The organism is Nocardia transvalensis NBRC 15921 (genome assembly GCF_000308875.1).
Taxonomy (GTDB): Bacteria; Actinomycetota; Actinomycetes; order Mycobacteriales; family Mycobacteriaceae; genus Nocardia; species Nocardia transvalensis.
The window spans coordinates 57,672-112,025 of sequence record NZ_BAGL01000122.1; the positions used below are offsets into that span (position 1 = coordinate 57,672).

The 54,354-nt window shown below is 68.5% G+C and carries 50 protein-coding genes and 1 pseudogene (1 of these 51 cut by a window edge); 28 read left to right on the forward strand and 23 right to left on the reverse strand.

The window, feature by feature from the left end; genetic code table 11:
- Positions 1-572, forward strand: the 3' portion of a protein-coding gene (locus ON41_RS32570) for an endonuclease/exonuclease/phosphatase family protein (protein WP_246829645.1). Its footprint begins 355 nt before the window's first position; 572 of the gene's 927 nt are visible here — the last part of the coding sequence; its start codon lies off the left edge, out of view; its stop codon occupies positions 570-572.
- A gap of 1 nt (position 573) precedes the next feature.
- Here the strand turns inward: ON41_RS32570 and ON41_RS32575 are convergent, their stop codons facing one another.
- The 3 genes from ON41_RS32575 to ON41_RS32585 all read right to left on the reverse strand — a co-directional run bounded on the left by ON41_RS32575 (position 574) and on the right by ON41_RS32585 (position 5,062).
- A complete protein-coding gene (locus ON41_RS32575; RefSeq protein ID WP_040752047.1) occupies positions 574-1,527 on the reverse strand; it encodes an SMP-30/gluconolactonase/LRE family protein in 954 nt (317 codons plus the stop codon).
- Positions 1,528-1,617: 90 nt separating this feature from the next.
- Positions 1,618-3,702 (reverse strand): acyltransferase family protein, encoded by a 2,085-nt coding sequence (locus ON41_RS32580; RefSeq protein ID WP_040752049.1) that lies wholly within the window; start codon positions 3,700-3,702, stop codon positions 1,618-1,620.
- 160 nt (positions 3,703-3,862) lie between these two features.
- A complete protein-coding gene (locus ON41_RS32585) occupies positions 3,863-5,062 on the reverse strand; it encodes a DUF418 domain-containing protein (RefSeq protein ID WP_040752051.1) in 1,200 nt (399 codons plus the stop codon).
- Positions 5,063-5,429: 367 nt separating this feature from the next.
- Here ON41_RS32585 and ON41_RS32590 point away from each other — a divergent pair, with 367 nt between their 5' ends.
- Positions 5,430-5,888 (forward strand): SRPBCC family protein, encoded by a 459-nt coding sequence (locus tag ON41_RS32590; protein ID WP_040752053.1) that lies wholly within the window; start codon positions 5,430-5,432, stop codon positions 5,886-5,888.
- Between the two features lie 6 nt (positions 5,889-5,894).
- Here ON41_RS32590 and ON41_RS32595 read toward each other — a convergent pair whose 3' ends face one another.
- A complete protein-coding gene (locus tag ON41_RS32595; RefSeq protein WP_040752055.1) occupies positions 5,895-7,118 on the reverse strand; it encodes an RsbRD N-terminal domain-containing protein in 1,224 nt (407 codons plus the stop codon).
- 254 nt (positions 7,119-7,372) lie between these two features.
- Between ON41_RS32595 and ON41_RS32600 the strand changes: the two genes are divergently transcribed.
- Entirely contained in the window at positions 7,373-7,687 is a 315-nt protein-coding gene (locus ON41_RS32600) for a hypothetical protein (RefSeq protein WP_040752057.1), read from the forward strand.
- A 10-nt stretch (positions 7,688-7,697) separates the two neighbouring features.
- Here ON41_RS32600 and ON41_RS32605 read toward each other — a convergent pair whose 3' ends face one another.
- Together ON41_RS32605 and qcrB are read right to left on the reverse strand one after the other, a co-directional pair.
- Entirely contained in the window at positions 7,698-7,937 is a 240-nt protein-coding gene (locus ON41_RS32605; protein WP_040752059.1) for a hypothetical protein, read from the reverse strand.
- Positions 7,934-9,544 (reverse strand): cytochrome bc1 complex cytochrome b subunit, encoded by a 1,611-nt coding sequence (gene qcrB / locus ON41_RS32610; protein ID WP_040752061.1) that lies wholly within the window; start codon positions 9,542-9,544, stop codon positions 7,934-7,936. The genes ON41_RS32605 and qcrB overlap by 4 nt, the downstream gene beginning before the upstream one ends.
- A 157-nt stretch (positions 9,545-9,701) precedes the next feature.
- Between qcrB and ON41_RS32615 the strand changes: the two genes are divergently transcribed.
- From ON41_RS32615 to ON41_RS32635, 5 genes are all read left to right on the forward strand, one after another.
- On the forward strand, positions 9,702-10,925 hold the full coding sequence (locus ON41_RS32615) for an acyl-CoA dehydrogenase family protein (RefSeq protein ID WP_040752062.1): 1,224 nt from the start codon (positions 9,702-9,704) through the stop codon (positions 10,923-10,925).
- Positions 10,922-12,352, forward strand: a complete 1,431-nt coding sequence (locus ON41_RS32620; protein ID WP_040752152.1) for an LLM class flavin-dependent oxidoreductase — start codon at positions 10,922-10,924, stop codon at positions 12,350-12,352. Before ON41_RS32615 ends, ON41_RS32620 begins: the two co-directional genes overlap by 4 nt.
- 116 nt (positions 12,353-12,468) lie before the next feature.
- Positions 12,469-13,854 (forward strand): styrene monooxygenase/indole monooxygenase family protein, encoded by a 1,386-nt coding sequence (locus ON41_RS32625; protein WP_040752064.1) that lies wholly within the window; start codon positions 12,469-12,471, stop codon positions 13,852-13,854.
- A gap of 423 nt (positions 13,855-14,277) precedes the next feature.
- A complete protein-coding gene (locus ON41_RS32630; RefSeq protein WP_157185710.1) occupies positions 14,278-14,808 on the forward strand; it encodes a chorismate--pyruvate lyase family protein in 531 nt (176 codons plus the stop codon).
- Positions 14,805-16,022, forward strand: a complete 1,218-nt coding sequence (locus ON41_RS32635; protein WP_040752068.1) for a flavin-dependent oxidoreductase — start codon at positions 14,805-14,807, stop codon at positions 16,020-16,022. Before ON41_RS32630 ends, ON41_RS32635 begins: the two co-directional genes overlap by 4 nt.
- 129 nt (positions 16,023-16,151) lie before the next feature.
- On the opposite strand, the gene ON41_RS32640 is transcribed toward ON41_RS32635, so the two are convergent.
- The 3 genes from ON41_RS32640 to ON41_RS32650 all read right to left on the reverse strand — a co-directional run bounded on the left by ON41_RS32640 (position 16,152) and on the right by ON41_RS32650 (position 18,595).
- On the reverse strand, positions 16,152-16,556 hold the full coding sequence (locus ON41_RS32640; RefSeq protein ID WP_083905808.1) for a DUF8820 family protein: 405 nt from the start codon (positions 16,554-16,556) through the stop codon (positions 16,152-16,154).
- Positions 16,557-16,566: 10 nt separating this feature from the next.
- Positions 16,567-17,547 carry a DUF6745 domain-containing protein gene (locus tag ON41_RS32645; protein WP_157185711.1) on the reverse strand — a complete coding sequence of 327 codons (981 nt, stop codon included), beginning with the start codon at positions 17,545-17,547 and terminating at the stop codon, positions 16,567-16,569.
- Between the two features lie 133 nt (positions 17,548-17,680).
- The gene (locus ON41_RS32650) at positions 17,681-18,595 is read right to left on the reverse strand and encodes a LysR family transcriptional regulator (protein ID WP_040752074.1); all 915 of its coding nucleotides are present in this window, start codon (positions 18,593-18,595) and stop codon (positions 17,681-17,683) included.
- Between the two features lie 73 nt (positions 18,596-18,668).
- On the opposite strand from ON41_RS32650, the gene ON41_RS32655 reads away from it, so the two are divergent.
- The 3 genes from ON41_RS32655 (at position 18,669) to ON41_RS32665 (ending at position 21,995) form a co-directional block, all read left to right on the forward strand.
- Positions 18,669-19,517, forward strand: coding sequence for an EamA family transporter (locus tag ON41_RS32655; protein ID WP_051163014.1), 849 nt, complete (start codon positions 18,669-18,671; stop codon positions 19,515-19,517).
- Positions 19,518-19,638: 121 nt separating this feature from the next.
- Positions 19,639-20,757, forward strand: a complete 1,119-nt coding sequence (sfnG, locus tag ON41_RS32660) for a dimethylsulfone monooxygenase SfnG (protein WP_040752077.1) — start codon at positions 19,639-19,641, stop codon at positions 20,755-20,757.
- A complete protein-coding gene (locus tag ON41_RS32665) occupies positions 20,754-21,995 on the forward strand; it encodes an SfnB family sulfur acquisition oxidoreductase (RefSeq protein WP_040752079.1) in 1,242 nt (413 codons plus the stop codon). The genes sfnG and ON41_RS32665 overlap by 4 nt, the downstream gene beginning before the upstream one ends.
- Positions 21,996-21,998: 3 nt before the next feature.
- Here ON41_RS32665 and ON41_RS32670 read toward each other — a convergent pair whose 3' ends face one another.
- Together ON41_RS32670 and ON41_RS32675 are read right to left on the reverse strand one after the other, a co-directional pair.
- Complete coding sequence (locus ON41_RS32670) at positions 21,999-22,388, reverse strand: DUF5313 family protein (protein WP_040752082.1); 390 nt, start codon at positions 22,386-22,388, stop codon at positions 21,999-22,001.
- The gene (locus ON41_RS32675) at positions 22,385-22,867 is read right to left on the reverse strand and encodes a MarR family winged helix-turn-helix transcriptional regulator (protein WP_040752084.1); all 483 of its coding nucleotides are present in this window, start codon (positions 22,865-22,867) and stop codon (positions 22,385-22,387) included. The genes ON41_RS32670 and ON41_RS32675 overlap by 4 nt, the downstream gene beginning before the upstream one ends.
- Positions 22,868-23,122: 255 nt before the next feature.
- Between ON41_RS32675 and ON41_RS32680 the strand changes: the two genes are divergently transcribed.
- Complete coding sequence (locus ON41_RS32680) at positions 23,123-24,385, forward strand: MFS transporter (RefSeq protein ID WP_246829646.1); 1,263 nt, start codon at positions 23,123-23,125, stop codon at positions 24,383-24,385.
- On the forward strand, positions 24,382-25,734 hold the full coding sequence (locus tag ON41_RS32685; protein ID WP_040752087.1) for an LLM class flavin-dependent oxidoreductase: 1,353 nt from the start codon (positions 24,382-24,384) through the stop codon (positions 25,732-25,734). Before ON41_RS32680 ends, ON41_RS32685 begins: the two co-directional genes overlap by 4 nt.
- Here ON41_RS32685 and ON41_RS32690 read toward each other — a convergent pair.
- The 4 genes from ON41_RS32690 to ON41_RS41985 all read right to left on the reverse strand — a co-directional run bounded on the left by ON41_RS32690 (position 25,722) and on the right by ON41_RS41985 (position 29,155).
- Positions 25,722-26,804: a fatty acid desaturase family protein gene (locus ON41_RS32690; RefSeq protein WP_051163016.1), complete on the reverse strand. Its 1,083-nt coding sequence runs from the start codon at positions 26,802-26,804 to the stop codon at positions 25,722-25,724. The genes ON41_RS32685 and ON41_RS32690 overlap by 13 nt on opposite strands.
- A gap of 717 nt (positions 26,805-27,521) precedes the next feature.
- The gene (locus tag ON41_RS32695) at positions 27,522-27,920 is read right to left on the reverse strand and encodes a hypothetical protein (RefSeq protein ID WP_040752089.1); all 399 of its coding nucleotides are present in this window, start codon (positions 27,918-27,920) and stop codon (positions 27,522-27,524) included.
- A 477-nt stretch (positions 27,921-28,397) separates the two neighbouring features.
- Complete coding sequence (locus tag ON41_RS32700) at positions 28,398-28,622, reverse strand: hypothetical protein (protein WP_040752091.1); 225 nt, start codon at positions 28,620-28,622, stop codon at positions 28,398-28,400.
- A gap of 149 nt (positions 28,623-28,771) precedes the next feature.
- Entirely contained in the window at positions 28,772-29,155 is a 384-nt protein-coding gene (locus ON41_RS41985) for a hypothetical protein (RefSeq protein WP_157185712.1), read from the reverse strand.
- 605 nt (positions 29,156-29,760) lie between these two features.
- Between ON41_RS41985 and ON41_RS32710 the strand changes: the two genes are divergently transcribed.
- Positions 29,761-32,088, forward strand: coding sequence for a tetratricopeptide repeat protein (locus ON41_RS32710; protein WP_169336531.1), 2,328 nt, complete (start codon positions 29,761-29,763; stop codon positions 32,086-32,088).
- Here ON41_RS32710 and ON41_RS32715 read toward each other — a convergent pair.
- The 4 genes from ON41_RS32715 to ON41_RS32730 all read right to left on the reverse strand — a co-directional run bounded on the left by ON41_RS32715 (position 32,073) and on the right by ON41_RS32730 (position 36,797).
- A complete protein-coding gene (locus ON41_RS32715; protein WP_040752094.1) occupies positions 32,073-32,570 on the reverse strand; it encodes a hypothetical protein in 498 nt (165 codons plus the stop codon). The two genes, ON41_RS32710 and ON41_RS32715, sit on opposite strands and share 16 nt — an antisense overlap.
- On the reverse strand, positions 32,554-34,944 hold the full coding sequence (locus ON41_RS32720; RefSeq protein ID WP_040752097.1) for a tetratricopeptide repeat protein: 2,391 nt from the start codon (positions 34,942-34,944) through the stop codon (positions 32,554-32,556). Before ON41_RS32720 ends, ON41_RS32715 begins: the two co-directional genes overlap by 17 nt.
- A 97-nt stretch (positions 34,945-35,041) precedes the next feature.
- Positions 35,042-35,401, reverse strand: a complete 360-nt coding sequence (locus tag ON41_RS32725) for a hypothetical protein (protein ID WP_157185713.1) — start codon at positions 35,399-35,401, stop codon at positions 35,042-35,044.
- A 607-nt stretch (positions 35,402-36,008) separates the two neighbouring features.
- Positions 36,009-36,797, reverse strand: coding sequence for a carbon-nitrogen hydrolase family protein (locus ON41_RS32730; RefSeq protein ID WP_246461680.1), 789 nt, complete (start codon positions 36,795-36,797; stop codon positions 36,009-36,011).
- A 32-nt stretch (positions 36,798-36,829) separates the two neighbouring features.
- Between ON41_RS32730 and ON41_RS32735 the strand changes: the two genes are divergently transcribed.
- The gene (locus ON41_RS32735) at positions 36,830-37,489 is read left to right on the forward strand and encodes a GntR family transcriptional regulator (protein WP_040752105.1); all 660 of its coding nucleotides are present in this window, start codon (positions 36,830-36,832) and stop codon (positions 37,487-37,489) included.
- On the opposite strand, the gene ON41_RS32740 is transcribed toward ON41_RS32735, so the two are convergent.
- Positions 37,461-38,828 carry an MFS transporter gene (locus tag ON41_RS32740; protein ID WP_051163020.1) on the reverse strand — a complete coding sequence of 456 codons (1,368 nt, stop codon included), beginning with the start codon at positions 38,826-38,828 and terminating at the stop codon, positions 37,461-37,463. The genes ON41_RS32735 and ON41_RS32740 overlap by 29 nt on opposite strands.
- Positions 38,829-38,978: 150 nt before the next feature.
- Here ON41_RS32740 and ON41_RS32745 point away from each other — a divergent pair, with 150 nt between their 5' ends.
- On the forward strand, positions 38,979-39,662 hold the full coding sequence (locus ON41_RS32745) for a DUF2848 domain-containing protein (RefSeq protein WP_040752107.1): 684 nt from the start codon (positions 38,979-38,981) through the stop codon (positions 39,660-39,662).
- 40 nt (positions 39,663-39,702) lie between these two features.
- Positions 39,703-41,181 (forward strand): FGGY-family carbohydrate kinase, encoded by a 1,479-nt coding sequence (locus tag ON41_RS32750; RefSeq protein ID WP_040752109.1) that lies wholly within the window; start codon positions 39,703-39,705, stop codon positions 41,179-41,181.
- A gap of 13 nt (positions 41,182-41,194) precedes the next feature.
- Here the strand turns inward: ON41_RS32750 and ON41_RS32755 are convergent, their stop codons facing one another.
- Together ON41_RS32755 and ON41_RS32760 are read right to left on the reverse strand one after the other, a co-directional pair.
- Positions 41,195-41,956: an SDR family NAD(P)-dependent oxidoreductase gene (locus ON41_RS32755; protein ID WP_040752111.1), complete on the reverse strand. Its 762-nt coding sequence runs from the start codon at positions 41,954-41,956 to the stop codon at positions 41,195-41,197.
- Positions 41,953-42,945 (reverse strand): sugar-binding transcriptional regulator, encoded by a 993-nt coding sequence (locus ON41_RS32760; protein WP_040752160.1) that lies wholly within the window; start codon positions 42,943-42,945, stop codon positions 41,953-41,955. The genes ON41_RS32755 and ON41_RS32760 overlap by 4 nt, the downstream gene beginning before the upstream one ends.
- A 117-nt stretch (positions 42,946-43,062) precedes the next feature.
- Between ON41_RS32760 and eltD the strand changes: the two genes are divergently transcribed.
- From eltD to ON41_RS32805, 9 genes are read left to right on the forward strand one after another with little or no spacing between them, the layout of a single operon-like run.
- The gene (gene eltD, locus ON41_RS32765; protein ID WP_085995883.1) at positions 43,063-44,139 is read left to right on the forward strand and encodes an erythritol/L-threitol dehyrogenase; all 1,077 of its coding nucleotides are present in this window, start codon (positions 43,063-43,065) and stop codon (positions 44,137-44,139) included.
- 59 nt (positions 44,140-44,198) lie between these two features.
- The gene (locus ON41_RS32770) at positions 44,199-45,620 is read left to right on the forward strand and encodes an ABC transporter substrate-binding protein (RefSeq protein ID WP_246461679.1); all 1,422 of its coding nucleotides are present in this window, start codon (positions 44,199-44,201) and stop codon (positions 45,618-45,620) included.
- Positions 45,621-45,651: 31 nt separating this feature from the next.
- On the forward strand, positions 45,652-46,572 hold the full coding sequence (locus ON41_RS32775) for a carbohydrate ABC transporter permease (RefSeq protein ID WP_040752115.1): 921 nt from the start codon (positions 45,652-45,654) through the stop codon (positions 46,570-46,572).
- A 3-nt stretch (positions 46,573-46,575) separates the two neighbouring features.
- Positions 46,576-47,442: a carbohydrate ABC transporter permease gene (locus ON41_RS32780; protein ID WP_040752117.1), complete on the forward strand. Its 867-nt coding sequence runs from the start codon at positions 46,576-46,578 to the stop codon at positions 47,440-47,442.
- Positions 47,442-48,587 carry an ABC transporter ATP-binding protein gene (locus ON41_RS32785; protein ID WP_040752119.1) on the forward strand — a complete coding sequence of 382 codons (1,146 nt, stop codon included), beginning with the start codon at positions 47,442-47,444 and terminating at the stop codon, positions 48,585-48,587. Before ON41_RS32780 ends, ON41_RS32785 begins: the two co-directional genes overlap by 1 nt.
- The gene (locus tag ON41_RS32790) at positions 48,584-49,732 is read left to right on the forward strand and encodes an ABC transporter ATP-binding protein (protein WP_040752121.1); all 1,149 of its coding nucleotides are present in this window, start codon (positions 48,584-48,586) and stop codon (positions 49,730-49,732) included. The genes ON41_RS32785 and ON41_RS32790 overlap by 4 nt, the downstream gene beginning before the upstream one ends.
- Positions 49,733-49,742: 10 nt before the next feature.
- Positions 49,743-51,470: a dihydroxyacetone kinase family protein gene (locus ON41_RS32795; RefSeq protein ID WP_040752123.1), complete on the forward strand. Its 1,728-nt coding sequence runs from the start codon at positions 49,743-49,745 to the stop codon at positions 51,468-51,470.
- Positions 51,467-51,928, forward strand: coding sequence for a ribose-5-phosphate isomerase (locus ON41_RS32800; protein WP_040752125.1), 462 nt, complete (start codon positions 51,467-51,469; stop codon positions 51,926-51,928). Before ON41_RS32795 ends, ON41_RS32800 begins: the two co-directional genes overlap by 4 nt.
- Positions 51,929-51,945: 17 nt before the next feature.
- Positions 51,946-52,635 (forward strand): GOLPH3/VPS74 family protein, encoded by a 690-nt coding sequence (locus ON41_RS32805; RefSeq protein ID WP_040752127.1) that lies wholly within the window; start codon positions 51,946-51,948, stop codon positions 52,633-52,635.
- Positions 52,636-52,665: 30 nt separating this feature from the next.
- Here the strand turns inward: ON41_RS32805 and ON41_RS32810 are convergent, their stop codons facing one another.
- The gene (locus tag ON41_RS32810; protein WP_040752130.1) at positions 52,666-53,229 is read right to left on the reverse strand and encodes a TetR family transcriptional regulator; all 564 of its coding nucleotides are present in this window, start codon (positions 53,227-53,229) and stop codon (positions 52,666-52,668) included.
- 207 nt (positions 53,230-53,436) lie between these two features.
- On the opposite strand from ON41_RS32810, the gene ON41_RS32815 reads away from it, so the two are divergent.
- On the forward strand, positions 53,437-53,754 hold the full coding sequence (locus ON41_RS32815; RefSeq protein WP_040752132.1) for an RsbRD N-terminal domain-containing protein: 318 nt from the start codon (positions 53,437-53,439) through the stop codon (positions 53,752-53,754).
- Positions 53,755-54,126: 372 nt separating this feature from the next.
- Positions 54,127-54,354: pseudogene (locus tag ON41_RS32820) on the forward strand (hypothetical protein); the annotation flags it as partial.

The window sequence follows — 54,354 nt, forward strand, 5'->3', positions numbered from 1 at the left end:
AACTCACCCCGGCGGCGGTGGCGGGCCTCGGTCGGGCCGGACTCGACGGGCTGCTGCCCTTCCGCCATCTCTCCCCGGGACGGACCGGGGCGGGGACCGGGATCTGGAGTGCCTACCCGCTGTCGGACACCGTCGAGTACGACGGGTTCGTCCTCAACCAGCTGTCGGCGACGGCGACCGTGCCGGGCGCCGGACCGGTGACGGTGTACGCCTTCCATCCGGTGCCGCCGGTCTTCGGCACCCAGGTCTGGAGCGACGAGCTGTCCCGGCTGCACGCCATCATCGACCGCGCGCCGCGGGACCGTCCGGTGATCGTGGGGGCGGATTTCAACGCCACCTACGACCACGCGCAATTCCGTGCGATGCTGTCCGGCCGCTACGCCGACGCCGCCGAACAGGCGGGTGCCGGATACCTCGCCACCTATCCCACCGACAAACGCTGGCCACCGCTGGTCGGCATCGACCACATCCTGCTCTCCCGGGGCCACGCCGCGACGGTCGAGACGGCGAGAATTCCCGGTGCCGACCACCGCGCCCTGATAGCGCGCGTCCGGCTGGATAGCGAACGGTGACTCAGGGAGTCGCGGTGCGCGCGTCGGGATCGAAGGCGCCGGGCACCTCGTAGATCTGCCCGGTGAACGTCGCCGCGAACAGCCGTCCCGCGGAGAAGCCGCCGGTGCCGCGGCCGTAGCTGACGACGCTGGTGAGACCGCTGCCCGTGCCGAGGAGGCAGTAGGTGTTCGGCGCGTCGATGCGGACGATCCGGCCGGACGGGTTGAGCGGCACGACCGGCCGGTCCAGCGAATCCAGGGTCAGCCCGTCCGGTGCGGCGGTGCTGTCGGCCCCGCCGAGATCGAGGAGCGATTGCGGAGCGCCCGGTGCGGCGATCGGGATCCGGCTGACGCCAGGATTCGCGAAAGTGCGTGATACGTACAGGTATTGGTCCCCGGAGCCAAGGACCGCGCCGTTGGCGCTGGGCAGCTGCGCCCAGTCGGCCTGGACCGCGCCGTTCGGGGCGACCCGGCCGACGAGGCTGCCGAAGTCGTTGGTTGCGTAGACGGTGCCGTCGGCGGCGACATCCATCCCGTTGGCGGCGCTGAGACCCGCGGCGAACGGCAGCGGCGCGCCCGTCTCGGGGTCCAGCCGCACGATTCCCGCCTGCCGCAGCGCGTCTCCGGCGAGTACCCGGGCGTCGGCGCCGTACCCGGCCAGCAGCGAGCCGTCGGGCGCCCAGGCGAGCGCGCCGGCGCCGCCGCTGGGGACGGTCGCGATCGGGACCGCGGGGGCGCCGGGGGCGTCGATCCGGAATATCCGGCCCGTGGTGATGTCGGTGGTGTAGGCGCGGCCGCCGGCGTCGACCGTCAGTCCCTCCAGCGCGGCGCCGGGGACCGACGCGACCGGGATCGTCGCCTGCCCCGCACCCGGGCAGACCGCCTCGGCCTGCGCGGAGGGGGCCGCGACGGCGCTCGTCGCACCCGCGAGGACCAGCGAGGCAAGGGCCGTGATCACTTTCCGCATGCCGTCCATCACACACCTCTCCGTGTCCGCTGTCGATGCGCCCCGCCGTTCGCGGTAGGGGTCTTGCACGGGAGGCACGGTCCCGGTAGGTGTGGCGGTTCACCACCAGCCGAGAATCGGCCGCAGCTGCCGTTCGAGTTCCGGTGCGAGCGACCGCGAGTAGGTGGCCGTGAGGTGGTGCTCGTCGTGGTAGAGCAGCACGTTGCCCGCGACGACCGGGCACACCAGCGGTTCGCAGACGGCATTGCTGAGGTCGATGGGAAAGACGGTGGGGTGGCCGGCGGCCGGCGCCTCGGCGGGATCGACCGGGTCGAGGGCTTCCGCCCGTGGCATGCCGCAACTGGTCCGGTCGCCGCCCTGGGCGAGGCAGTCGATGGCGCGATAGCGAATTCCGTTGCGGCGCAACCACGGAGTGTCGCGCACGGCCACCACGTTCAGGCCGCGGTCGGCGAGTTCGCTCCACACGTCCACGTAGTCGGCGGGCGTTTCGTCGCCCGTGGTGTCGCGCGGCCGCGTGCCGGTGGTGAACACCCAGTCGGGACGCTCGACCCCCAGGCGATCGATGACGTCGCGGGACCAGTCGCGGCAGTCGGGGATGCGTTCGCCCTTGTACATCGGCTCCGCGGCGACGGTCAGCGGGCAGCCCATCTTCAGGTACACGTCGATGCGGAAGTCGTGCTGGTCGGCGAGGACCTGGAGCGCCGGAATCCAGTGTTCGGCATGGGAACTGCCCGCCACGGCCAGCGTGCGCCGCGCGTCCGGACGGCCGTAGGTGCAGGTGACGACGTCGCGAGTGTCGAAGTCGGCGATACAGCCGTCGCGCGCCGGATAGGCCCGGTCGGCCGGTGCCTCGGCGATCGAGGGGCGCATCGGGGCCTCGGGCGCCCCGACTCCGGCGGCGAGCGTCTCCGCGCCCGGGTAGGCGGTGCTGTCGAGGGTGCCGACGGGCCGCGGCGGATTGGCGCTCACCACCACGAGCCAGACCGCCGCCAGGACGGCGACCGCCGATCCCGCGGCGGTGACCGCCGCTCCGGCCCGGCGGCGATAGGCCGCCGACGCCGGGGGAGGGTCCGTCCGCAGCCGCAGCGGTTGTTCGACGAACCGGTGGGTCGCCCACGCCGCCGCCAGCGATACCGCGATCACGAGGAGCCCGTCACCGAGCCCGGCGGTGGACCTGCCGCGTTCGGTGAGGACGAAGATCAGGATCGGCCAGTGCCACAGATACAGCGCGTAGGCGATATCGCCGAGCCGGACCAGTGGGCGGCTGGCGAGCATCCGGTTGGGCAGCGGCCGCGCATCCGGATCGGCGGTATTGCCGGCCACGATCAGCGCCGCCGCCGCACCCACCGGCACCAGCGCGGCGGGTCCCGGGAACAGGCGCACGCCGTCGAGCAGCCACCCGCACGCGAGGACGCCGACCGTTCCCGCCGCCGCCAGCGCGAGGCGCGCGATCCGTGGCAGCGCGAGGCGCGGCACGACGACGGCCAGCACCGCGCCGGCCAGTAGTTCCCAGGCCCGCGCGAAGCTGTCGTAGTAGTTCCAGCCCTGATGGTCCGTGCTCGCCTGCGCGGCGTAGACGAACGACAGCAGGCCCAGCGCGCCGCAGACGACCAGCGAGAGTCGTTGCGGCGATATCGGTTTCGCGAGCCGCGTGCCGAGCCACGCGAGCCCGGTGACGAGCAGCGTCACGGCGAGATAGAACTGCCCCTGCACCGACATCGACCACAGATGCTGCAGGGGGCTGACCGACGGATCGGCCGCCGCGTAGTTCGTCCACGACAGCGCGAGGCGCCAGTTCTGGTAGTAGAACAGCGACGCGAGGGTCTGGGCGGCCAGATCGCTCCATTGCGTATAGGGCCGCAGCGCGACGGTCGCGGCGACCACCGCCGCCAGTACCGTCACGAGCGCCGGCAGCAGCCGTCGCGCCGTTCGCCGCAGCGTCGCTCCCACGCCTACGGACCCCGACGCCGCCCGCCGCAACAGCAGTCCGGTGAAGAAGTATCCGGACAGCACCAGAAAGACGTCCACACCGCCCGACACCCGCTCGAACCAGATGTGGAACACCACCACCAGCCCGATGGCGACGCCCCGCAGCCCGTCCAGATCGAGCCGGTACGCCGGGCCACCGCTCCGGGTTTGCTGCCCCGGCGTCCCCTCGGATGTCCCCGCCGCTCGCTCGGTCACGCGACCGCACCGAATCGGCCGGTACCCGGGGGACACAGCGGTCCCCGACGGCCTGGCACGGGGAGAACGCGAGACGGAGACGACACCCTAGTTCTCTTACCACGCCCCCGGAATGCCGATCCACTTCGCCACGGCCGTATAGCTGTGAGTTCGCCAACCCCTAGGGGGCGGCGGCGGGCGACGCCGCCCGCCAGCACGGCCTGGTCAGGTACGTGGCGGCGCGCAGGACCCATTCCACCGGGCCGTAGGCATGCCCGCGCAGCCACCACGCGCTGAACCACAGTTGTGCGGCGAAGGTCACCAGCGCGATACCCACGACGGCGAGCGGCGGCACATCGTCGGCGAGGGCCAAGCCGTAACCGCTGTAGACGAGCATGAACACCACCGACTGGCCGATGTAGTCGGTGGCGGCCATGCGTCCCGCCGGGGCCAGGCGCGCGACGGCGGACGCCCACCGGGAGCGCGCCAGCCGCAGTATCACCGCCATGTAGGCGAAGGTCATCAGGGGATTCACCAGCTCCTGCACCCCGGGCAGCAGTGGCAGCGGTCGCAGGATCTCGGCGCCGACGGCCCAGGTGATCAGCGAGACCGGTACTCCCACACCGAATCCCGCCCACAGCACCCGGGGCGTCCACCGCCGGATCAGATCGCCGTCCTCGAACAGCCGCCGCTTGCCCGCGGCCATGCCCAGCAGGAACAGGGCGAGGCTCGGCACGCCCTGTCCGACCCAGGTGAAGAGGAGGAACAGCGGCCCGAACGCCAGTTGCGTGTGCAGCGTGTCGGAGAAACTGCCCGTGAATCCCTCCTGCAGGCGCTGGAGGTCGAAGAGATGCGCCAGATCCGAGATGCCGCCCGACGTAGGCGCGAACAGCGACGGCAGCGAATACAGCACGTAGAGGATCACGCCGGTGATCACCGCCGCGCGCGGCCGCAGAGTGCGCAGCAGGATCAGGATCAGGCACAGGACGGCGTAGAGCGTGAGGATGTCCCCGATCCACAGCAGCAGCACGTGCGCCAGCCCGATCGCGAACAATGCCCCGCAGCGCCGCAGCAGCCGGGCCCGCGGCGAGACGTCCGCCCGTCGCGCGGCCGCGATCTGGAGCGTGAACGAGTAGCCGAACAGGAAGGCGAACAGCAGATAGAACCGGCCCAGGAAGAACCCGTCGATCAGGCCGGTGGTGAGCAGGTCGATCCCGCCGTCGAACCGCGGCCGCGGATCGTCCTCCGGCCCGACGAGATTCAGCAGCGAGGTCACCACGACGGCATTGGTGACGAGAATCCCGAACAGCGCGAACCCCCGCAGCATGTCGACCTCGGCGATCCGCCGCCCACCCGCCGTCGACCCGTTCACCTCGGACATGTGCCCACGCTAGGGCGTCCGGTTCGGCTCCCACATCACCCGTAGTGGCGATACGCGGGTGGTTTCCTACGCCGATCGCCCTAGTTATGGGTCGACCTCCGCGGTATTGACACGAGTGCGGGTGCGTGCGGTGTTTCCGGCCGAAAGCATGCCGGAAACAAGGGAGGGAGCATTGCGGAAGCAATGGGAGGGAGCGTGCCGGAAGCAATGGGAGGGAGCGTGCCGGAAGCAATGGGAGGGGGCATGCCGGAAACGATGGGAGGGGGCATGCCGGAAGCAATGGGAGGGGGCGTGCCGGACACGATGGGAGGGTGCTTCGGAGATGCCGGTGGTGGCGTGTCGGGCGGGTGGATGCTTCGATCTTCCTATGACCGAGAGCACCGAAGTGCGGATCGTATCGGCCGATCGTGAGATCGCGGCCGGAGCGGACACGATCTTCGCGCTGATCGCCGATCCTGCCCGGCAGCCGAGCTGGGACGGTAACGACAATCTCACCGAAGCCGCTGCGGGGCAACGGGTTCGCGCTGTGGGGGACGTCTTCCTGATGTCCCTGACCAAGCCGGGCGCGGTGCGGGAGAATCACGTGGTCGAGTTCGTGGAGGGCCGCCGCATCGCGTGGCTGCCGAGCGAACCGGGCGGCCGCCCGCCCGGCCACCTGTGGCGCTGGGAACTCGAGCCCGTGGACGAGTCCCGCACCCGAGTCACCCACACCTACGACTGGACCGACCTGACCGACGAGACACGCCTCGTCCGCGCACGCGCCACCACTCCCGACAAACTCCGCGCCTCCCTCGACCGCCTGGCCGACCTCGCCGAGAAGGGCTGAGGGGAGCTACCGCCCCGACCGATAGGTCCGCGCGACCAGGGCCGAGCGTAGATACCACAGCCCCGCGGGCTGGGTCGGGTCGAAGCCGGTCAGCTGGGCGACGCGTTTGAGGCGATAGTCGACGGTATTGGTGTGGACGTGCAGCGCCCGGGCGGTCTGCTGGCGGTTCAGGTTGGTGCCGATGTGCCGCTTGAGCGTGTCCAGCAGTTCGGGGTGCGCGTCGAGCACGTCCAGCAGCGAGCCGAGATAGTCGCTGCCCGGACCCGGCCGGGTGAGCTGGTATTCCAGGGCGAGCCCGTCGAAGCGGTAGAGCGCCGGGCGGCACTGCAGACGCTGCACCATGTCGAGCAGTTCGTGGGCGCGCTGCGCGGCGGTCGGGATATCGCCCGCGCCGGAATCGACCACCGCCGCGGTCACGGGCACCTGCGCGTTGTGCGCCAGGAACGCCACGAACTCGTCGAGGTCGCCGTCCTCGACGGTGCTGGTCGGAATGAGCAGCGTGCCCCCGTCGACACTGAGCAGTGACAGCGCCGTATCGGCACATCGGTCGGCCAGCGCGGCCTGCACCCGCCGCAGCTTGCGCCGCGCCACCACCTGGCTGTTGAGCGCCGGATTCCGCTCGTCCGGATGAGCCGGAACGGACAGGGCGACAACGTGATACGACTCGGCGATCTCGATCCCGGACTCCCGCGCCATCACCGACGTGGGATGCCCGGCCAGCAGCGCCGAGGTCAGCGTGTGCACCGCGGTGTGGTGCTCGCCGACCACCCCGCGCAGCTCCCGGACGTACGCGCGGGAGACGGTCGCGTTGATCGTGTCCAGCACGTCCAGCAGCCGCCGCGACGCGCCCTTGAAACTGTCGAAGTCCTCGGCCGTCGCGCGGTCCAGGATCAGATCGAAGCCGAGTTTGAACCCCTCGTGCAGCGCGTGCTGGATGGTGTCGATCGGGATGCCCTCGCGGGCCCAGTTCGCCGCGGCCTGTTCCAGCCGGGCGGTCTTGTCGGGGATGTCGGTGCCGTCGAGCATGCTGATCGCCAGCTCGAGGCAGGCGCGGGTGACGGCGGTGATATCGCCGCGCAGCGCGTCGCCGGGCAGCGTCCCGCAGGGGGCGACGTTGTCGACGAAGTGCCCCACCATCTTCCGCGCCAGTGCCCGCACGTCCTTGAGCGGTGAGGTGACCGGTTGGCCCGAGACCGTGAGGTCCTGGTGCTCGGTACTGATAGCCGTCATCGTCGATTCCCTTCCGCCGCCCCGGCGCTCGCTCGGCATCTCACGGTAACGCCGCGTTCACGGCCGCGATCACCAAGCGGCCGAGGTTCTGTGCACGGAGTAGGTGGGCCGTCGGCGAATCCTGTGAACTGTCACAGTGTGACGGCGGTACCGGTTTGGGCATCTCTGCCGTAGAGGATTCGCATTCCGGCACGAAGACGCCGGAGTCGTATCGTACCGTCGAGGGACAGGTGCCGGTGGGTGGAAGGAGTGCGATGAGCGTGGAGCCATACGATGCCGATCCGGTCCACGACGCCACGGTGCGCGCGGGGTTCGAATCCGCGCTGTCGGTCGTGCAGGCGGCGGAGGCCGCGGGAGTGTCGACGCTGGACTGGTTCGAGCACGCGACGGAGCACTGTCGCCACAACGGCGTCTCCCGCGACGCGGTGCATATCGCGGTCGAGAACGGCATCGTCGAGGGCCTCAACGACACCGACGTGCGCGGGTCGGCGCCGGAGGTCTCCGGCGCCGCCCTGGCCACCCTGCACGAACTCCTGACGACGACGGTCGACCGCATCTATCGCGGCTGAGCCTGCTCGCTTACCCCGTGTGATCGCAGATCACGTCATAGGCGCGGGCCGCATCCTCCGGAAATACCAGCACCCGCGTCCGATACCGGCTGCCGTGCCGGTAGGCCCGCCCGGTGGTGGCGCGAATCCCGTGGGATCGCAACAGGTCCCGCACCTCGTCCGCCGCTCCCGCGTTGGGGGCGGTGGCCGCCGGCACCAGCAGCCCGTAGTCCTCGGCGGCCGGTTCGCGGGTCGCGCCGCGCCACCTCATCGGCCGTCTCCGTTTCCGCGCTGCTGGTAGTCGCGCAGCACGGCGAGCTGCTTGTGCTCCTCGGCGTGCTCGGTCTCCACCATCCGCTCCGCCTCGTGCGGCGGGTCGGCGCGCAGGAACGATCCCGGTCCGGGTTTGCCCGACAGGCCGAGCTGGTTCATCTTCTTCGGCACCCGCGCGCCCTGGTACTCCAGCGGAATCGGGTGGCCGTGGTCGTCGACCGGGCCCAGCGGCTGGTGCATCTCGATGTACTCGCCGTGCGGCAGCCGCTTGATCACGCCGGTCTCGATGCCGTGCTCCAGCACCGCGCGATCACTGCGCTGCAGGCCCAGGCACAGCCGATAGGCGAGGTAGTAGGCGAGCGGCGGGGCGAGCAGCAGCGCGATGCGGAAGAACCACGTCGTCGCGTTGAGCGAGATGTCGAACTTCAGCGAGATGATGTCGTTCACGCACGCCAGCGTCAGCACCAGATAGAAGGTGACGGCCATGGCGCCGATGGCGGTGCGCACCGGCACGTCCCGCGGCCGCTGTAGCAGATTGTGGTGCGCCGTATCCTTCGACAGTCGCTTCTCGATCCACGGGTAGGCGATCAGCACCATGAAGACCAGCCCCATGGTCAGGGCCACCCAGACCGGCGCCGGAATCGTGTAGCGGCCGAGATACAGCTCCCACGGCGGCATCAGGCGCAGGAAGCCGTCGGTCCACATGAGGTAGAAGTCCGGCTGTGTGCCCGCCGACACCTGAGAAGGGTTGTAGGGACCCAGATTCCAGATCGGGTTGATCTGGAGGACGCCGCCCATGACCGCCAGCACGCCCAGGGTGAACATGAAGAACGCCCCCTGATCGGCGGCGAACACCGGGACGATGCGCGCGCCGATGACGTTCTTCTCGGTGCGGCCGGGCCCGGGGAACTGGGTGTGCTTCTGATACCAGACCAGCGCCACGTGCGCGGCGATGAGCGCCAGCATGATGCCGGGGAACAGCAGCACGTGGGCGATGTACAGGCGCGGGATGATGATGTCGCCGGGGAAGTCGCCCCCGAACATCAGCCAGTGCAGCCAGGTGCCGATCACCGGGATCGACATCGTGATGCCGGAGAACGCCGCGCGCAGGCCGGTGCCCGAGAGCAGGTCGTCGGGCAGCGAGTAGCCGAAGAAGCCCTCGAACATCGCGATGATCAGCAGAATCGATCCGATGACCCAGTTCGCCTCGCGCGGCTTGCGGAACGCGCCGGTGAAGAAGATACGGAACAGATGGATGATCATCGACGCCGAGAACAGCAGCGCCGCCCAGTGGTGCACCTGCCGCACGAACAGGCCGCCACGCACCTCGAACGAGATGTCCAGGGCCGATTCGAACGCGCGCGACATGGTCACCCCGCGCAGCGGCTGATAGGAGCCGTTGTAGACGACCTCCGTCATCGACGGGTCGAAGAAGAGGGTGAGGTACACGCCGGTCAGCAACAGGATGATGAAGCTGTACAGCGCGATCTCGCCCAGCAGGAACGACCAGTGCGTCGGAAATACCTTGTTGATCGAGCGCTTGACGAATGCCGAGAGGTGATACCGCTCGTCCGCCGCATTCGCCTGCCCTGCCACGGTGCTCATGGCTGCATGACCCTCCTGATCGTCGACGACCGTCTACTCATAAGAGGGACGGCGTCCCCGATGTGTGACACCGTGTGACCGGCGTCACGGCGCGAGCGTTTCGATCGCGCTGCGCGCAACCGGTGAGCGGCGCCGGGGTTGTGCGTCATCGTGAGGCATGACTTCCACCGCCGCGCCCTCCGTGACCGATGCCGAACTCGACGCTGTCTTCGCGCCGATCTACGACCGCATCGCCGCCGGCGCCGTCGACCGCGAGGTCGACCGCGCCCTGCCCTACGACGAGGTGGCCGCGCTGCGGGCCGCGAAATTCGGGGCGCTGCGCGTGCCCGCGGAGTTCGGGGGCTACGGCGCGACCGTGCGTCAGCTGTTCCGGCAGCTGATCGAGCTGGCGGCGGCCGAGTCGAATATTCCGCAGGCGCTGCGGGTGCACTTCTCGTTCGTCGAGGATCAGCTGCTCGCCGCGCCCGGACCGGTGCGCGAGCACTGGCTGCGCGCCGCGGGCGGGGGAACGCTGGTCGGGAACGCGATCACCGAACCCGGCGTGGGCGCGGTCGACAGGTATCAGACCCGGATCACCCGCGACGGAGATCGCCTGCTGCTCAACGGGATCAAGTACTACAGCACCGGTTCGCTGTACGCCGACCACATCCTCGCCGCCGCCGACCGGGACGGGGAACGGGTCGGCGTGCTGGTCGACGCGAACGCCCCCGGAGTCCGCCAGCACGACGACTGGGAGGGGTTCGGGCAGCGCCTGACCGCCAGCGGCACCACCGAATTCACCGATGTCGAGGTCTCCGAGGATCGGATCCTGGGTCCCGGCTACGGCGTCGCGGGCCCGACGTACGCGACCGCGTACCTGCAACTGGTGCAGCTGGCGGTGCTCGCGGGCATCGCCCAGCGGGCCGAACGCGATGCGCGCGAATGGGTCTCGCAGCGCACCCGCACCTACACCCACGCGGTGGCCGATCTGCCGCGGCACGATCCGCTGGTGCAGCAGGTGATCGGCCGGCTGTCGGCGGCGGCGTTCGGCGCCCGCGCGAGCGTGCTGGCGGTCGCGGACGTGCTGGACACCGTGCTGTCCGGCGACCCGACCGACGAGAAGGCCCTGGTGGCAGCGGAACTGGCGGCCGCGCAGGCGCAACTGGCGGTCATCGGCACGGTGCTGCCCGCGACCAGCGAACTGTTCGAGGTCGGTGGCGCGTCGGTGACCTCGGAGCGGCTGCGGCTGGATCGGCACTGGCGCAACGCCCGCACCATCTCGGTGCACAATCCGGCCATCTTCAAGGCCCGCGCCATCGGCGACCACCTGCTCAACGGCACGGACCTGCCGTTCGCGTGGAGCGCCGGCGAGCGCACGAGCACGGCGGGCGGCGCCCGATGACGCGGCGTATCCGGTTCAACGCCTTCGACATGAACTGTGTCGCCCACCAATCACCCGGACTGTGGCGGCATCCCGAGGATCAGTCGCACCGGTACAAGGAGCTGAGCTACTGGACGGAGCTGGCGGCGCTGCTCGAGAAGGGCAGATTCGACGGCCTGTTCATCGCGGATGTACTCGGCACCTACGACGTCTACGGCGGCACCGATGTCGCGGCGCTGCGGCAGGGCGCTCAGATCCCCGTGGCGGATCCGCTGCTGCTGGTCTCCGCGATGGCCGCTGTCACACGGCATCTCGGGTTCGGGATCACCACCGGCACCGGATTCGAGCATCCGTATCCGTTCGCGCGGCGGCTGTCCACGCTCGACCACCTCACCGGCGGCCGGGTCGGCTGGAATGTGGTGACGGGCTATCTCCCCTCCGCCGCACGGAATTTCGGCGCCGACGATCAGCTCGACCACGACGACCGCTACGACCAGGCCGACGAATACCTCGAGGTGCTGTACAAGCTCTGGGAGGGATCGTGGGAGGACGACGCGGTGGTCCGCGATGCCGCGGCCGGGGTGTACGTCGATCCGGGCAAGGTCCACCACATCGGGCACAGCGGAAGGCATTTCACCGTTCCGGGCATCCACCTGTCGGAGCCGTCGCCCCAGCGGACGCCGGTGATCTACCAGGCGGGCGCCTCACCGCGCGGCGTGCGGTTCGCGGCCGAGAACGCGGAGGCCATCTTCGTCGCCGCGCCGTCCAAACGCGTTCTCGCGCAGACGGTGTCGAAGATCCGCGACGCGCTGGAGGCGGCCGGGCGGGATCGGTACGCGGCGCGGGTGTACGCGCTGTCGACGATCGTCACCGCCGAGACCGACGACGCGGCGCGACACAAGCACGAGGAGTACCTGTCCTACGCCAGTATCGAGGGCGGCCTGGTGTTCATGTCGGGCTGGATGGGAATCGACCTGTCCCGCTACGACCTCGACGATCCGATCGGGCAGGTGGAGAGCAACGCCATCCAGTCGGCGGTCGCGGCATTCCAGGAATTCGACGACGACGGCCGCGAGTGGACCGTCCGCGATATCGGCCGCTGGGCCGGAATCGGCGGAATCGGCCCCGTCTTCGTCGGTTCCGGCGAGACCGTCGCCGACCGGTTACAGGAGTGGGTCGCCGACACCGACGTGGACGGCTTCAACCTCGCCTACGCCGTCACGCCGGGTACGTTCGAAGACATTGTCCGGCACGTGGTTCCGGTTCTCACCGAGCGCGGCGCGTACCCGCAGGAGTACGTCCCGGGAACGCTGCGCAACGCGCTGTTCGAGGCGGGAGACCGGCTGCCGCCGGAGCATCGTGGTGCGCGCTACCGCCTCCGAGGGCCCGGTTCGACGGTGCTCCCAGAGGAGGTCGCACGGCCGAGCGCCGTGCTGGCAGACACGTAATTTCCCGCCGCGCCGTAGTTCCCGGCACGCTTTCGGCCGGGATCCACCCCACCACCATCAACTCCGACTGATCGCAATACTCCACCCCGAGCCGCTCGTCACGGACCATTCCCCTTATGACGACACAGAATTCACGCTCCGATTCCACACGCTCGGCCGCGATCGTCGGCGCCGGACAGACCGGTGTGACCGCGGCGCTCGGACTGCTCGACGCCGGATTCGACGTCACCGTGTACAGCGACCGCGATCAGCGGTCGCTGCGCGACGACGTGCCGGCGACCGGCACCGCCCTGATCTTCGGCGAGGCGCAGGCCGCCGAAGCCGCCCTGGGGCTCACCAGTTACGCCGATACGGCCCCGTTGCACAGCGGGCTCACCGTGAAGATCGCCGGGCCCGACCGGTCCGAGCTGATCGAATTCGACGGCGCCTTCGACGATTACAGCGGTATCGCCGTCGACACCCGCCTCAAGGCCGACGACCGGCTGACCGCGTTCCAGGAGCGCGGCGGCCGGTTCGTGGTGGAGGCCGTCACGCCCGAGAAGCTCGACACCATCGCCGCCGCACACGATCTCACGCTGGTGGCCACCGGACGCAGCGGGCTGTCGGATCTGTTCGCCGTCGACACGCAGCGCACCGTCTACGACGCGCCGCAGCGAACCCTGTTGACGGTCACCGTCTCCGGGCTCGGCTACGACGAGAGCGTCTTCGCCCACCGCAGTTCCGAGGGCGGCGCGCGCAGCGGCTTCTCCATCCTCGGCGATCAGGGCGAGGGCTGGTGGGGTCCGTACCTGCACAAGGACGCCGGGCCCACGTGGGCGTTCCTCGGCTGGGCGCGGCCGGGCAGCGACTGGGAGAAGCGTTTCGCCGCAGCCGATTCCGCGGAGTCCGCGCACCGGATCGTGACGGATCTCTACCGCGACTACCTCGACTGGGACCTCCCCGAGGTGCAGGCGACGAAGGTGCTCGCCGAGGACCCGCACTCCTGGCTGAAGGGTGCGGTGCGGCCGGTCTTCCGCGCCGGGCTGGGTCACACCGCGAGCGGTCACCCCGTGGCCTCGCTCGGCGATACGTCCGTGGCGTACGACCCGATCGCCGGACAGGGCGCGCAGAGCGGCCTGATCCAGGCCCAGCGCCTGGTCGCCGCGGCCGCCGCGCACGAGGGACCGTTCGACGACGCCTGGATCACCGCGCGGTACGAGGAATTCCTCGCCGCCCGGGCCGAGGCCGGCGCCAAGGTCACGCGGCTGTTCCTCAGCGACCCGGAACTGGGCGACATCGGCAACCAGTTCTTCGCCAGCGCCGCCGTCGACCCCCGCTTCGCCTCCGCCCTGGTCGGCCTCCTCCACCGCCCCCAGCCCTTCCTCGACGTCACCACCCCCGAGGACGCGAACGCCTTCGTCACCGCCGCCACCGGCGAGGACGCCGCCACTCTCCTCTCCCGCTTCCAACCCGCAGGCCGCTTCGCCCGCTCCGAATACCCCGCCCCCGCGGTAACCAGCTGACCCGCGGCACCCACGGGACAGCCGAGGCAGTGGCCGGTCCGGACACCGAGACCGGAATCCACCGCTGCTGAGAATGGTCCGGCCAGTGCCGGTAATCACAGATCTGGCGGGCCGGAATGACCGGTGCTGTTCCCAGCGGTGAGCAGCACGTGCCGAGATGAGGTGCGGGACGTGCTGTGTCGGCGGGTGCGGGCGTCGGGTGCCGCCGCGGTGCCGTATATGTGCTGACCTGGGCTCGTCCGGGACCACCGTCCGATTTGCCACGCTGTGGCGGGTCGGTCCGGTGGTGCCCGGACGTCGCCCGATCGTTGCCGTGCGGCGGGAGCGATCTGCGGGTAAATTCACTGCGGAGGGGACCACGTCGCCGGGGGCGGAGAAAGGTGTGGCCTGCGTTCGGGCGGGTTTACGCATATGCTCCGTGAGATGATCGAGATGGCCTCGGAGACAAGCGAATTGGCGCTGCCTTCGGTAACTCGCATGTTGCTTCGCGCCGACGGGTCGACCACACTGCTGCTGGAGGCCCTGGTCGGGCAGCGGTTGTCGCTCGGCCTGGTCGACCAGCGCGAGACGGCCGCCGGTGAGCTGTCCGGCGCGGTGCGCACGGCGCTCAACTGCGCCGACGGGGATACGGTGATCGTGCGCCGCTCGGTGCTGCGCGCCGGGGAGTCGGCCGTCTCCGCTAATTCGGTCGTCATCGCCGGTGCGGAGCGGGATCTCACCGACCTGCTCGCACAGCGAGAGGTCCCCATCGGGCACAGCCTCGCCGCGGCCGGCCGCCATCTCGGCCGCACCGTTCTGGCGACGGGCCGCGCGCTGTGGCCCGCGGACGACGCCGCCGACGCGATTCCGTGTGCCTGCAAGGAGAGCGTGCTGCTCGACCACACCGCGACCGCGGTGGCGTACCTGCACGAACGATTCAATCCCGCCTACGTTCCAGTCGGGGTGCGGTCGTGAGGGTCCTGATCGTCGGCGCCGGAATCGGCGGGCTGACCGCGGCGCTGAGCCTGCATGCGGTCGGCGTCGAGGCCGTGGTGATCGACAGCGTGCGCGACCTGCGCCCGCTCGGCGTCGGCATCAACCTGCTCCCGCACGCCACCGGCGAACTGAGCGAACTCGGCCTGGCCGACCGGCTGGCCGCACTGGGCGTGGCCACCGCGGAGGTGGTGCACCTCGACCGGTTCGGCAACGAGATCTGGCGCGAGCCACGCGGGCTCGCCGCGGGACACCGCTGGCCGCAGTACTCGGTGCACCGCGGGGAGTTGCAGGTGATGCTGCTGGCCGCGGTGCGCGAGCGGCTCGGCCCGGACGCCGTGCGCACGGGTCTGCGTTTCGTGGACGCGACCCAGGATCGCGACGGCGTCCGCGCGCGCGTGCTCGACCGCGACCGCGACGTCACGGTGGACTTCGAGGCGGATCTGCTGGTCGGCGCCGACGGCCTGCACTCGGCGGTCCGCGCCCACCTGCACCCCGGCGAGGGCCCGCCACGGGGGAGCGGGATCCGGATGTGGCGCGGCGTGGCCGTCGCCGAGCGGTTCCTGTCCGGATCGTCGATGCTGTTCGCCGGGAGCAACCACGCCGCGAAGTTCGTCGCGTATCCCATCTCGCCCACCCCGCGACCGGACAACCGCACCCTGGTGAACTGGGTGGCCGAGGTCAGGATGCCCGAGGCGGCCGCGGAGACCGCCGACTGGAACCGCACCGGCCGGCTGGCGGACGTGCTGCCGTTCTACGAGGGCTGGCAGTGCGCGGGCGTGGACGTCGGCGGCCTGATCGCCTCGACCGAGCACATCCTCGAATACCCGATGGTCGACCGGGACCCGCTGCCGCACTGGACTTCCGGGCGGATCACCCTGCTCGGCGACGCCGCCCACCCGATGTACCCGATCGGCTCCAACGGCGGTTCCCAGACGATCATCGACGCCCGCGTCCTCGCCGCCGAACTGGCCCGCGCCGACGACCCGGCGGAGGCCGCCCTCGCCTACGAATCCGCCCGGCTCGCCCCGGTCAACGAGATCGTCCTCGCCAACCGGGACATGCCGATGGACCGCATCCTCCGCACGGTCGCCGAACGCGCCCCCACCGGCTTCACCCACATCGAGGACGTCCTCACCCCGGACGAACTCGCCGCCCTCTCCACCGCCTACACCCGCACCAGCACCATCCGCTGAGCGGCGGCCCCCCAGCCGTATTGCCGGTCCTTCTCTTTCCCGACCGGCCTCCATTCTTGTTTCCGGGACGCCGGCCTCCATTCTTGTTTCCGGCACGCTTTTGGCCGGAAACAAGAATGGAGGCTCACGCTAATCCGCGACGAGATAGGCTCGGGTGCCGACGTATTCGCGTTGGCGGCGGATCAGGTAGGTGCCGGGGCTGCTGCCGGTGGCGCCGTGTTCGGGGTGCATCAGGTAGGCGACGGTTTCGGTGGTGAACATGCCCAGGGCGAGACCTTCGGGGTCGACGACCCGGGTCGTCCACCGGCAGCGGCCGGGTTCCGCGACGAGGGTGTGGGGGTTGCCGCCCGCCGCGCCGCGCAGGACCTCGATACCCTCGGGCGGGACGTGTCGCCAGACGGCTTCGGCATGGGGCGCAACCGATTCCAGCATCCGGAGCGGGATGACGATCAGGTCGCCCTGGGCGTGCATACCGTCGACGACGGGGATGCGCAGGGACTGTTCGAGGTGGTCGAGGGCAAGGGTTCCGGTCATGGTCATCACCTCAGGTACGTTGTGCGAGAAGGGAATACTGCTGCGCGGTCAGGCCGTAGGTCCAGGCCGCCGCGGCGACGGGGTCGGTGAGATATCCCGGCACGCCGAGCCCGTAGCGGCGGCGGGTGCCGTCGCGTTCGACCGACCCGTTGGTGACGAGCAGGACGCGCCGGCTGGACGAGAAGTCGTAGAGCTGGAGTTCGAACCCCCGATTGGCCGGGTCGAGGGCGGTGCCCACCAGCCGCATGCCGGACCGTTCGAGGTAGGCGGCCCAGCCGAGATGTTCTATGGCACAACGGCGTACCTCGATATTTCGCTCGGCGTCGATGGCCGCGGCGGTGGGTGCGGTGATCACCCACTCGGGCACCCGCGTGCCGTGCCAGAAGTACAGCTCCCAGCCGTCGGCGTAGCGGATCGCCGGGCCGTCGTCCCGGTGCAGCCGCATCCGGTCGAGGTCGTCGGCCGTCTCGGCGTGGAGAGCCTGCGGTCGCTCCGAGAGGACGCACAGCTCCCGGCCGGGCCACCACGCGCCGCAGCCGCGCATCACGGCTTCCCACGCATCCCACAGCGGAGCCGAGGGCCCGGACCGGCACGCCGCGAAGTGGCCCCAGACCGAGTACCAGCCGGAGGCTGCGTTCTTGCGCGCCAACGGATTGGAGCCGTCGTACGCGGCATTCAGTACCGGCTGCACGCATCCGGCCCAGGTGTGTGACAGCGGAGCCGAGACCCACTGGTCGAACAGTCGCTGCGCGGTGGCGGCCGTAGACCACGGCTCGTGACAGAGCGCCGAAAGACGCTGTAGCACAGGGGAGTCCGATACGGTCCAGTCCCGCAACGGTTTTCGGTCGGCGGTGCCGGGCTCGCCGGTACACAGCGCCGTGAGCGGCGAGGACACCCAGCGGAATCGCGGCGGACTAAGCCCGGCTAGTCGATAGAGTTCGGAGACCGCCCGCTCGGCCGCCGACCTGTCGACGGGCGCGGTGGACAGCATCCACGAGAGAAATTCTTGACGGAGATCAGCAGCTTCCCGCTGCCCGAATGCGCTCACCGGATAACGGTGGTGTCGCCCTTTCCTTCGAACATGACGCCCATCGTGACAGATCTTCGCCCTACCGGCAACCAGGTCACGGCCGATCCGGGATACGGCCCGCGTCGCGCAGGGCGGTCAGACCCGCGGCGATCAACGGATGTCCGGCGGCGCCCCGGCGGACGCTGCCGACGATGGTCCGGGTGGGGCGGGGGCTGCCGTGCAAGGGGATCCGGACGACAGCGTGTTCGTCGGGGATCGGCACCAGGCGCGGGAGCAGGCAGACGCCCAGCCCGTGGGCGACGAGCGAGGAGACGGCGAACCACTCCTTGGCCTGATGGGCGATGCGCGGCGTGAAACCCGCTGTGGCGCAGGCGGAGAGAACCACATCGTGGGTATCGCCGCCGGGCTTCTCCAGGATCCACGGCTCGGCGGCCGCGTCGCGCAGCGTCACCGCTGTCGCCGCTGCCAGCGGATGCCCGCGTGGCACCAGCAGATCCTGGACGTCGTCGACGAGAACGTGCTGTTCGAAGCGCGCGTCGTCGACGGGAGGCGCTGTCGCGGTGGGGAATCCGACGGCGATATCCGCCCCGCCCGCGAGCAGGATCCCGAAGTTCTCCGTACTCTCCGTCTCCCGCACCGAGGCTTCCACCCCGGGATGACGCTCGCGCAGCAGCGCCACGGCCGGCCCCATGACGGCGGCGATGGCGGACGACACCCCCGTGAATCGCAGTGACCCGGTCAATGCCGTTCCGCCACTGGCGATATCGGCACGCGCACGTTCCCACTGCTCGCTCAGCGCGTCGGCATGCCGCAGCAGGGCGAGCGCCGCGGGGGTGAGAACCACGCGCCGCCCCTCGCGGTGCAGCAGCTCGACACCGAGTTCGGTACCCAGCGCACGGATCTGCTGTGAGACCGCGGACGGCGTGACATACAGCGCCGCCGCGGCCGCGGTCACCGTTCCGCGGTCGGCCAGCACCCGCAGCACCTGCAGCCGACGCAGGTCGATCATGTAGTCGATTCTAAAGGATCAAGTACCGGATCTTTTGATGGACCTTCATGCCGGGACGATCCAGCCTGAGTGCATGGTCCCCGCTCCACTGTTCGTGCTCGCCGCCGCCGTCTCCACCCAGACCGGCCAGGCATTCGGGAAACAGTTGTTCGCGCAGGTGGGCCCGCTCGGCGTGGTCGCCCTCCGGCTCGGCATCGCCGCGATCGTCCTGGTGGCGCTGCGCCGCCCGCGCGCACTCCCGCGCGGCGCTCACGGCCGGACGGTGGTGGCGCTCGGCGTCGCGATCGCCGGTATGAACCTGATCTACCCCGCGCTGCACTACCTGCCGCTCGGCGTGGCCTCGACGCTGCAATTGCTCGGCCCGCTCACGGTGGCGCTGCTCGGCTCCCGCCGCCCCGCCGATGCCGGGGTGGTGGCGCTGGCCGTCGTCGGGCTGATCCTGGTCCGCGATCCGGCCGCGGGGCCGCTCGCATGGCAGGGCCTCGCGCTGGCCCTGCTGTCGGCCGCCGCGATGGGCTCCTACCTGATGCTGTCGCGCCGCGTCGGTTCCGGAACCGGCTCCCGCTCGATGCTGGCCCTCGCCGTGGGCGTCGCGGCGCTGATCGGCCTCCCGGCCGGGTTCGCCGAGGACGGCCGGGCGCTGGCGGGCGGCAGTGTCCTTCTCGCGGGCGCCGCAGTGGCGCTGCTGTCGGCGGTCGTCCCGTATTCGCTGGAAATGGCTGCGCTGCAACGACTTCCGGCGCCGGTGGTCGGCACCCTGCTCACCCTGGAACCCGTCGTCGCCGCGATGAGCGGATATGTCGTCCTGCACGAGGAACTGTCGCCACGGCGATGGATCGGGATCGCGTGTATCTGTGCGGGGGCGGCGTACGTGACGCTGTCGTCGGGACGGCGGTCGCGGGCCGGGCGGCCGGGGATCTAATCGGAGCGATTCAAACCCTCGTCTGCGGTCGCATCCGATGCTGAGGTGGGTGCACACCGGGCGCACGGTTGCCGCGCCCGGTGTTTCAGAACCGGTCTCGCCCACAACCGCCGGGAGCGCCATGACTACCGAGAACATCGCCGACAGCGTCCGATTCGCCTACTGGGTGCCCAATGTCAGTGGGGGGTTGGTCACCAGCGAGATCGAGCAGCGGACGAGCTGGGATTTCGAGTACAACAAGAAGCTCGCGCAGACCGCCGAGAACAACGGGTTCGAGTACGCACTGTCGCAGGTGCGCTACACCGCGTCCTACGGCGCCGAGTTCCAGCACGAGTCGACCTCGTTCAGCCTCGCGCTGCTGGGCGCGACCGAGCGCCTGAAGGTCATCGCGGCGGTGCATCCGGGCCTCTGGCATCCGGCGGTGCTGGCCAAGTTCGGCGCTACCGCCGACCACCTGTCCGGCGGGCGTTTCGCCATCAATGTCGTCTCCGGATGGTTCGCGGGCGAATTCACCGCGCTCGGCGAACCGTGGCTGGAACACGACGAACGGTACCGGCGCAGCGGCGAATTCCTCGAGGTGATCCGCAAGATCTGGACCGAGGACGCGGTGAACTACGGCGGCGACTTCTACCGCATCCGTGATTTCACGCTGAAGCCGAAGCCGCTCAACACCCCGGAGCGGCCGAATCCCGAACTGTTCCAAGGTGGTAACTCGACGGCGGCGCGCCGCAACGGCGGGCGCTACGCCGACTGGTACTTCTCCAACGGTAAGGATTTCGACGGCGTCACCGAGCAACTCGACGATCTGCGCGCGGTGGCCCGGGCGCACGACCGTGAGGTGAAGTTCGGGCTGAACGGATTCATCATCGCCCGCGATACCGAGAAGGAGGCGCGCGACACCCTCCGGGAGATCATCGACAAGGCGAATCGCCCTGCGGTGGAAGGCTTCCGGGATGCCGTGCAGCAGGCGGGGGCGTCCACCTCCGATCGCAAGGGCATGTGGGCCGACTCCTCGTTCGAGGATCTGGTGCAGTACAACGACGGCTTCCGCACCCAGCTCATCGGTACTCCGGAGCAAATCGCGGAGCGGATCGTCGCCTACCGCGATCTCGGCGTCGACCTCATCCTGGGCGGATTCCTGCACTTCCAGGAGGAGATCGAGTACTTCGGCGCGAAGGTGCTGCCGCTGGTGCGCGAGCTGGAGGCCGCCCGCACCCCCGCCGCGGCCGCGAGCCGATGACCGCTGTCGGCGCCGGCCGCATCGCCTCCGCGGTCCACGCGTACGAGGTCGCCCGCGAGCTGGCGTCGGAATTCGCGACCGGGGCCGCCGACCGCGACCGCGATCGCGCACTGCCGCACGGGGAGATCGATCGGCTGGCGGCGAGCGGGCTGCTGGCGATCACCGTCCCGGCCGATCTCGGCGGCGCCGACCTGCCGCCGAGCGCGGTCGCCGAGGTGGTCCGGATCCTGGCCGCCGCGGACCCGAATATCGCCCAGATACCGCACAGCCATTTCGTGTACGTGAACCTGCTGCGGCTGGCCGGATCGGAGGACCAGCGGCGGCGGTACCTCGGGCAGGTGCTCGGCGGCGCGCGGATCGCCAACGCGCAGTCGGAACGGACGGGTGCGACGGTCGCGGAGATCGCCACCACCGTGCGCCCCGACGCGGGCAGGTTCCGCGTCGACGGCGTCAAATACTATTGCACCGGTTCGCTTTTCGCGGATGTGCTCGCGGTGCTGGCCCGCCTGGACGATCCCGACGGCGTCAGCGGGCTGGCGGCGGGGGAGTACATCGCCTATCTCCCGGCCGAGACGCCGGGCGTGCGTATCGTGGACGACTGGAACGGGATCGGGCAGCGCACCACCGGCAGCGGGACGGTGAGCTTCGACGGTGTCGTGGTGGGTGCGGATCAGCTCGTGCCGCGCTCGCTCGCGGTGCGCGCGCCGACGGGATACGGCGCCTTCGCGCAGCTGCTGCACGCCGCGATCGATGCCGGTATCGCACGCGGGGCCCTCACCGCCGCAACGGAATTCGTGCGCACCAAGAGCCGCCCGTGGTTCGAGGCGGAGGTCGAGCGCGCCGTGGACGATCCGCTGCTGATCCAGCGCTTCGGCGAGCTGGCGGTGACGCTGACCGCCGCCGAGTCGGCGCTGACGGCGGCGGGTGCGGCGGTGGACCGGGCCGTCACCCCCGGAACCGAAATCCCCGCCCCATCGGACGGCCCCGCCGACCCGGTCGCCGCGGCCTCGCTCGCGGTCGCCGCGGCCAAGATCCTTTCCGACCGCGCCGCCACCGAGATCTCCGCCGCCCTGTTCGAGGTCTCCGGAACCCGCAGCGCCGCAGCCGATCTCAACCTCCACCACTTCTGGCGCAACGCCCGCACCCACACCCTCCACGACCCCATCCGCTGGAAATACCACCACCTGGGCCGCGCCCTCCTCCACGACACCCCGCCGCCGCTACACGGGGTCATCTGAGGGTCAGGCGCCCGATCCTCCCCGCCCGTGGCGGATTTCGTAGGCGGTACGCTCCGCCTCGGCGCGTTGACGTTCGCGGATGTCGGCCAGTCCGGGATCCAGGTCGTGCTTGACCAGGCGGGCGCGGCGGTAGACGTACATCAGGGCGACGGTGAAATAGATCATCGGGATGAACAGCAGCGCCATCATCGACAACCCCATCCACAGCGGGCCGGGGATCAGCAGGAACACGCACAGCACCAGCAGTACGGGAACGAGGAAACGCAGCAGGTAGCGCCGTGCGGCGCCGGCGCCGGTGAGATCCTCGAGCACCCAGTCCCGCATCGACGGCGGCAGGGTGGCGCCGTAGATGTAGCGCAGGCGCTGGATGGGGTTGGGAGTCTGTCCGCTCATCGCTGATCTCCGGTTTCCTCCGGGGCGCCCGCGAGCGCGGCGCGGCGGGCGGCCTCGTTGACTCGGGTGAGGATGTCGCGCAACTCCTCCAGATCGGCCATGCTCACGCCGAGGCGTCGCACGACGGCGGGCGGGATTCGCTCGGCCTGCCGGCGCAGCGCGCGCCCGTCCGCGGTGAGGTCGATCAGGAGGGTGCGCTCGTCGCGCGGGTCGCGGCGGCGGGTGATGAGCCCGGCCGACTCCAGCCGCTTCAGCAGCGGTGAGAGCGTCGGCGAATCCAGTTGCACCGCATCGGCGATGGCGCGCACCGACATCGGCGACTCGCCCCACAGCGCCAGCATCACCAGATACTGCGGATGCGTCAGGCCCATCGGCTCCAGCAGCGGCCGGTAGACCGCCAGCACCGAGCGGTTGGCGACCGCCAGCGCGAAACACACCTGCCGGTCCAGCCGCAGCGGGTCCTCGATATCGACCGCCATCGTCCACCTCCGTCGTCTCGACAGCAAGATTACTGCGCTAATAGTTAATGCACAAACTATTCCGGGGTGGGGATGGTCACCTGTAGGAGTGCCCGGCCGAGCCCTCGATTCGAAGGTTGCAATCAGCGGGAGGACAACCCTCCCCGAATCGGACATCCTTACCTAGCCTTCGCCGACGTGACCCTCACCGAACGGACTTCGCCACAGGGCGCCGGCCCGCCCGCGGCGAGCCCGCGCACGACCTCGCCCCGCACCGTGGTGGTCGGCAGCGTCATCGGCACGACCATCGAGTGGTACGACTTCTACCTCTACGCGACGGCCGCGGCCCTGGTGTTCAAGCCGTTGTTCTTCCCGAACGTCTCCGCCACCGCGGGCACCCTCGCCGCCTTCGCCACGTACGCGGCCGGATTCGGCGCCCGGCCGATCGGCGCGATCATCTCCGGACATCTGGGGGATCGCCTGGGCCGCAAGACGGTTCTGGTCGGCGCGCTGCTGCTGATGGGTCTCACCACCGCCGCGATCGGCGTCCTGCCGACCTACGCGCAGGTCGGCGTGCTGGCGCCCGCGCTGCTGGCGACGCTGCGCGTGCTTCAGGGGCTGGCCGTGGGCGCGGAATGGGGTGGCGCGGCACTGCTTTCGGTCGAGCACGCTCCCGCCGGGCGGCGCGGCCTGTACGGCAGCTTCACCCAGCTCGGTTCCCCGGCGGGCATGCTGCTGGCGACGGCGGTCTTCTACCTGGTGCGTGCCGTGGCGGGGGAGGACGCGTTCCTGGACGGGGGATGGCGGATCCCGTTCCTGCTCAGCGTCGTCCTCGTGGTGATCGGGCTGCTGATCCGGGTGCGGCTCACCGACGCCGAGGTCTTCGGCCGGCTGCGCGAGGAGGGTGATGTCGCGCGCCTGCCGGTCGTGGCCGTACTGCGGGATCAACCGCGAAACGTGGTGCTGACCATAGGTTTACGGCTGTCGCAGATCGCGCTGTTCGTCCTGCTGACCACCTATTCGCTGACCTATCTGCAAGATGTGTTCGGCAAGGGCAATTCGGTCGGGCTGGTCGCGGTGCTGATCTCCTCGGCGCTCGGGCTGGCCGGGACGCCGCTGTGGGCGTGGCTGTCGGACCGGATCGGGCGGCGGAGGCCCTATCTCTTCGGCGCGATCGGGGGACCGGTGGCGCTGATCCTGTTCTTCGTGGCCGCCGAGACCGGGTCGAAGGTCGCGGTGGTGGCGGCGATCGTGTTCGGCGTCAATGTCATGCACGACGCGATGTACGGGCCGCAGGCGGCGTGGTTCGCCGAACTGTTCGACACCCGGGTGCGCTACAGCGGCACTTCGCTCGGCTATCACATCGGGGCCGTGCTGTCGGGCGGGTTCGCGCCGCTCATCGCCGCCGCGCTGCTGACCGCGGGCGGCGGCAGCCCCTGGCTGATCGTCGTGTATTTCGCGGTGCTGTCCGCGCTCACGATCGCGGCGGCGTGGTCGGCGCGCGAGACCTATCGGGACGACATCGGAGCGACACCATGAGCCGGATCTACCTCAACGCCTTCGATATGGCCTGCGTCGGCCACCAATCGGCGGGGCTGTGGCGTCACCCCGACGACCAGGGGCACCGCTATCGCGAACTGGGGTACTGGACGGAGCTGGCCCGCACGCTGGAGGCGGGCGGTTTCGACGCGCTGTTCCTCGCCGACGTGCTCGGCGCGTACGACGTGTACGGCGGGTCACGGGACGCTGCGGTCGCCGACGCCGCCCAGTTCCCGGTCAACGATCCGGCCATGGCGGTGTCGGCGATGGCCGCGGTCACCGAGACGCTGGGATTCGGCATCACGCTGTCGCTCACCTATGAGCAGCCGTACTCGCTGGCGCGCCGGATGTCGACGCTGGACCATCTCACCGACGGCCGGGTGGCGTGGAATATCGTCACCTCCTATCTGGACAGCGCGGCCCGAAACCTGGGGCTGGACAAGCAGATTCCGCACGACGAGCGGTACGAGATCGCCGAGGAGTACCTGGAGGTCTGCTACAAGCTGTGGGAGTCGTCGTGGGAATCCGATGCGGTGGTGCGTGATCCGGTGCGCGGCGTCTTCACCGATCCCGCCAAGGTGCACGACATCGAGCACAAGGGCCGGTATTTCAGCGTTCCCGGACCGCATCTCAGCGAACCTTCGCCGCAGCGCACCCCGGTGCTGTTCCAGGCGGGCGCCTCGCCGCGCGGCGTGCGGTTCGCGGCAGCGCACGCCGAGGCGGTCTTCGTCTCCGGACCCACACCCGAGGTGGTGCGGGGTCCGGTCCGCGCGCTGCGGGCGGCGGCGGCCGACCTCGGTCGGGATCCCCGGTCCATCAAGGTCTTCACGATGCTCACGCCGATCGTTGCCGAGACGCGTGAACTCGCCGAGGAGAAGCTGCGGGAGTATCGGCGCCTGGTGAGTGTCGAGGGCGCGTTCGCGCTGTTCGGCGGATGGACCGGTGTCGATCTGGCGGAACTGGATCCCGACGAACCCCTGCGCTACGTCGAAACGGACGCCAACCGTTCGGCTCTCGCGTCGTTCACCACCGCCGACCGGCCCTGGACGCCCCGCGATCTCGCCAACGAGGTAGGCATCGGCGGCCGCGGCCCGGTGGTGGCCGGATCCCCCGGCGAGGTCGCCGACGAACTCGAGCGCTGGGTCGACGAGGCCGAGATCGACGGCTTCAACCTCGCCTACGTGACCACCCCCGGCACCTTCACCGACTTCGCCCGCCTCGTCGTCCCCGAACTCCGCCGCCGCGGCCGAGTCCCGGATCGCCCCGAAGCGGCCACCTTGCGCGAAAGGTTAGGTGGCAGTGGGCCTTTGCTGTCCGCGGACCACCCCGGCGCTGCCTACCGCCGTTGACGCCGGGCGTCCTGATGCCCGTCGGGGGTGCGGAGCGGAGCGCCGACGTGGTGCAGATGCTTCAGCGCTTCGCGGTAGGAGGAGATGAGCCCGGTCTCGTGGTAGGGCACGCCGATTTCGGCGCAGTAGTCGCGCACGATCACCTGGGCGCGACGCAGATTCGGCGTCGGCATGCTCGGGAACAGGTGGTGCTCGATCTGATAGTTGAGGCCGCCGAGGGCGAGGTCGGTCAACAGCCCGCCCCGCACGTTGCGGGAGGTCAGCACCTGCCGGCGCAGGTAGTCGGGGCGGTCGTCGCCGGTCAGGGTCGGCATGCCCTTGTGGTTCGGGGCGAAGATGCAGCCCATGTACAGGCCGAACAACGCTTGGTGGACCGCGATGAACGCGACGGCCTTGTCGGCGGGCAGCACCGCGAACACCGCGGCCAGATAGCCGGCGAAGTGGCCGAAGAGCAACGCGCCCTCCACCTTTCGGTGTTTGACCGATCGATGTCCGAGTGCGCGGACGCCGGCCACATGGAGATTCAGGCCCTCCAGCATCAGCAGGGGGAAGAACAGGAATGCCTGCGCCCTCCCGATCAGACGAGGCAGGCCACGGCTGGCCCGCGCCTGCCGTTGTGACCAGACCAGAATGTCCGGCGCGACATCGGGGTCGAGTTCCTCGTGGTTCGGATTGGCGTGATGCCGGGTGTGCTTGTCCTGCCACCACCCGTACCCCAGGCCGATACCGGCATTGCCGACGACCCGGCCCATGATCTCCGTCGGCCGCCGCAGCCGAAAGACCTGCCGGTGTGCGACATCGTGCATGACCAGGGCGACCTGAGCACACGTCACAGCCATGAACGCCGCGACCATGAGCGTCCACCACGAGTCACCGACGAGCCCGAACGCCGCCCACCCGGCCACGAACGCCATCCCGACGACCCCGAGCCGGACCGCATAGTAACGGGGCCGCCGTCGCATCAGCCCCGCATCGGAGATCCGGCGCAGCAAACGGGCGTAGTCACCGTCCGAGCCGCCGCGCCGCGATGGTCGTGGAAACGACTCGGGAACCATGGCTGATGTCGTCATAGATCTGAAGCTATCGGCCGAATTCTCGTTCGCCGTAATACCTTGGTATGGCATGGAACAGGACTGCGGTGTGATAGCGGACGCAAACCACCGAGCCGCAACCCCGCTAGCCGCATCTCGCGAAGGCCGGCCGCCGTAGTCTCCTACCCTGTGGCGAATTGCGCTGTCCTACTGGCTCGCTCGTGATCACTTTCGGCCACGGGAGTGGAGATTACGGATATATTGGACTCGGTCAACGAGCGCACTATGGCGGTCGTCCATGGGCGACCAGTCGCAGGGTCGCCTGGTACGTTCTCTATGAGAGGTAGGGCGAACGCTTGATGGATCTCTATAAGCCAGTCGGCGGCGGCGCACGAGTGCAGCTACGGTTTCCCTGGCTACCACTTCGCCTGTGGAAGGGGACCATCCCACGGTCGGTGCGAAACCACGACTGGGCGACCCGCAGATACATGCTCCACTTCGCTGGTTGGGGTCGCGTACACGCCATCGAGATCGGCGAGTGGGAATCTACGGTCGGTAAGGGCATCGGCCTATGGCACAGTGTCGGAGGCTCCGTGCTGTCCCCTGATACAGGAAAGGCACTCCGCGAAGAAGGAGGCAGGCGCGACATCCGCGTGCAAACGCACGGGTGGCGGCTGCGTCTTTGACACCCCACCGAAAGGGCCGCACTCTCCGGCAACGCTGAGTGCGCCGCCCTTCCGGCCGCGCGGTGAGAAGCTAGCGTTTCGGTGCCCAGATCACGCCGCTCACCGTCCTGTCGCGAACGTTGCCTTCGCGGTCTCTGCTCCACACGAACTTCACCGTTCCGACGCGCTTGTCCTTTGTTTGGATGCAGACGGTGGTCCCGGATGGCACCTGGTCCCATGACAGTGATTGGACGGTGTAGCTCGCGACGCGACAGGACGGATAGCCTGGATCGGCAACGACGGCGTAGAGGGCGTTGTTCGCGGTTTCCGCGCCGTCAGCAGTGACGATGATGTCGGCGCCGGGGTAGTCGCCTCGCCAGCTCGGGCTGGTGGTTGCGACGCCGAACCGCCCGGCGGTTTCGAGCCCTTCCGCAAGGACGGAACCGCTACTGTACGGCTCCGGTGCCACCTCGACGGGCGCCGAGGTCACAGGCAGAGCGGTCGCCGGTGAAGTACTCGCTGATGATGTCGGCGAACTCGACCCGCTGCCACCGCTACCTCGCTCACCGTCGCTACCACTGCTGCTCGAGCACTGCGCGATGCCGACGATGATGCTGATGACCGCGAGCGGGAGAGCGACAACTGCGGCGATACCGCCGATCCTCGCCCAGTCTCTGCCTGGTGGGCCCGGGTCTACTGGCATGTGTTGTTCTCCCCCTGCTGCTTTCGTGTTTACCGCGGCGCTCGACCACAGTTGAAAGACAACCTAGTTCAACCGTGATTGTGCTGATGGTATTTGTGCCGACGGGGGAGGAGAATGTCCAGCGCGGGCCCCCGGGAGGGCCTTCAATTCATCGACGTCGCCACCATCGTGGGCGGAGCAACCGAACGGTGAGCGTGCGCGGCCTGCTCACCTTCGAGCATAGCGGCACCGCCTGGTCTTCATCGGACCGGCGCGACCAGGAACTCACCCGGATCGCCGCAGGTCGCAATCGACGGACAAATCACCAGTATGGTCATGGCTACATGGCCGATGGGTACCCCGAACAAACGTCACCAGTACCCAGATCGGCAGCGGCACCACGGCCCAGTTGGTTTGGGCCGGCTGTTCCCAGGTGTGCGCGGTGGTCAGGCAGACGCTGAACAGGTCGCTGACCACCGCTGGCGGCAGCTCGCTGGCGGTTTCGATCATTGCTGTGTTTCGGGTGCTGCCGCCACCACGTCGATGCCGTCGCTGTGGCCCTTTGGCCGCAGACCTGTCAGGCTCGCCGCCCTCGGCCGTGGCGGCGAGTCGGAGATACTGCTCGTCCGTGGCGCAAACTTCTTGGTGGACAAGAGTTTTCACTCTTTGATTCGGTCCGTTAACGCGCGCACGTATCTTGGGCACAAGATTCGGCGCGCATAGTGACGAGTGCTGAGTCGAGGTCGCGGATATGCCTGGGCCTCGTAGGCGGCTCGCAGTCGGCGGCATTCCGCTTGGTGGACATCGCAATCCAGTCTGTTGTGGATGACCGTGAAGACCGCGCTCACCAGAGCCAGGTAACCCGGAAGAGGGCCGGCCAAGTCGGCCAGCACCGCCGCGCCCGCGACGGCGGAGAGTACGGCGGCGCCGACGACGAGGACGATGTTCGCCGGTCGTAGCGCAGACAGCCAGATCGCGTAGGCGCGAGCCTGAACCCGACACTCCCGCTCGCGGACCGCGGCGACAGCGTAGTAATCAGTCACCTTTTCATGGCTCCGCAACGCACGGCCCAGCACGAGTATTTCCACCGAGCTTGCATCAAGACGTGCAGCAGCGTGAGTTGGAACCCATCCGGTTGGGCAGGTCATCATGACTTTCGTTGACCGCAGTGCCGGGACGCGTGTCTGCCTGTGCAAGCCATAACGGCACGTGCATCCCTTCGCCGGTGGTCGTCGGGGTGAAGCGTAGCGACGAGGGCAGCTACCAGGCGGGCCGGACCGTCGCTGCACAGCCACCATATGAGTCCGCCAAGGATGCCTGGGCCAGCAAAGACATCAATCATCGCCGGTACCTAGGTCTGGAGCAAAGGGACTGGCACGGCCTCGCGTAGGGTCGAGCGTCCGCTCCGTCGTCCGACGGATAGCGTCGTCTTGGGCGGAATTGCTTGGCGTGATGGGTTTCGGGACCTGGGATGTAGGTGACCGGTTTCGAGGTGGGTGGCATTCTCGAAGGGTCGATGAGCAGAACAGGTCCGGCAATCGATGTCCGGCGTAATCGGTGTCCGGACAATGGGTCTGCGGTGGCCTGCTTCCCGTGTGTCCGGTGAATTCGTCCGGCCCGGTCGGTGTGTTCGGAGGTGGTGCTGCGCATGTCTCGTTCGGCTGGCGATGCGCGGTCGCGATTTCAGGCGGGGGTTGCGCGTGCTGTCGCGCAACTCGGTGGCGATCGCGCCGCTGAGAAGGCCAGCGGTATCAGCAAGAGCATTTGGTACGACGCGAAGCGGGGCCGATCTATTCCGGATGAGACGACCACGTGGCCGGCCATGCGGGACCTGTTGACGGGGCTGCCCATGGCGGTGACGGGTGTCCGGAATTGGGATGAGTTGTACGCGGCGGTGTTGCATGAGAGCGGTCGATTTCATCAACCGAGAGCGTCTCGGCGCCAACCGATCTCGCGTGAACGGCCGCTTCAGCTTCCCCCCACTGTCGGCGGATTCGTGGCACGAAGCGTGGAATCTGCGGGGCTGGAACGGTTGCTGATCCAGTCATCCCGTCCGACGATACCGATCGTGGTCGTCGTGGGGCAGCCGGGTGTGGGCAAGACGGCGTTGGCTGTGCACTGGGCCAGTCGCGTGTCGGCTCACTTCCCGGATGGGGTGTTGTACACCGACCTGCGTGGCTGGGGGCCGGACCGCCCATTGGCCGCCGAGGAGGTGCTGCCCGGCTGGCTGCGGGCGCTCGGTGTGGGTCAGATGGGAATGGTGGGGCATCTCGATAGTCTTGTCGCAGCCTTGCGTTCCGCATTGAGCGCCAAACAGGTGTTGATCGTCATCGACAACGCATGGACCGAGGAACAGGTCCGGCCGCTGCTTCCCGGCGCGTCGTCGTGCTCGGTTCTGATCACCAGCCGTCAGGCTATGCCGGGCCTGGTGATACAGCATGCGGCGCATGTGATTCGGTTGGAGCCGTTGTCGGAGCAGGACTCGAGGGAGCTGCTACGAGCGATGGTAGGAGATCGGGTCGACACCGAGCCAGAGGCAGTGGCGGCTTTGATCCGCTTGTGCGGACGGCTGCCGTTGGCGCTGCGGGTTGTCGCGGAGACCATCAGAGCACGACCGGGCACGCCGATGGCGCTGTTCGTTGAGGAACTGGCCGACAGCCAGCACCTGCTCACCCGGCTCGGTGGCGCCGACCCCCGATCCGACCCGCGTACCGTAGTCTCGTGGTCCTACCGGCAGCTCCCGGGCGACATCGCAGCCATGTTCCGGCTACTCGGCTTATTCCCCGGCCACGACCTACACCCTTGCGCAGCCGCCGCACTCGTTGGCATGCCACCCTCTGAGACGTCATTTCGGCTACGGACTCTGGTGCGACTTCACCTAGCGCGCGAGACCGGAGAGGGGCGGATCGAGCTGCACGACTTGATTCGGCTCTACGCGGCCGAGGTTGTCGGGCAGACGGATGACCCCGAGAACATCGCGGCTGCACGGCGGCGACTGTTCGACCACTACCTTCAAACCGCGTACCGGGCAGATGAACTGATCGAACCGTTGCGATACCGAATACCCCTGCCTTCCACCGGGCTTGTCCCTACCCCCCTGCCCGATCGTTCGGCGGCGCTCGCGTGGTTCGATGCCGAGCGCGCCAACATCGTGTCCATGTGTGCACAGGATCGTCCCGAACTCGACACAGCGCGCTGGCAGTTGGCGCTTCTGGCGCGTGCGTACTTCTTCCGAGCGAAGTGTGTGCACGAATGGATCCACTGCCACGAGCATGCTCTCGCTGCAGCGGTCCGGTCAGGGGACAGCCACGCAGAGGCTATGGTTCGCAGCAACCTGGGGCTTGCGTTGCATCAGTGGGGAGATGATGAGGCAGCGATGCGCCACTATCGGGTCGCGCAGCGGTTTTTCGAAGAGTTCGGAGACATCTACGGGTTGAGCAACACTCGTGCGCACCAGGCTGCGGTGCTGCGGCGCCAAGGTGACTTTGCGGAATCCCTTCGACTCGATCGCTTAGCTCTCGATGCGTACCGTTGTGCGGACAACCGGCGCAACGTCGCCATCACACTGCGCAGCATCGGTGTTGCCGAGCAGGGGCTGGGACTTCTGGACGATGCCGAACGCCACTTGGCCGAATCGCTGGAGTTATGCAACGGGCTCGGACTGCATATGGACGCCGCCCGCGCAAGCAGCTCGCTGGGCTGGTTGCACCTACACGTCGGCCGAAATGCCGCTGCCGAGCGGTCGTTCCGCGACGCGATCGCGGCTGATCAAGCGTGGGGTGGCAGGTATGAGACCGCGTTGGCCCTGCAAGGGATGGGCGAGATTGCCCTCCGCGCAGGGGATCTCACCGAGGCCGAAGCACACTGGACGGAAGCAGTGCACATCCTGGTGTCGCTCGGCTCACCGAAAGCCGATGAGCTGCGCGCAGCGCTGGCTGTACTACGCCCGGGGGATCGCGGTCAGCCCTCGGCCTGAACAAGGCGGTCCTCGATCCAGCGGAGAATCAACTCGGCTACGCGGACATCGTGCGGTCCAAGGCGGCTCGGGTCGTCGGCGGCTGCGTCGTCGAGTCCTTCGTAGGCATCCCGAGCCAGCACAGCCGCCACTTCGAGCTGGCCGGTGAACTGGTCAGCGAATGCCAATGCATAGGCCACATAACTGGTGGCGACCATGGTGCGCGGGTCGTCAGGGCCGTATTCTTCGACCCGGTTCTGCTGTAGGGCGGTCGCCGTCTGGATCAGGTCGATCTGTTTGTCCACATGGTCACCGTCGAGCCGAATGGTGTTGTCGCTTATCTCGACCGGTGCATCGGTTGGTGCCCCGACAGCACGATCGAGGCCACGGGCGTCGCCGTGGATCAGATTGCGCACGGTGATCATGGTGTTGGGATGGTCGGGACCCTGGCCTTCGAGGCGGCGCAGCAACAGCAGCTCGTACGATTCATCGTTCTCGCTCATCGATCTCCTCTTGCAAAATGAGCTTGTTCTCCAACGTTCCCAACGTGTCTGGGTGGTCGGGCCCGAGCAATGTCTCTCGCCGCGCGTACAGGTCTGTGGTGAGGCGCAGGGCCTCGGCCAGGAAACCGAGCGATCGGTAGCTCAACGCCAGGCCGTTGAGCGCATTGAGCGCGTTCTGGTCGTCCGGCTTCGCGATCCTCCGCCACCGGTCCCATGCCGCAATCGAAATGCGGTGCGCGATACGCCGATTCAAGTCCCGTTCCGCATCGGTTCGACCGAGATGACGGCGGGCAATCGCCAGATTGTTAAGCGCGATGAGTGTGTCACGGTGGGTCGGCCCCAGGTCTCCGTGGTCACGCCGCAGGATGTAGACCATCCGCAATTGTTCGTAAGCCTCTTCGTAATGCTCCATCTCCAGGTGTGTCACTGCGAGGTTGTTCACTGCGGTGAGAGTCTCGGCGGCTGCGGGTCCGCGCTCGGCGGACAGGATCCGGACGGCCTCGAGCTTGAGGCTCAACGCGATGGAGTGGTGGCCTTCGAGTCCATGGGCGACTGCCAATCCGGTCAGCACCACGCAGTACGTATGCGGGTCGACGGTGTTGCGCGTGCACACCTTGCGAAACGCTTCGAAGGTGGCAAGTGCGTCCCTGGTGCTGCCGGCTTCACTTTGCACCCTGCCGGTTTCGTTGAGCAGATATCGCTCGTCCAGACCGATATCCCAGTTGTCACCACCGGGGAGGAGGCCAGCGACCGCACGCACATGAGGGAGGTAATCCAGCACTTCGCGGTGCCGATACTCGTCGCGGGTGCGCTCTACGGCTGCGGTCAGCTCCGCCATTGCTGCGGTTCGGAACAGAATGCGACGCGACGGTGGCCACACCAGAGCACGGACTGCGCGCGCCACCAGGGGGTGCATCGAACACCCGGCAGCGTCGATACTGAGCAGTCCACGTGCGGCCCCCCGCCCGACCCCGTCATCGAACTCATCACCTCCGTTGGCTCTGCCGACGATCCCGAACAGCAGGTTACGAGGGATCCGCGCGGGTGCGAGGACACTCGCCGCACACATCACCTCACGGCCAGCGTCGCCGAGCGAGTTGAATGACCGCAACAGGACACGGCTGAACGAAACAGAGCAACCAGCGGGAAGTTCCGCCTCCAGGTGCGCACCCTCCAGACGGTCCGGCTCCGTAGACGAAAGATCGGTCAACAGACCCTGATAGCCAGCAAAACTCGGCAGCGTTGTCAGGCCAGCCGCAATCGTCAGGCCCAGCGGATGACCGCCGAGCATCTTGACGATGTCTCGCACGGCCTGTCGGTCCGTGGAGGCCGCAGGGCAGTACGCGGTAAGCACCGCTGCCCCGATCACCTTGTCCAGTTCCCTCAGAGTGAATTCGTGGGAACCGAACCGTTCGAATCGACCACGGGTGGTGATCAGGGTCCGTCCGGCGCGAGTAGGTGCGAGCATGCGAAACAACTGCTCGCGGTGAGTGCCGGCCGGTACATCGTCGAGGATCCATAGGTAGGGCGCATCGAGTGCGTCCAACGCAGCCGGAATGCCCGCGGGATCGGGTAGGGACAAACCAGCCGCTATCAGTCTCAGGTGCTCGTTGAAACGTGTCTCAACCGAGAAGTGGCCTGAATCTGACCGGCCGTCGCTGCCGGCGAGGTCGAGAACAAAGACCCAGCTGGGGTGATCACGTGCAAAGAGCCGTGCATACTGCAGGGACAGAGCGGTCTTCCCCTGCCCGCCAAGGCCGCTGACCACCACACAGGGTTTGCCGCGGTCCCGGTTCTTCTCCCGCGCCCGCATCCCGGAATGGATGTCCCACAACTCGTCGAACCGACCACGAAAGTACCGATTACCAGGGAGTTCTTGTGGATACCAATTCCGCACAGTGACCGTAGGTGCGTCACCGATGAAGCCGTCGTGTGCCTGGACGTTCCGCACGATCGTCTCAACCAGCTCAGCGGGAGGTGCACCGCCGTACGGCAATCGATACATCGTCAGCTGGGCAGGGCGCACGTGGTCCGGGGAGATACCCTGGACCACAGCCATCACCCGGGAAGTCTCGCCAGCATCGAGGTAGTAGGCGGCCGACAACGCTACATGCAACTCTTCTCGGCAATGCGGGCTGATGGGAAAATTCTCCGTGATCAACGCAACCAGCGTGCGCGAACGGGCGAGCGCCTGCTCGATCGACCGTGTCAGTGGTGCCCAGATCTCACCTTCGATCTTATCGAGAAAGACCTCCAAACCGCGCGACTTCATGGCCTGATGCAAAGCCAACGCTACCGCCAAGTCTTCAGATTTGTAGCAGAGGAATACATCAAACAACTTCTCTGCGGCGTCTTCACCTTCGATATTGATCATCAGTCCTGTTTCGACGACCGATTTCGTGGCGCAGCACCTTCACATTGAGGACGCTCGGCACCCGAAGGCCGGGCCGAATCTACTCTCATAATGAGTGTCAATCCCTCTTTCGCGGGTAGTCGATGACCTCTTCCCCACCAAATGTGCGACACACTTCGAACAACACGGGCAATTCGTCGACAGCTTTCTTTACCACTTCTTCGTTTGCCAATAGCGCCTTTACATCCGACACTGTCTGACTCGCGCCTTCAATCATACTTCCGATTGTGTCGTCAGGAACCTGGGTTCCCTGGATCGTACGCCAGGTCAGTGTATACGCGTTCAATTTGTAATATCGCACGAGCCCAAACTCCTCATCGGTCAACTCCAACCGATATTTGAGCGTGAACTGCATGCCCTTGTGCCCGCCGAGCACCCCTTTAACGGCCGCTTGGCTCCGATTGATTACCAGACGCACGAGGCGCTCCATTCAGACACTGGTAGAAGAAACTACCTTTGGGGGGCTTTCCATTCGAACTTGCAAATCTGACACACGTACTTCTGCCAGCCTTGTCGATCTTGCGGCCCGACGTCCATTCCGGTCTTCTTGCCACATTGCGGACATACCTCCGCCATACTCTTTTCTCCTTCTCGGGCGAATCGCCCGACCCCGAGGCGAACCGCGCAAGCGCAGCATACAACCCTAGAAAGGGCCCTGGCGAGGTTTTCTGCCCGACCGTACAAGATAAATGGCCGCAAACCGACCACGACGCATTTTGTGAGTCAAAGGAAACAATTATGCTGAAACGGAGGCGCTACAGAGCCGAGGCGTCCTCGCCGCCGAGGGTGTCGGCCTGGCTCTGCTCATCGCCGTGCTGGAGGAGTGGGTTCCCTTCGTGTGAATCAGGCAGCCGTGGAGGATGTCGACGAGGCGGTTGCCGAGTTGTCGTAGTGCGGCGTTGTGTTCGACCTGGCGAGTGCTTAGGTGGTCGTATTAGGCGCGGCGGGCTGGGCTGAGCACGACCGCCGGGCTGGCCCGCAACGGCGCCGGTGACTGAGCGGGCCTCTCATCGGTAGGGCGGGGTTCAGTATTTTCGGTTGGCCAGGACGGGGAGGGTTTTTCGGACTTCGGTGACTCGGCTCGGGTCGATGTCGGTGGTGAGGAGGTCGGGGGTTGTGCCGAGGGTGGCGAGGACCTTGCCGTCGGGGGTGACTGCGAGGCTGTGGCCTACGCCGCGGGGGGCCGCGGAATCGGTTGGGGTGGTGGGGAGGGCTTGGCCGCAGGCGGCGACGAAGGTGGTGGAGTCGAGGGCTCGGGCTCGGGCGAGTAGTTGCCACTGGTCGGCCTTGCCGGGGCCGTCGCCCCAGGACGCGGAGACGACGATCAGGTCGGCGCCTTCGGTGGCGAGGGCTTGGAACAGGCCCGGGAAGCGGATGTCGTAGCAGATCGTGAAACCGACACGGGTGCCGTCGATCTCGAGCAGCAGCGGGCGATCCCCGGGGGCGACGGTATCGGATTCGGCGAATCCGAAGGCGTCGTAGAGATGGATCTTGTCGTAGTGGGCGTCGACCCCGCCCCCGGTCACCAGCAGCGTATTGCGCACCCGGCCGTCGGCGGGGGTGAACATTCCGGCCGCCACCGTCACGCCCGCGCGCTCGGCGATCGACCGGACCGCGTCGGCCCACGGCCCGTCCACCGGCTCCGCGACCTCGGCCAGCGCGCCGCCGCCGAAGCAGCGCATCATCGCCTCGGGAAACACCACCAGCCGGGCGCCGGCGTCGGCCGCGCGCGTCGTGTACTCCTCGACGATCGCGAGATTGTCCTTCGGATCGGGCGTGCTGGTGACCTGAGCGAGACTGATTCTGCTGAGCAAGGATTCGCTCCCTTCTGGTGTATACATTCTGTATGCGGAAAAACGACTCCGTGCCGGTGCTGTCGGGGCGGGAGAAGGCCTACAACTACGTCAAGGATCAGGTCCTGACGTCGCTTCCCGCCACCGGCACCTTCCTCAACGAGCAGGAACTGGCGACCAGCATCGGGGTGTCGCGGACCCCGGTGCGCGAGGCGCTGCTCATGCTGCAGGCAGAGGGCCTGGTGGAGATGGTGCCCAAGCGCGGCGCGCACGTCCCGGCGATGTCGGGCCGCCAGATCGCCGAGCTGATGGATCTGCGCGGCGTGCTGGAGCGGCACGCGGCGGGCCGCTCGATCGCCGACGGCAGCGCACCGGTCGCCGCCATGCGGGCCGCGCTCGCCGAGCAGGAGACCCTCGCCGACCTCGACGACGAGGAGTCGGCGCGCGAATTCATCTCCTGGGACAGCCGATTCCACCAGATCCTGGTCGACTCGGCGGGCAGCGAGCTGCTGTCGACCACCTACGCCGGCCTGCGGGCCCGGCAACTGCGGGTCGGCCTCGCGGCGCTGTTCGCCACCGCGAACCGGCAGCACCGGGTGTGCGTCGAGCACGAGGCGATCGTCGCGGCGCTCGCCGCCGGCGACGAACGCCTCGCCCACGCGAAGATCGACGAACATCTCGAGATCACCCTGCAGATTCTGTTGCGCGCGTGAGGTTCTGCGACAGTTCGGCGTAGTGCTCGTCCTCGGCGTTGTCCGGATCGGCGCCCAGCGTCAGCCCGCCGAGGGTGAGGGCGGTGACCACGAACAGGTAGGCGGTCAGCGGCACCCAGCTGTCGAATGTGCTGAGCAGCGTGGTGAAGATCAGTGGCGCCAGCGCACCGCCGAACACCCCGCCGATGGTGTACGCGAGCGAACATCCGGTGGAGCGCAACCGGACCGGGAACTGTTCGGTGATGAACGCCGCCTGCGGCCCGTACATGAACGAGTGGAACGTCAGGCCCACGGTGATGCCGAGGATGAGCAGCACGTGCGAGCTGCCGCCGATCATCGGGAAGAACAGCACCGTCCACACCAGCGCCCCGGCCGCCGCGCAGGCGTAGACCAGACGCCGATTGATCCGGTCGGACACCGCGCCCGCGAGCGGGATCGTGACCAGCTGGAACGCCGAGGCGATCAGGACGGCGATCAGCACATCGCTGCGCTCGAAGTCGAGGTGTTTGGTGCCGTAGGTGATGGTGAAGACCGTGAACAGCGCGTACATGACATCGGGCGCCAGCCGGGCGAGCACTGCCGCCACGAGTCGCCGCCGATGCGTGCGCAGCACCTCGCCGATCGGCGCTTCCGGCCGATCGCCGGATTCCTGGAGCGCCCGGAAGATCGGGGTGTCCTCGAGCCGCAGCCGGATCCACAGGCCGAATGCCACCAGGACCGCGGACGCCAGGAATGCCACGCGCCAGCCCCAGGTCTCGAACGCGGATTCGCTCATCGACACGGTCAGCACCGCGAGCGCGCCGTTGGCCAGCAGATTTCCGGCCGGCGGGCCGATCTGCGCGGCGGACGCCCAGAATCCGCGGCGGCGCGGGTCGCCGTATTCGCTGGACAGCAGCACGGCCCCGCCCCATTCGCCGCCGACCGCGACGCCCTGCGCGAATCGCAGCGTCACGAGGACGATCGGCGCCGCGATGCCGATCGTCGCGTGGCTGGGGATCAGGCCGATCCCGAATGTCGTCGCGCCGATCAGCAGCAGCGTCATGATCAGCAGCTGTTTGCGGCCGAGGATGTCGCCGAGCCGGCCGAAGACGAAGCCGCCCACCGGACGCGAGACGTATCCGACGGCGTAGGTGGAGAACGCCAGGATGGTTCCGGTCAGCGGATCCTCGCCGGGGAAGAAGACCTGCGGGAAGACCAGCGCCGCGGCGGTCGAGTAGACGGCGAAGTCGTACCACTCCAGCGCGGTGCCGGTGAGACTCGCTGAGAAGGCCCTGAACAGCGCTTTTCGGTGTCCGGGCGAGGCGTTCGGCGCGGTGATCACCGAAGTATGAACCGTCATGGCTCTCCTTGCGAAATCGAGCAGTGCCGGCGCGGCGGGTGGGTGTGCCCTCGGTCACGCCGACCGTTGTACGCAACATATACTTGCTGTATACAAGACGCATGCGCAAGCCCCCGGCTGTAAACAGTCGATAACGCGAGAGGACATCGCATGACCCAGCTCAGCTTCGCCCTGCCGGACGGCAGCACCGAGACGGTGGCCGTCACGACCCTGCTCAACGCCGGATACGCGGGTCGCAATCAGCGGGAGGTCGCCGCGCACATCGCGGAACTGGCGGAGCTGGGCGTGCCCGCGCCGGCGACCACTCCGGCCCTCTATCCCATCGCGCCCTACCTGGCGCAGCAGACCGGTGAGGTGTTCGTCCAGCACGGGCGGACCTCGGGCGAGGCGGAGTGGGCCCTGATCATCACCGCGCACGACGTGCTGCTCACCGTGGCGTGCGATCACACCGACCGCGCGCTGGAGGTGCACGGCGTGGCCTGGAGCAAGAACGCCGGACCCGATGTCCTCGGCGCGCGGGCCTGGCGGCTGTCGGAGATCGCCGACCGCCTCGACGACATCACTCTGCGGGCGTGGGTAGGCCACGGCGATGCGGAGCGGCTCATCCAGGAGGGCACCCTCGGCGACCTGCTGACCCCGGCCTACTGGCTCGACGTCCTGGCCCGGCGCGGCGAGGACAAGCCGGGCACCGTCCTGATCTCGGGCACGATCTCGATGCTGCCCGGGGTGGACCAGTTCGGCGACTCCTGGCGGGTGGAGATGGCCGACCCGGCCACCGGGGAAACCCTCGAGTGCTCGTACCACCTGGTGCCCATGCCGGAGCCCATCGGCTGATCCCGCCCTGTTGTCCCGTTCGAACGCATACGCTGACCCCGTGGATGTGCTGGTTGGTATCGATCTCGGGACGGGGAGTAGCAAGGGGGTTCTCGTCCGGCCGGACGGGGTGGTGGTCGCCGAACATCAGGTGTCGCACGAGATATCGCTGCCGCGGCCCGGGTGGGCCGAGGTGGACGCGGTCGGGATGTGGTGGGCCGAGGTGTGCGCGATCAGCCGCGCGCTGGTCGCCGCGGCGCCTGCGGGAGCGCGAATCGCGGGGATGTGCGTCAGCGGCGTGGGGCCGTGCCTGGTGCTGTGCGACGAGAACATCGACCCCGTGCGCCCGGCCATTCTCTACGGGATCGATTCCCGGGCCACGGCCGAAATCGTCTCGCTGACAGAGCTGTTCGGCGCCGACGAGATCCTGCGGCGGGCGGGTAAATCGCTGTCCAGCCAGGCGGTCGGGCCCAAGATCGAATGGGTGCGCGCCAACGAGCCCGAGGTCTTCGCCCGCGCCCGGCGCTGGTACGGCTCGAACTCGTTCGTGGTCGCCAAGCTGACCGGCGAGTACATCCAGGACCACCACACCGCCAGCCAGAGCGATCCGCTGTACTCGATCCGCGACTTCGACTGGAACGCCGACTGGTCCGGGCGCATTCTCGGCTCACTGCCGCTGCCCCGGCTGGTGTGGCCGTCGGAGGTGGTCGGCACGGTGACCGCCGAGGCCGCCGCGCAGACCGGGATCCCGGCCGGGACGCCGGTCGCCGCGGGCACCGTCGACGCCTATGCCGAGGCGTTCAGCGTGGGCGTGCGCGATCCCGGCGACCTCATGCTGATGTACGGCTCGACGATGTTCCTGGTGCAGGTGCTCGAGAAGTTCCACACCAATCCCGCGCTGTGGACCACGACCGGCGTCGAACAGGGCACCTTCGCGCTCGCGGCGGGCACCTCGACCGCGGGCAGCCTGACCCAGTGGCTCCAGAAGGTCACCGGCGGAGCGCCTTTCGAGGAGCTGATGGCCGAGGCGTCGGCCGTGCCGCCGGGTTCCGAGGGCCTGATGGTGCTGCCCTACCTGGCCGGCGAACGCACTCCGGTCTTCGATCCCGACGCGCGCGGCGTCGTCGCGGGCCTCACCCTGCGGCACGGGCGCGGGCACCTGTTCCGGGCGTCCTACGAAGGCATCTCGTTCGGTATCCGCCAGATCCTGGAGATGTTCGACGACGCGAATTCCCCGGTCACCCGCGCGGTCGGCGTCGGCGGCGGCCTGCGCAGCCCCGTGTGGACCCAGGCGCTCAGCGATATCACCGGCCTCACCCAGCTCATCCCCGAGCAGGCCATCGGCGCCAGCTACGGCGACGCCCTCCTGGCGGCCATCGGCGTGGGCCTGGTCGCGCCCGAGACCGATTGGGCCCGCATCGCCCGCGAGGTGCCCCCGGACCCGGCCAACCAGGAGCTGTACGACGACCTCTACAAGACGTGGTTGGAGTTGTACCCGGCGACACGCGACCAGGTCCACCGGTTGGCGGCCTTCGGCTGAATCGTGGGTCGGCTCAGCTGACTCCGTAGCCGCCGTCGATCGGGATCTCGGTGCCGTTGATCATCGAGGAGAGGTCGGAGGCGAGGAACAGGGCCGTGGCGGAGACCTCGGCGGGGACGGCGAAGCGGCCCAAGGGGATTCGGGCGAGCATGGGCGCGGACTTGGCCTCCTCGCCCCAGACCTTGCGGCCCATATCGGTGAGGACCACGGTGGGGCAGAGGGAGTTGGCGCGGACGCCTCGCGGGCCCAGTTCCAGGGCAAGGACTCTCGTGGCCATGACGATCCCGGCCTTCGAGGTGCTGTAGGCGTAGTGCTCGGTCAGCGGGTGCAGGGCGGCGGCGGAGGCGATGGTGACGAGGGAGCCGCCGCCGGATTCGGCCATGGCTGAGCCGATTTCGGCGGCCAGCAGCGCGGGCGCGCGCAGGTTCACGGTGAGCACCTCGTCGAATGCCTCCGCCGTCAGTGCGGTGACCGGCTCCGGATGTGAGATCCCGGCATTGTTGATCAGCACGTCGAGCCCGCCGAATACCGCGGCGGCAGCAGCGGCCAGGCGGCGGGGAGCCTCGGGCTCGGAGAGGTCCGCCGCCACCGCCTCGGCGCGAATCCCGAACCGCTCCCGCAGTTTCCGCGCTTGCACATCGAGCGCTTCGGCGTCACGCCCGGACAGCACCAGCGTCGCCCCCGCTTCGGCGAAGGATTCGGCGAGGTCCGCGCCGATGCCCCGGGACGCCCCGGTGATCAGCACCCGTTTCCCGTCGAGCCGGATCGAAGTCACTTGCCCTCCAGCAGTTGTCGCGCGGTCGCCGGATCGGTGACGAGCCGGTTGAAGTATCCGGCGCGCGCCCCGGCGACGATCGGCGCGACCTTCTCGTGCCCGACGGCCACCGCGATACCCACCGGAATATCCCGCAGCACAGGCAGTTTCACCGCGATCAGGCGTTCGCCGCCGGGAAAGTCGACCGGTTCGCCGTCGCGGTCGTAGAAGCGGGAGCAGACGTCGCCCACCGCCTCCCGCAGTGACACCGACGTGGTGGGCACGAACTGCGGGATGTCGTCGCGCAGCAACGGGGGAGCGCCGACGCCCATCAGCGCGCACCGCGCCTTCGGCCACAGATCGAGCACGCGCTGGATCGACGGATCGGCGTGCAGCGTGTCGTAGAGGTCGGGGCCCGGAAGCGCCGGGGCGAACAGGTAATTCGGCCGCCCGCCGAGCTGCGTGGAGATCAGCCGGGTGATCTCGTTGGTCTGGTACCAGCCCTCCGGCTGATCGTTGCCGCCGACCGTGGGCACGACCAGGACGCCCGGAATGCGCTCCAGATCGAACTGCGCCACCTCGTACACCGTGCGCCCCGACGACACCAGCAGCACGTCGCCCGGAACCAGCCCGACCTCGGCCAGCGCCCGCGATACCGCCGGCGCCAGATAGCTGCCCATCACCTCGACGGTCGGCTTGGCCGGGGTCGGCGGGGGCAGCGGCGCGGACAGGTAGACCCGGTGCAGCCCAAGGGCTTCGGCGAGGGTGTCCGCGAGATTCGCGTCGTCGGCCTCGTGCGGGGCCCGCACCTCGATGCGCACGATGCCCTGGCGGCGCGCCTGCGACAGCAGCCGGCTCACCGTCGCCCGGCTGACCCGTAACTTCTCCGCGATCTGCGCCTGGGTGGCGTCCTCCTCGTAGTACATCTTCGCGGCCGCGTAGAGCACCGAGGGGGCGAAAGTGCCGGTGTCCGAGGGCGTCTGCGTCGGCGGGCCGGGGCTGTGGGACATGCCTTGCAGTATTCCACTGCACATATGTTCACGCCATAGGTGCTGTGAACATTCGTTCTGGACAAATGTAAACAGACCGGGTTATTGTGATCGCGAACACAGATGAAGGGCAGTGCGATGACGGACAAGATGCAGGCGGTGATCTGCCACGGACCAGGCGACTACCGGTTGGAGGAGGTTCCGGTGCCGGTCCCCGGCCCGGGCGAGGCGCTGGTACGGGTCGAGGCGGTCGGCATCTGCGCGAGCGATCTGAAGTGCTACCACGGCGCGGCGAAGTTCTGGGGCGACGAGAACCGCCCGGCCTGGGCCGAGACCGAGGTGATCCCGGGCCACGAATTCGTCGGGGAGATCGTGGAAATCGACGCCGAGGGCGCCGCGCGCTGGGGCGTCGAGGCCGGCGACCGGGTCGTCTCCGAACAGATCGTGCCCTGCTGGAAGTGCCGCTACTGCCTGCGCGGCCAGTACCACATGTGCCGCCCGCACGACCTCTACGGCTTCAAGCGCCGCACGCCCGGCGCGATGGCGAAGTACATGGTGTATCCCGTGGAAGCCCTGGTGCACAAGGTGTCCAAGGAGCTGCCGCCCGCGCACGCCGCGTTCACCGAACCGCTGTCGTGCTCGCTGCACGCGGTGGAGCGCGCCGGGATCACCTTCGACGACGTGGTCGTGGTGGCCGGGTGCGGGCCGATCGGGCTCGGCATGGTCGCCGGGGCGCGGGCGAAGAGTCCCGCGCACGTGATCGCGCTGGACATGGCCCCGGAGAAGCTGGCACTCGCCGAGCGGTGCGGTGCGGACATCGCGATCGATATCCGCTCCCAGGACGCCCGGGCGATCGTCATGGACCTCACCGACGGGTACGGCGCCGACGTCTACCTGGAGGGCACCGGTCACCCCTCGGCGGTGCCGCAGGGCCTGAACCTGTTGCGCAAGCTGGGAACCTACGTCGAGTACGGGGTCTTCGGCAGCGACGTGACCGTCGACTGGAGCATCATCAGCGACGACAAGGAACTCGACGTCCGCGGCGCGCACCTCGGTCCGCACTGCTGGCCCGCGGCGATCCGCATGCTGGAGTCCGGGATTCTGCCGATGGACGAGATCTGCACCCACCAGCTGCCGCTCCGCGACTTCCAGAAGGGCCTGGACCTGGTGGCGAGCGGTACGGAGTCGGTGAAGGTGTCACTGATTCCGGAATAGGTGGCGGCAGGCGGCCGGCAGATGAGGGGTCGGCCGCCGAATTGACCCGAGGAAGTTCGATGAGGAACAGACAGTACTGCGGCCCGCAATTGTCGCGCCGGAACATGTTGCGCGCCATGGGTATCGCGGGTGCGGCCGCGGCGGCGCTCCCCGCGTTGTCGGCGTGCGGCGTGGGCGGCGGCGTGAACGCGACCAACGGCGCGGCGGAGGTCACCGGCCCGTTCGACTGGCGCGCCGCGCAGGGCACCACGCTCAACCTGCTACAGACCCCGCACCCCTACCAGCAGTCGCTGCAACCGCTCCTGGCGGAATTCACCCAGCTGACCGGCATCACGGTGAACACCGATCTGGTGCCGGAGGCCGACTATTTCACCAAACTGAATACCGAATTGGCCGGTGGCACCGGGAAACACGACGTGTTCATGCTGGGCGCCTACTTCATCTGGCAGTACGGGCCGCCGGGCTGGGTGGAGGATCTGGCGCCCTGGCTGGCGAATTCGTCGGCGACCAATGCCGAATACGATTTCGAGGACATCTACGAGGGCCTGCGCACCTCCACGCGGTGGGACTTCACCCTCGGCTCCCCGCTGGGCACCGGCGGGCAGTGGGCGATCCCGTGGGGTTTCGAGAACAATGTCGTCGCCTACAACAAGGCGTACTTCGACCAGCGGAAGATCCGGCTGCCGGACACCTTCGACAATTTCATCCAGCTCGCGGTCGATCTCACCGACCGCTCCCAGAACCGGTACGGCATCGCCACCCGCGGATCCAAATCGTGGGCGACCATCCACCCGGGCTTCATGACGCAGTTCTCCCGCGAGGGCGCCCGCGACTACGAATTCACCAGCGGCGAATTGCGGGCCGCGATGGATTCCGATTCCGCGGTCGCCTTCACCGAGAAGTGGATCCAGATGCAGCGGCTCGCCGGGCCGACGTCGTGGACCACCTACGACTACCCGAACGCCACCGGCGATCTCGGGGACGGCAAGGCGATGATGGTCTACGACGCCGACAGCGCGACCTACCCCAAGAACAAGCGCGGCGCGAGCGCGCAGGCGGGAAATATCGGCTGGTATCCGGGCCCGGCCGGGCCGGGCGGCAACTACAACACGAATCTGTGGACCTGGTCGCTGGCGATGAGTTCGATGTCGAAGAACAAGCTGGCGGCATGGCTGTTCATCCAATGGGTGACCGGTAAGGAGGCGCTGTCGAAGGCGGTGCAGGGCGGCATCTTCGCCGATCCGGTGCGCAAATCCGTCTTCGACGGGGTGTTCAAACAGCAACTCGGCGCGATGCCCGGATATCTGGAGACCTTCGAGACGGTGATCGGCAGCTCGAAGATCCAGTTCACCCCGCAGAAGAAGTTCTTCGACACCACCGAGAACTGGGCCGTGGCGCTGCAGGACATCTACGGCGGCGCGAACGCGCGATCGCGGCTGGCGAGCCTGGCCAAGACCTGTTCGTCGAAGGTCAATCTCTGACCCGCCGCGGGTCGAAGAAAGGGAGGTCGCGATGACCACTCAATCCGTTCGTCCGCCGGCGGACGCCGAGGAGATTCCGCGCTGGCGGCGCTCGCTGCGGCCGTATCTGCTGTCGATGCCCGCGGTCCTGATCGTCGTCGGAATTCTGTATCCGTTCGTGATCGGCGCCTACTACTCGGTGCTGAACTACGCGGCGGTGAACCCGAATCCGGTCTTCATCGGGCTGCGCAACTACGCCAGCGTGCTGGGCGATATGCAGTTCTGGACCAGCGTGCGGGTCACGGGCGTCTTCGCGATCGTCGCCACGCTCGTGGAGACCGTGATCGGCGTGGGAATCGCGTTGCTGCTCAACAGGTCCAGCCTCATCGGGCGGATCTTCGAGAAGGTGCTGATCCTGCCGCTGATGATCGCGCCGGTGATCGCCGGGGTGATCTGGAAACTGATGTTCAACCCCCAGTTCGGCATCCTCAACCACATTTTCGGGCTCGGCTCCACCTTCGACTGGCTCTCGCACAGCAATGCGCTGTGGTCGGTGATCCTGGTGGACCTGTGGATCTTCACGCCGTTCGTGGCGATCCTGGTGCTGGCGGGCATCCGGTCGCTGCCGAAGGAACCGTTCGAGGCCTCGGCGGTGGACGGCGCGAGCTGGTTCTACATGTTCCGCAAGCTCATGCTGCCCATGCTGTGGCCCTACATCCTGGTGGCGGTCATCTTCCGGTTCATGGACAACCTCAAGGTGTTCGACGCGGTGTACGTGCTCACCGCCGGCGGTCCGGGCGTGGCCACGCGCACGCTCCAGATCGGCGCGTTCGAGGACTCCATCATCAATCTCGACTACTCCCGCGGCAGCACCTACATGTTCCTGCTGTGGGCGATCGTGTTCATCACCGCACGCATCCTGGTGGGCGTGCTCGGCAAGGCGCAGCGTCGCGCCGCTGGAGCGGAGTCGTAGCTCATGGCCAAAGAACTTCTTCCCGGACAACGGCGGTTCACCCCCGCCTCGGTGGGCGCGGACCTCGTGCTGATCGCCTGGTTCGTCTTCTCGCTGTTCCCGATCGTGTGGATGGTGCTGCTGGCCTTGAAGACTCCGGCGCAGCAGACCACCACCTACTTCCGGTTCAGCCCGACGCTGGAGAACTTCGGCACCGTGCTCAGCCGGCGCGGCACCGACCTCACCAGCGTCGACTTCAAGGCGGCGTTGTTGACCAGCCTGCTGAATTGCGGTGGGGCCGTGCTGGTCTCGCTGATCATCGGCATCCCGGCGGCGTACGCGGCGGGCCGGTGGCAGTACAAGGGGTCCAACGACCTGATGTTCACCATGCTGTCGTTCCGGTTCGCGCCGGAGCTGATGGTGATCGTGCCGCTGTTCGTGATCTACAACCAGATCGGGTTGTTCGACACCAAGGTCGGCATGATCTGGGTGCTGCAACTGGTGACGATGCCGCTGGTGGTGTGGATCCTGCGGTCCTACTTCCAGGATCTGCCCGAGGATCTGGAGCAGGCCGCGCTGCTCGACGGCTACACCCGCCGCCGCGCCTTCGTGATGGTGGCGCTGCCGATGGTCCGGCCCGGTATCGCGGCGGCGGCGCTGCTGGCGTTCATCTTCGCCTGGAACAACTACGTCTTCCCGCTGATCCTGGCCGACAGCAATGCCAGCACGGTCACGGTCGCGATCACCAAATTCCTCGGCGGCGGCGGGCAGGCGTACTACAACCTGACCGCGGCGGCGGCCGTGATCGCCGCGCTCCCGCCGTTGATCGTCGCGCTGACGATCCAGCGGTATCTGGTGCGCGGCCTGTCGTTCGGGGCGGTGAAATCCTGATGGCGCATCTGGCACTCAGCGGATTGAGCAAGAAGTACGGCAAAGCCGTCGGTATCGAGGATGTGTCGATCGATATCGCGGACGGCGAGTTCTTCGTGGTCCTCGGGCCGTCCGGGGCGGGCAAGACCACCACGCTGAAATCCATTGCGGGACTGGTCGATATCGACGGCGGCTCGGTGCGCATCGGCGAGACCGATATGACGGACGTGGAGCCCTATCACCGCAATGTGGCGATGGCGTTCGAGAGTTATGCGCTGTACCCGCAGAAGACGGTGGCGCAGAACCTGGCGTCGCCGCTGCGGTCGGGCCGCACCGGGAAGTATTCGGAGGCCGAGCAGCGGGAGCGGATCGACGCGGTCACCCGCACCCTCGGCATCGATCACCTCCAGCAGCGATTCCCGCGCGAGCTGTCCAACGGGCAGCGGCAGCGGGTGGCGCTCGGCAGGGTGCTGGTCCGGCCCGCCGACGTCTACCTGCTGGACGAGCCGCTGTCGCACCTGGACGCCAAGCTCCGCGCCGCCATGCGGGCCGAACTGCGCGAACTCGGGCGCATGTCGAATACGACCACGGTCTACGTCACGCACGACTATCAGGAGGCCCTGGCCCTGGGCGACCGGATCGGCATCCTGCGCGACGGCCGGCTGATCCAGGTCGGCACGCCGGAGGAGATCTGGCGGCGGCCGGTCGACACGTTCGTCGCCCGCGCGCTCGGGCAGCCGGAGATGAATATCGTCGAGGCGACCGTGGCGGACGGGCGGATCACGGTGCCGGGCACGGGAATCGACCTCCCGGTGCCCGCCGGGATCGAACTGTCCGGCGGCAGGGCGCGACTGGGCCTGCGGCCCTGCGATATCACCGTGGCCGCGGCGGGCGGCGCTCGCACGGACGCTCTCGCGGTGCCCGGGCGGATCACCCTGGCCGAGCGGCTCGGCCGCAATGTCGAGGTATCGGTCGATATCGGCGGCGTATCCGTGATCGCGCTGTCGGCGGGCGGCCGGCACATCGGCGAGGGCGCCGAGGTGGCATTGACGGTCCCGCTGGCCGACGTGCACATATTCGCGTCCGGAGAACCTGGTGCCGACAGCCTCCGGCTCGGCACGGCCACGACAGCGGTGAGCGGTCCGAATCCCGAGGAGGGACAATGACATCCGAGGCGACGGTGACTGTTCCCGCGGTGGATACGAGCGGGCGTTCGGTGGCGCAGCGTCTGACGCTCGAACGGCTCACCAAGACGTACTCCGCGCGGGGCCGGGAGAGCTTCCAGGCGGTCAAGGGCATCGAACTCGATATCGAACCCGGCGAGCTGGTCGCCCTGCTCGGGCCCTCGGGCTGCGGTAAGACGACCACGCTGCGCATGATCGCCGGGCTGGAGACGGTGACCAGCGGCGCCATCCGCATCGGCGACCGGGACATCACCGGACTCCCGCCCGGAAAGCGCGGTGTCGGTGTGGGTTTCGAGAGTTACGCGCTCTATCCGCCGCTGTCGGTGCGGGAGAACCTCGCCTACGGACTGAAGGCGCGCAAGGTCGCGGGCGCCGACCGGCTGGTCGCCGAGATCGCGCGGCGGCTGGAGCTGGAGGATCTGCTGGAGTTGCGGCCCGCGGGGCTGTCCAGCGGGCAGAAGCAGCGCGTCGCGCTGGCTCGCGCGCTGGTCCGCAACCCGCCGGTGCTGCTGCTGGACGAGCCGCTGTCGCATCTGGACGCGTCGGCGCGGCAGCGGGTGCGGCGCGAATTGAAGGTGCTGCAAAGGGAATTCGGCTACACCACCATCGTCGTCACGCACGACCAGGTGGAGGCGCTGAGCCTGGCGGATCGGCTGGCCGTCATGGACGGCGGGGTGATCCAGCAGTTCGGCACCCCCGACGAGGTGTTCGACGATCCGGCGAACCTGTTCGTCGCCGGATTCGTCGGCGAGCCGCAGATCAATGTCGTCGACGGCGTGGTCGAGAGCGACGGGTCCGGGACCGTGGTCCGGATCGGTGGCGCCGCACTGCCGGTCGCGGCGACGGAGGTGTCCGGCGGTCGGCGGGTGAAGGTGGGTATCCGCCCGCAGGACGCCCGCCTGTCGGCCGCGGCGGCCGGTGCGAGCGAATTGCCCGGCACCGTGCGGTATTTCGAACATCTCATGGAGTTCGGCCATGCCTCGGTCGAGCTACCCGAGGTCGACGGGCCCGTGCTGGTGGAGACCCCGGCGCAGGAGCGCTACGACCGGTCGCAGCCGGTCGCGCTGTCGGCCCCGCCCGAGCGGGTGTATCTGTTCGATCCGGATTCCGGAAAACGTTTGCGCTAGAGGATATCTCATGACGTGGCTGTACAACGACCCCGCGGCGTTCACCGAGGATATGCTGACCGGGTTCCTCGACGCCAACGCCGGATACGTCGCGGGTGTGCCCGGTGGCGTGGTGCGGGCGGCACCCACCCGGCCCGGCAAGGTGGCCGTCGTGGTCGGCGGGGGATCGGGGCACTATCCCGCGTTCTGCGGGGTGGTCGGGCCCGGATTCGCCGATGGGGCCGTGGTGGGCAATATCTTCACCTCGCCGTCGGCGGCCGACGCGGCCTCGGTCGCGCGCGCCGCGGACGGCGGGGCCGGCGTCCTGCTCACCACCGGCAACTACGCGGGCGATGTGATGAACTTCGGGCTGGCCGTGGAACAGCTTGCCGCCGAGGGCATTCCGGCGCGGTACTTCGCGGTCACCGACGATATCGCCAGCGCGCCCGCCGGGGAGGAGGCCGCGCGGCGCGGGATCGCCGGGGACTTCACGGTGTTCAAATGCGCGAGCGCGGCGGCCGAGGAGGGCTACGACCTCGACGGCGTCACGCGGGTGGCCGCGCTGGCCAACGACAACACCCGCACCCTCGGCGTCGCCTTCGACGGCTGCACCCTGCCCGGGGCCGCGGGCCCGCTGTTCACCGTCGAGAAGGGCACCATGGGCCTCGGTCTCGGCATCCACGGCGAGCCGGGCGTGGCCTCGCACGCCATGCCCACCGCGGGCGAACTGGCGGAGCTGCTCGTCTCCGGCGTGCTGCGGGAACGTCCCGAGGGAGCGGGCACGCGAATCGCCGTGATCCTCAACGGTCTCGGCCGCACCAAGTACGAGGAGCTGTTCGTGGTCTGGGGAACCGTGGCTCCGCTCCTGCGCGACGCGGGCTACACGGTGGTGCGCCCCGAGGTCGGCGAACTGGTCACCAGCCTCGATATGGCGGGCTGCTCACTGACGGTCATGTGGCTGGACGACGAGCTGGACCGCCTGTGGACCGCCCCCGCCGACACCCCCGCCTTCCGCCGCGGCGCGATCGCCCACCACTCTCCGGAGGTCCGTACCTCCGTCAGGACGGTGGATGCCGGAAGGTATCGAAAGGATGCGGTTGCCGAGGTCGCCGACGAGGCGGGGCGTGCGTGTGCGGCTGCCATAGCCCTGGCTATCCGTGCCGTTGCTACGAAAATTGTTGCGGCGGAGGAGGAGTTGGGCCGTATCGATGCGGTGGCGGGTGATGGTGACCACGGTCGTGGCATGGTCCGCGGCACGGCGGCGGCGAGCGCGGCGGCCGAGGACGCCGTGGGCCGAGGCTGTGGTCCCGGTGGGGTGCTGAAGGCGGCAGGGGAGGCGTGGGCCGCTCAGGCGGGTGGGACGTCCGGGGTGCTGTGGGGTGCGGCGCTGACGGCGCTGGGCGGGCGGCTCGGTGATACCGGCACGCCCGCGAACCCGGATATCGTTGCCGGACTGCGGGCTTCGTATGACGCCGTCACGCGCCTGGGCCGGGCGAAACCGGGGGACAAGACCCTCCTCGACGCGCTGCTGCCGTTCCTCGAGGCCGCCGAGCGGGGCGAAAGCTGGCGCGACGCGGCGGAAGTCGCCGAGACCGCCGCCCGCGACACCGCCGCCCTGCGTCCTCGGATCGGCCGTGCGCGCCCGCTCGCCGAACGCAGCGTCGGCAGTCCGGACGCGGGCGCGATCTCCCTGGCCCTGTGCGTGCGCACGGTGGTCGACGAATTCGAAACCGCCGCCGCGGAAGGAGCCCGCCGATGACCGAGGGACTGCGGATCGTGGTCGGCTGCGACGACGCCGGCCTCGACTACAAGAACACCATCAAGGCCGACCTCGAGGCCGACGAGCGGGTCGCCGAGGTCATGGACGTAGGTGTGGGCGACGACGAGCACACCGCCTACCCGCACGTCGCCGTGGCGGCCGCTCGGATGATCACCGAGGGCAGAGCCGACCGCGCGCTGCTGATCTGCGGCACCGGGCTCGGCGTCGCGATCAGCGCGAACAAGGTCCCGGGCATCCGCGCCGTCACCGCGCACGACAGCTTCTCCGTCGAGCGGTCGGTCCTCAGCAACGACGCCCAGGTGCTGTGTTTCGGCCAGCGCGTCGTCGGCCTGGAACTGGCCCGGCGCCTGGCCAAGGAATGGCTCGGCTACCACTTCGACCCCGAATCGGCGTCGGCGGCGAAGGTCGCGGCGATCGGACGGTACGAAAGCGACTGACGCGTAAGGTCGGCGGCATGACCCTGGCAGAGGAATTCCTGGTGCTCGCCTACCGCGAGGACACCGGCCGCCCGCGCCTCGGCGGCAACCAGCTCGACGCCGCGCTGGCCGGGTCGGCCATCGTCGAACTCACTCTCGAAGGCGCGCTGCGCATGACCGAGCCGGGCGAACCCGGACAGAAGAAGGACCGGCTGGTGTCCACGGGTATTCGGCCCGCCGATTCCCGGCTGGCCGCGCTCGTGGCGGTCGCCGACGGCCGCAAACCCAAGGACGCCGTCGGCAAGATCGCCGGATTCGCGGCCTGGCGCAACCACTCTCGCACCCTGCGCGACGCGCTGCTGCACGACCTCGCCGAGGCCGGTCGCGTCACCATGACCACGAGTAAGACCCTCGGCCTGTTCACGAGCACGAACTGGACCCCCGATCCGGCCGAACGGGCGCGCGTCGCACAGCGGGTGCGCGCGGCCGTCGTCGACGGAACCGATCCCGACGACCGCACCGCGGCCCTCGTCTCGATCCTGCACGCGGTGGACCTGCTGCCCAAACTCTTCCCCGACGCCGACAAGCGGGCGGTGAAGAACCGCGGCAAGGCGATCAACGAGAGCGAATGGGGCGGCCCGGCCGTGCGGAAGGCCGTCCAGGAGGTGCAGGCGGTCACCGTCGCCGTCATCGTCGCCACCACGACCGTCACCTCCACGGGCAGCTGACCACCGTGTGTCGCCGGCGACTCGGCCGGCTCAGCCCGCTGTGACCGCCTTCAGCTCGTCGATCGATTCCTGGATGTAGTAGCTCAGGTCGTGGGCGCCGGGGAGGGTGATCCAGCGCTCGTAGGCGATCTTGAAGACGGCGATGCCCGCCTCGGCGGCCAGGCTCGCGGCCGGTTCGCCGACGCCGCGCCGGCGCAGGGCGGCGACCGTCGCCTCGGTCAGCGTGGCCAGTTTGATCAGTTCGCGCTCCCGCAGGCCGGGATGCGAGTCGATGAGGGCCTGGCGCTGCCGGGAGAAGTCGGGGCGCTGCCCGACCACCGCCGCCACGGCGTGCAGGGCCGCGGCCACGGCGTCGATCGGCGAGACCGACTCGTCGGCCTCATCGATGACGCCGGCCATGGCGTCGCTCAGTACGTTCTGGCCGCCGAACAGGACCTCGCGCTTGTCGGCGAAGTGACGGAAGAACGTCCGCTCGGTCAGCCCGGCCCGTTCGGCGATCTCCGCGACGGTCGTCTGGTCGAACCCGCGCTCGGCGTAGAGCTCGAGCGCCGCCTGCGCCAACCGGTCGCGCCCGTTGGGTTCCCATCGACTCATGACCCGATCCTAGGCGATTCTCCTCCCTGATGACAGTTGCTGACATCGATGCTACCGATTGTGAAGACTCCCAACATCGCGCGGGATCGCCGGTCTCCGGCCCCAGAGTTTGCTGGGCGATTCGAAGGCGGACCGTGGCCCGCTTACCGTCGGCAGTGCACCTGATACCACCGTCGCGGCTCGCGTCCTGCGGGGAGGGGACACACCATGGACAAGGATCCGGGGGCGTTGATCCAGATCGGGCTCCAGCTGGCGGTGGTGATGCTCGAGGCCTCCGATGCCGCCGCCTCGGATTTGCTGGCCCAGCTCGAGCGAGCGGCCGCGGAGTGCGCCCGCAGCGCCGTGCCGATCGAGACGGTGCAGCGCGCGATCCGCGAGGGAATCTCCGGCATGATCGAACACTTCCCGCGCGATCCGGACCGCGCTGAGCTGACGGTGCACGACGCCGATGTGGTGCAGGTGCTGGACGTGCTCTCCTCCGCGGTCTCGCGCGGATATATGGACGAGGTTCGCCGGAATTCGTGACGGCCGGAGAATGACGGGCAACTAAGCAGCAGACTGCCGGCGGGGAAACGCGCGCATTCGCCGCGCAAATACCAAGCGCTTGTTAGAGTTTCGGCTTCAACCGTCGCGGTGAGGTCTGCGTCACCCGAACCTCCTCCTCGGGTGGCGAGGGTGAGCCGCTGCCGTTATGCTCGTGCCGAACTTCCGGATTTGCCTGTCTACCTGGGTATTTGATGTCGTCCGGCGGTTGACTGACAGTTCCCTCCTGGTTTGCCGGGGGCTTAGGGGTGTGGGGAGTTGGCGATTTCAGTGGCCTCGCCGAGTGTCGAGTCCGGCGAGCGTGCCGGCCGGGAAACTCGCTCTACCTATTCGGCTTTCGCGGTGTGCGCGGTCGTGACCGCATGCCTTGCCGTCGGTGCGGTCTTCAGCGCTCCCGCGGACTTCCGCATCCCCCTGGCGATCGGCGCGGGCGTGGCCGCGCTGTTTCTGTGCGTCGCCGTCACCGCCGCCGTGCACTACCGCACCCGGGCCGGCCGGTACCGGGCCGTGGCCGAGGTCGCCGAGGAGCAGATCGCGGCCGCGCGCGCCGAGGCGTCGGCCCGCGTGGCGAGCGCGGACGCC

Excerpts from the sequence above, each read along its gene's own strand:
- ON41_RS32790 (WP_040752121.1), top strand. The coding sequence starts at position 48,584 with ATGACATCCGAGGCGACGGTGACTGTTCCCGCGGTGGATACGAGCGGG.
- ON41_RS32595 (WP_040752055.1), bottom strand. The coding sequence starts at position 7,118 with ATGACGGCTATCAGTACCGAGCACCAGGACCTCACGGTCTCGGGCCAA.
- ON41_RS32675 (WP_040752084.1), bottom strand. The coding sequence starts at position 22,867 with ATGGCGGTCGATATCGAGGACCCGCTGCGGCTGGACCGGCAGGTGTGT.
- ON41_RS32655 (WP_051163014.1), top strand. The coding sequence starts at position 18,669 with ATGGTCCCCGCTCCACTGTTCGTGCTCGCCGCCGCCGTCTCCACCCAG.
- ON41_RS32670 (WP_040752082.1), bottom strand. The coding sequence starts at position 22,388 with ATGAGCGGACAGACTCCCAACCCCATCCAGCGCCTGCGCTACATCTAC.
- ON41_RS32605 (WP_040752059.1), bottom strand. The coding sequence starts at position 7,937 with ATGAGGTGGCGCGGCGCGACCCGCGAACCGGCCGCCGAGGACTACGGG.
- ON41_RS32620 (WP_040752152.1), top strand. The coding sequence starts at position 10,922 with ATGACGCGGCGTATCCGGTTCAACGCCTTCGACATGAACTGTGTCGCC.
- ON41_RS32575 (WP_040752047.1), bottom strand. The coding sequence starts at position 1,527 with ATGGACGGCATGCGGAAAGTGATCACGGCCCTTGCCTCGCTGGTCCTC.
- ON41_RS32590 (WP_040752053.1), top strand. The coding sequence starts at position 5,430 with ATGACCGAGAGCACCGAAGTGCGGATCGTATCGGCCGATCGTGAGATC.
- ON41_RS32630 (WP_157185710.1), top strand. The coding sequence starts at position 14,278 with ATGATCGAGATGGCCTCGGAGACAAGCGAATTGGCGCTGCCTTCGGTA.
- ON41_RS32815 (WP_040752132.1), top strand. The coding sequence starts at position 53,437 with ATGGACAAGGATCCGGGGGCGTTGATCCAGATCGGGCTCCAGCTGGCG.
- ON41_RS32745 (WP_040752107.1), top strand. The coding sequence starts at position 38,979 with ATGACCCAGCTCAGCTTCGCCCTGCCGGACGGCAGCACCGAGACGGTG.
- ON41_RS32640 (WP_083905808.1), bottom strand. The coding sequence starts at position 16,556 with ATGACCGGAACCCTTGCCCTCGACCACCTCGAACAGTCCCTGCGCATC.
- ON41_RS32715 (WP_040752094.1), bottom strand. The coding sequence starts at position 32,570 with ATGAGCGAGAACGATGAATCGTACGAGCTGCTGTTGCTGCGCCGCCTC.
- ON41_RS32685 (WP_040752087.1), top strand. The coding sequence starts at position 24,382 with ATGAGCCGGATCTACCTCAACGCCTTCGATATGGCCTGCGTCGGCCAC.
- ON41_RS32600 (WP_040752057.1), top strand. The coding sequence starts at position 7,373 with ATGAGCGTGGAGCCATACGATGCCGATCCGGTCCACGACGCCACGGTG.
- ON41_RS32795 (WP_040752123.1), top strand. The coding sequence starts at position 49,743 with ATGACGTGGCTGTACAACGACCCCGCGGCGTTCACCGAGGATATGCTG.
- qcrB (WP_040752061.1), bottom strand. The coding sequence starts at position 9,544 with ATGAGCACCGTGGCAGGGCAGGCGAATGCGGCGGACGAGCGGTATCAC.
- ON41_RS32770 (WP_246461679.1), top strand. The coding sequence starts at position 44,199 with ATGAGGAACAGACAGTACTGCGGCCCGCAATTGTCGCGCCGGAACATG.
- ON41_RS32720 (WP_040752097.1), bottom strand. The coding sequence starts at position 34,944 with ATGATCAATATCGAAGGTGAAGACGCCGCAGAGAAGTTGTTTGATGTA.
- ON41_RS32805 (WP_040752127.1), top strand. The coding sequence starts at position 51,946 with ATGACCCTGGCAGAGGAATTCCTGGTGCTCGCCTACCGCGAGGACACC.
- ON41_RS32775 (WP_040752115.1), top strand. The coding sequence starts at position 45,652 with ATGACCACTCAATCCGTTCGTCCGCCGGCGGACGCCGAGGAGATTCCG.
- ON41_RS32785 (WP_040752119.1), top strand. The coding sequence starts at position 47,442 with ATGGCGCATCTGGCACTCAGCGGATTGAGCAAGAAGTACGGCAAAGCC.
- ON41_RS32645 (WP_157185711.1), bottom strand. The coding sequence starts at position 17,547 with ATGCTGTCCACCGCGCCCGTCGACAGGTCGGCGGCCGAGCGGGCGGTC.
- ON41_RS32760 (WP_040752160.1), bottom strand. The coding sequence starts at position 42,945 with ATGTCCCACAGCCCCGGCCCGCCGACGCAGACGCCCTCGGACACCGGC.
- ON41_RS32810 (WP_040752130.1), bottom strand. The coding sequence starts at position 53,229 with ATGAGTCGATGGGAACCCAACGGGCGCGACCGGTTGGCGCAGGCGGCG.
- eltD (WP_085995883.1), top strand. The coding sequence starts at position 43,063 with ATGACGGACAAGATGCAGGCGGTGATCTGCCACGGACCAGGCGACTAC.
- ON41_RS32585 (WP_040752051.1), bottom strand. The coding sequence starts at position 5,062 with ATGTCCGAGGTGAACGGGTCGACGGCGGGTGGGCGGCGGATCGCCGAG.
- ON41_RS32625 (WP_040752064.1), top strand. The coding sequence starts at position 12,469 with ATGACGACACAGAATTCACGCTCCGATTCCACACGCTCGGCCGCGATC.
- ON41_RS32780 (WP_040752117.1), top strand. The coding sequence starts at position 46,576 with ATGGCCAAAGAACTTCTTCCCGGACAACGGCGGTTCACCCCCGCCTCG.
- ON41_RS32800 (WP_040752125.1), top strand. The coding sequence starts at position 51,467 with ATGACCGAGGGACTGCGGATCGTGGTCGGCTGCGACGACGCCGGCCTC.
- sfnG (WP_040752077.1), top strand. The coding sequence starts at position 19,639 with ATGACTACCGAGAACATCGCCGACAGCGTCCGATTCGCCTACTGGGTG.
- ON41_RS32740 (WP_051163020.1), bottom strand. The coding sequence starts at position 38,828 with ATGACGGTTCATACTTCGGTGATCACCGCGCCGAACGCCTCGCCCGGA.
- ON41_RS32700 (WP_040752091.1), bottom strand. The coding sequence starts at position 28,622 with ATGATCGAAACCGCCAGCGAGCTGCCGCCAGCGGTGGTCAGCGACCTG.
- ON41_RS32690 (WP_051163016.1), bottom strand. The coding sequence starts at position 26,804 with ATGACGACATCAGCCATGGTTCCCGAGTCGTTTCCACGACCATCGCGG.
- ON41_RS32665 (WP_040752079.1), top strand. The coding sequence starts at position 20,754 with ATGACCGCTGTCGGCGCCGGCCGCATCGCCTCCGCGGTCCACGCGTAC.
- ON41_RS32710 (WP_169336531.1), top strand. The coding sequence starts at position 29,761 with ATGTCTCGTTCGGCTGGCGATGCGCGGTCGCGATTTCAGGCGGGGGTT.
- ON41_RS32615 (WP_040752062.1), top strand. The coding sequence starts at position 9,702 with ATGACTTCCACCGCCGCGCCCTCCGTGACCGATGCCGAACTCGACGCT.
- ON41_RS32735 (WP_040752105.1), top strand. The coding sequence starts at position 36,830 with ATGCGGAAAAACGACTCCGTGCCGGTGCTGTCGGGGCGGGAGAAGGCC.
- ON41_RS32650 (WP_040752074.1), bottom strand. The coding sequence starts at position 18,595 with ATGATCGACCTGCGTCGGCTGCAGGTGCTGCGGGTGCTGGCCGACCGC.